The sequence below is a fragment of the Herbaspirillum sp. FG34 genome (assembly GCF_057809315.1).
Map to the genome: position 1 here is coordinate 57,672 of NZ_JBMDJS010000013.1, position 56,497 is coordinate 114,168.

Genomic DNA, 56,497 nt, shown 5'->3' on the forward strand with positions numbered 1-56,497 from the left:
TTGCCGATGGCCTTGTTCGGGTTCAGACCCTTGGGGCAGACATCGACGCAGTTCATGATGGAACGGCAACGGAACAGGCGATACGGGTCTTCCAGGTTGTCCAGGCGCGCGCCGGTAGCTTCGTCGCGGCTGTCGGCGATGAAGCGGTAGGCTTGCAGCAGGCCAGCGGGGCCTACGAACTTGTCCGGGTTCCACCAGAACGACGGGCAGGAGGTCGAGCAGCAGGCGCACAGGATGCACTCGTAGACGCCGTCGAGTTCTTCACGCTGTTCCGGCGACTGCAGACGTTCCTTCTCGGGCGGAATGCTGTCGTTGATCAGGTAGGGCTTGATCGAATCGTACTGCTTGAAGAAGTTCGTCATATCGACGATCAGGTCGCGGATCACCGGCAGGCCAGGCAGCGGCTTCAGAACGATGGGCTCAGTCAGTTCGTTCAGGTTGGTGATGCAGGCCAGGCCGTTCTTGCCGTTGATGTTCATGGCATCGGAACCGCACACGCCTTCACGGCAGGAGCGGCGCAGCGCCAGCGAATCGTCGACGTCGGACTTGATGCGTTGCAGGGCGTCCAGCAGCATCTTGTCGGTGGGCTTCAGTTCCACCGTCAGGTCTTGCATGTACGGCTTGTCGTCCTTGTCCGGATCGTAACGATAGATCTTGAATTTCAGGGTGCGAGTCATGTTGCGACCTCTTAGAAAGTACGTGCTTTAGGTTTGAAAGTCTCGACGGTCAGCGGCTGCATGTTGACCGGCTTGTAGTCGAGACGATTCCCCTCGGAGAACCACAGCGTGTGCTTGAGCCAGTTCACGTCGTCGCGCTGCTCGTAATCGCTGTGCGCGTGGGCGCCGCGCGATTCCTTGCGAGCCGCTGCCGAGGTGATGGTGGCCTTGGCCGTTTCGATCAGGTTGTCCAGTTCCAGCGCTTCCACGCGGGCGGTGTTGAAGACCTTGGACTTGTCCTTGAAGGAGACGTGCTTGCGGCGCTCGTCCAGCTCCATGATCTTGGTATAGCCTTCCTGCAGCAGGGCGTCGGTACGGAACACGCCGCAGTACTTCTGCATGGTGGCACGGATATCGTTGGCCACGTCCTGCACACGTTCGGAACCGGTGCTGCTTTCCAGGTGCGCAATACGTTCCAGCGAGCGGTCCAGGGCGCCGGCCGGGATCGGCTTGTGGCTCTGGTCCTGCAGGCGGCTGCCGACGATGTGATTGCCGGCTGCGCGGCCGAAGACCACCAGGTCCAGCAGCGAGTTGGTACCCAGGCGGTTGGCGCCGTGCACCGAGACGCAGGCGCATTCGCCGATGGCGTACATGCCCTGCACCACTTCCTTCATCGAACCACCCTTGGGTGCGACCACCTGGCCGTGGATGTTGGTGGGGATGCCACCCATCTGGTAGTGGATGGTCGGCACGACGGGGATCGGTTCCTTGGTCGCGTCGACGTTGGCGAACTTGTGGGCGATTTCCAGGATCGAGGGCAGGCGCTTCTTGATGGTGTCGGCACCGATGTGGCGCAGATCCAGCAGCACGTGATCCTTGTGGGGACCGACGCCGCGGCCTTCCTTGATTTCCTGGTCCATCGAACGCGAGACGAAGTCACGCGGGGCCAGGTCCTTCAGGGTCGGCGCATAGCGCTCCATGAAGCGTTCGCCGTTGCTGTTGATCAGGATGCCGCCTTCGCCGCGCACGCCTTCGGTAATCAGCACGCCCGCGCCGGCCACGCCGGTCGGGTGGAACTGCCAGAATTCCATGTCCTGCAGCGGCAGGCCGGCACGTGCGGCCATGCCCATGCCGTCGCCGGTGTTGATGAAGGCATTGGTCGATGCCGCCCAGATACGGCCTGCACCGCCGGTGGCGAACAGGGTGGTCTTGGCGTGCAGCATCATGATTTCGCCGGTTTCCATTTCCAGCGCCACCACGCCGAGGACATCGCCCTCTTCGTTGCGGATCACGTCCAGCGCCATCCACTCCACGAAGAAGTGGGTCTTGGCGCGCACGTTGCGCTGGTACAGGGTGTGCAGCAGAGCGTGACCGGTACGGTCAGCCGCAGCACAGGCGCGCTGCACCGGCTTTTCGCCCAGGTTGGCGGTGTGGCCGCCGAACGGACGCTGGTAGATGGTGCCATCCGGGTTGCGGTCGAAGGGCATGCCGAAGTGTTCCAGCTCGTAGACGGCCTTCGGTGCTTCGCGGCACATGAATTCGATGGCGTCCTGGTCGCCCAGATAGTCCGAACCCTTGACGGTGTCGAACATGTGCCAGTACCAGTTGTCTTCGGACATGTTGCCCAGCGAAGCGCCGATGCCGCCTTGGGCAGCCACGGTGTGCGAGCGGGTCGGGAAGACCTTGGACAGGACGGCGACGTTCAGGCCGGCTTCGGCCAGTTGCAGCGAGGCGCGCATGCCGGAGCCACCGGCGCCGACGATGACCGCGTCAAAGCGGCGGGTAGTGATGGCGGATTTGATTGCAGCCACGATTAGTTTCTCCACAGAATCTGCGCGGCGTAGCCAGCGCAACCGATCAGCCACACGATAGTGGCAACTTGCAGGACCAGGCGAACGCCAACGGGCTTGACGTAGTCCATGAGCGCGTCACGCACGCCGATCCAGGCGTGGAAGAACAGGGCCATGAACACGGCAAAGGTAGCTACCTTGAACCATTGATGCGAGAACAGCGCCGCCCAGCCTTCGTAGCTGAAGTTGGTCGCCGTGAAGAAGCACACCAGCAGGATGACGGTATAGACAGCCATCACGACGGCGGTGGCGCGTTGTGCCAGCCAGTCACGCAGGCCATAGTGGGCGCCGACGACCAGGCGCTTGGGTCCGATGTTGTTATCAGCCATTTTCAGAATGCTCCGAACAGTTTCAATGCGACCAGGACCATCAGCGTGATGCTGATCACCAGGACAGTTGCCGAGGACTTGCGTGCGCTGTCCTTGTCCAGACCGACGTGGTTGTCCATGATCAGGTGACGGATGCCGGCGCAGAAGTGGTGCAGGTAGGCCCAGGAAAGCGCCAGGATGACGAGCTTGACGAACCAGCCCGAAGTGAAGCCCTTGAGATAGGCAAAGGTACCTTCCGAGAGCAGGCTGCTGTCCAACAGGAACAGTATGAAGGGCAGCATCAGGAACAGGAACAGACCGCTGATGCGGTGCATGATCGAGACGATGGCAGCCAAAGGCATGCGATAGCCGGCAATTTGGGTTAGGTGTATGTTACGAAATTGCGGCCGTTGTGGTTTAGCGGCTTCAGACATACAAGGTTCTCCTCAGTTTAAAACAATCATGCAATTTTCGCCGATTTTCGAAATCACCATCAACTTTTATTGCGCTTCGCAGCATGCCGAAAAGGCTTGACACCGGTCCTTCTGCACTGGACAGGCGCGTTGCACCTGAGGCCGGAATGACCGACCCGGCTTTGCTCAGCTCAACTCGCTTTGGTAATGGTGATTCGTCGTCAGGTACAGTCCGCGCCGCATTTCCACCGGCTTGTCGCCATAGGTAAATGAAGCCCGCTCCACACTCAGCAACGGCGTTTGGGGCGCTACGCCCAGAAACTCTGCGGCATCCTGATCCGCCCCGACGGCACGGATGCGCTCTTCGGCACGGATCATGCGCGTACCGAACTCGGATTCAAACAGACCATACAGAGGCCCGCGATATTCCACCAGGCGCTCGGCCGTCAGCCCCTTGAAGATGGCGCCAGGCAGCCAGATGTCTTCGAGGATGATGGGAACGCCGTTGAAGGATTTTACCCGGCGAATGAAAATGACGGAGTCACCCGACTTCATGTCGAGCTGACGGGCCACTTCGGCCGAGGCGCGTACGCGCCTGACTTCGATGATCTTGTTGGCGGGACGCTGCGGCTCGTCGCTGTCGGCCATGAGCCTGAGGAAGCGGAACTGCGCCTGCGTCTCGTGATGGGTGGCCACGAAGGTCCCCTTGCCCTGGCGACGCACCACCAGGTTTTCGGCTGCCAGTTCGTCGATGGCCTTGCGCACCGTACCCTGACTGACCTTGAACCGGCTACCCAACTCCACCTCACTGGGGATCAGCTCGCCCGGCTTCCACTCGCCCGCTTCCAGGCGCTGCATGATGAGCGCCTTGATCTGCTGGTACAACGGACTGAAGGTGGGCGCCGGACTGGCAACACCCGCCCCCGCGGCTTGCGCGTCGACGTTGTTCGGATTGGGCAGGATCGAGCTCATAACCTCGAATTTCACCACAAAACTCCTTACGGCGTCCAGCAAAAACTAGGCAATAATATGTCTTATATAAGACATAAGATATTGATTGACAGCGGTCTTTCGCAAGCCTACACTCGCGAGCAACCTGAAGAGCCGCAAGGCAGGCAGGGAGCGATCTACCGGCCAGTAGACGATAACGAGAATCGCTCTCATCAAGACCTCTCCGATGCGACCATTTTCTGCAGGCAGAACACAAGTTTGACAGCTTTTTGATTTGTCGGCAGGACCCGGCCCGAAAGCACCTGACTCACTGCGTTTTCGACGGTATCATGGCGGCCTAACAAGAATTCGAGGAAAACCGCGCATTTTTCATGCGCACCCCTGAAGCAACCGCTACACGGCCCTGCCGCGCCACGCGCGACCTGACCGCAGCGGCCGCTTCGATGCAGTCTGAATGCTTTTTTTCATCACCTCTTTTGGAGATTCAACATGGCTAAAGCCCCCATGCGTGTTGCCGTCACCGGCGCCGCCGGTCAGATCGGTTACTCCCTGCTGTTCCGCATCGCCAATGGCGACCTGCTGGGCAAAGACCAGCCGGTCATCCTGCAACTGCTGGAAATCCCCGATGAGAAGGCACAGAAGGCCCTGAAGGGCGTCATCATGGAAATCGATGACTGCGCCTTCCCGCTGCTGGCTGGCGTGACCGCCCACAGCGATCCGATGACCGCCTTCAAGGATGCCGACATCGCCCTGCTGGTGGGTGCCCGTCCCCGTGGCCCCGGCATGGAGCGCAAGGACCTGCTGGAAGCCAACGCCCAGATCTTCACCGTGCAGGGCAAGGCACTGGACGCCGTCGCATCGCGCAACGTCAAGGTGCTGGTGGTCGGCAACCCGGCCAACACCAACGCCTACATCGCCATGAAGTCGGCCCCCAACCTGCCGGCCAAGAACTTCACCGCCATGCTGCGCCTGGACCACAACCGCGCCCTGTCGCAAGTGGCTGCCAAGATCGGCAAGCCGGTCTCGGCCATCGAAAAACTGTGCGTGTGGGGCAACCACTCGCCGACCATGTACGCCGACTACCGCTTCGCTACTGCTGATGGCGCATCGGTCAAGGACACCATCAACGACCAGGAATGGAACAAGAACGTGTTCCTGCCCACCGTCGGCAAGCGCGGCGCGGCCATCATCGAAGCCCGTGGCCTGTCCTCGGCCGCTTCGGCAGCCAACGCGGCCATCGACCACGTGCGTGACTGGGTACTGGGCACCAACGGCAAGTGGACCACCATGGGCATCCCCTCCGACGGTTCCTACGGCATCCCCGAAGGCACCATGTTCGGCTTCCCGGTGACCACCGAAAACGGTGAGTACAAGATCGTCCAGGGCCTGGAGATCGATGAGTTCTCGCAAGAGCGCATCAACATCACCCTGAAGGAACTGCTGGAAGAGCGCGAAGGCGTCAAGCATCTGGTCGGCTAATTGACCATGGCGCGGCCGCCCTTCGGGGCGCCGCGCCTGCCGTTTCGTCTCCGTGTCACATCGCCCGTTTCGATAACCTCTACCCTGCTTTCATTCGCAGCAATGCTTCCTTCCCAGGTCTTGTTCCCAGGTGCCCAGCAACCGGTTTCGCTTCCGGTGTGCGATCACTACGCCGGCTCCGAAAAGCTGATGCGCAAGTCGATGGCCCTGCAACAGGAGCTCGGCCCCTTGTTCGACATCACCTTCGACTGCGAAGACGGTGCTGCCGCCGGCAATGAAGCCGCGCACGCCGAACTGGTCGCCTCGCTCATCGCCAGCCCCGACAACGTCTACCGCCGCATCGGCGCGCGCTTGCACGACGTGGGGCATGCGCATTTCGAGCAGGACGTGGCCATCATCTGCGGCGCCGCTGCGCGCGAGCTGGCCTATGTGATGCTGCCCAAGCCCGAAGGCATCGATGACGTGCAGCGCGCCCTGGAGAGCATCAACCGCGTGGCCCGCTCGGCGGGTCGCCCGCAGTTGCCGGTGCAGGTATTGATCGAGACCCATGGTGCCCTGGCCGATGTCGCCAGGATCGCCGCCCTGCCCCAGGTGCAGTCACTGTCCTTCGGGGTGATGGATTTCGTCTCGGCCCATTACGGAGCCATTCCCGGCAGCGCCATGCGCTCGCCCGGACAGTTCGACCATCCGCTGGTGCGCCGCGCCAAGCTGGAAATCGCCGCCGCCTGTCATGCGCATGGCAAGGTGCCGTCGCACAACGTGAGCACCGACATCAAGAATCCCGCCGCCGTGGCCGACGATGCGCGTCGCGCGGCGCAGGAGTTTGGCTATACCCGGATGTGGAGCATCCATCCGGACCAGATCCGGCCCATCGTGCAGGCCATGTCCCCGACCAGCGAAGAGGCCGGGACGGCGGCACAGATCTTGCTCAAGGCGCAGGCGGTGCAGTGGGGCCCGATTCAGCATGAGGGCAACCTGCATGACCGCGCCAGTTATCGCTATTACTGGAGTATCCTGCAACGCGCGCACGCCACCGGCATCGCGCTGCCGCCGGAGACTGCCCCCTGGTTCGCCCGCGGCGACGCCCTCTCAACCACGCAGTAACATCGTTTCAACCGACGTCCATGAAAAAGCACCTGACTCTCCTCGCCCTGCTGGGCGCCCTGTTTGCCACCGCCGGCATCACTGCGGCACATGCCCAACCCGACACCAAGCCGGCGGCCAAGAAAAAGGTCGTCAAGAAGGCGCACACCAGCAAGGCGCACGGCAAGAAGGCCGCCGCTGCCGCTGCCCCGGCCGCCAAGATGCCGTTCTCTTCCGATGCCGAGGATGATGACAGCGAACCCGACCTGGGCGGTACCGTCTCGGCCGACTTCCAGTGCGAAATGGGTCAGAAGCTGACCATCTGGAAGAACGAAGCCGATGACAAGCACATCGCCATCCGCTGGAACAAGCGCATCCACCGCCTCACCCGCGTGGCCACCACCACCGGTGCCAACCGCTTCGAAAACCACAAGATGGGCCTGGTCTGGATCGGTATTCCGGCCAAGGGCCTGCTGCTGGATTCCAAGAAGGGCCAGCAGTTGGCCAACGAATGCAAGAACGCCGAGCAGATGAAGGCAGCCGCCGCAGCACCGGCCGCCCTCCTCGCCGCGGCACCCCACCAGAACTGAGCCGGCAGCCGCCGGCGCAGTGTTTCAAGCAACACAGAATCAGGCAGCACCCCGCAGTTCACCATTGCAGCGCAAACCGGATTCGACTAGCTAGCATCACTAAATTGCCAAATTAAGGAGAAGAGGCCATGTCTCGCAACACATTGAACACCCTGAAGGAATTCAAGATTTCCGGTTCCAAGAAGGGCAAGTTCTACTCCCTGCCCGCCCTGCAAAAGTCGCTGGGCGTGAATATCTCGCGCCTGCCGGTGTCGATCCGCATCGTGCTGGAATCGGTGCTGCGCAACTGCGATGGCCAGAAGGTCACCGAAGAACACGTCAAGCAACTGGCCAACTGGGGCGCCAAGGCTGCCCGCGTCGATGAGATCCCCTTCGTGGTGGCCCGCGTGGTGCTGCAGGACTTCACCGGCGTGCCGCTGCTGGCCGACCTGGCCGCCATGCGCAACGTCGCCAGCAAGCTGGGCAAGAACCCCAAGAACATCGAACCGCTGGTCCCCGTGGACCTGGTGGTGGACCACTCGGTGCAGATCGACCACTTCCGCGAGAAGAAGGCACTGGACCTGAACATGAAGCTGGAATTCTCGCGCAACAACGAGCGCTACCAGTTCATGAAGTGGGGCATGCAAGCCTTCGACACCTTCGGCGTGGTGCCTCCGGGCTTCGGCATCGTGCACCAGGTCAACCTGGAATACCTGGCACGCGGCGTGCACAACAAGACCGGCGTCTACTACCCTGACACCCTGGTCGGCACCGACTCCCACACCACCATGATCAACGGCATCGGCGTGGTCGGCTGGGGCGTGGGCGGCATCGAAGCTGAAGCCGGCATGCTGGGCCAGCCGGTCTACTTCCTGACCCCGGACGTGGTCGGCGTGAACCTGACCGGCGCCCTGCGCGAAGGCGTCACCGCCACCGACCTGGTGCTGACCATCACCGAACTGCTGCGCCAGACCAAGGTCGTGGGCAAGTTCGTCGAATTCTTCGGTGAAGGTACCGAATCGCTGTCGCTGACCGACCGCGCCACCATCGCCAACATGGCACCGGAATACGGCGCCACCATGGGCTTCTTCCCGGTCGACGACGCTACCATCGACTACTTCAAGGGCACCGGCCGCACCAAGGCTGAAATCGACGCCTTCGAAGCCTATTTCAAGGCACAAGGCCTGTACGGCGTGCCCAAGGCCGGCCAGATCGACTACACCCAGGAAGTCTCCCTGGACCTGGGCACCGTCGCGCCGTCGCTGGCGGGTCCGAAGCGTCCGCAAGACCGCATCGAGATCGGCAACGTCAAGTCCACCTTCTCGGACCTGTTCACCAAGCCGACCGCTGAGAACGGCTTCAACAAGAAGGCCGAAGACCTGACCGCGTCCTACAAGAACGCCGATGGCGTGGATGTGCACAACGGTGACGTGCTGATCGCCGCCATCACCTCCTGCACCAACACCTCCAACCCGAGCGTGCTGCTGGCCGCTGGCCTGCTGGCCAAGAAGGCCGTGGAAGCCGGCCTGAAGGTGGCCCCGCACATCAAGACCTCGCTGGCCCCTGGCTCGCGCGTGGTGACCAAGTACCTGGAAGCGGCAGGCCTCTTGCCGTACCTGGAAAAGCTGGGCTTTGGCGTGACCGCCTACGGTTGCACCACTTGCATCGGCAACGCCGGCGACCTGACCCCGGCCATGAACGAAGCCATCGTCAAGAACGACGTGGTGGCCGCCGCCGTGCTGTCGGGCAACCGCAACTTCGAAGCCCGTATCCACCCGAACATCCGCGCCAACTTCCTGGCCTCGCCTCCGCTGGTCGTGGCTTACGCCATCGCCGGCAATGTCACCCGTGACCTGATGACCGAACCGGTCGGCAAGGGCCGTGGCGGCAAGAACGTCTACCTGGGCGACATCTGGCCGACCTCGCAAGAGATCGAAAAGCTGCTGAAGTTCGCCATGAACGCCAAGACCTTCAAGGAAAACTACGCCGATGTGAAGGGCGCTCCCGGCAAGCTGTGGGAAGCCATCAAGGGCGTCGCCAAGGGCGAAGTCTACAACTGGCCGAGCTCGACCTACATCGCCGAGCCGCCGTTCTTCGAGAACTTCAGCGAAGAACCCAAGGCTGCCGCCACCGGCATCAGCGGCGCACGTGCCCTGGGTGTGTTCGGCGACTCGATCACCACCGACCACATCTCTCCGGCCGGTTCCATCAAGGAATCCAGCCCGGCCGGCAAGTGGCTGCAAGCCAATGGCGTGCTGAAGGCTGACTTCAACTCCTACGGCTCGCGCCGTGGCAACCACGAGATCATGATGCGCGGCACCTTCGCCAACGTGCGTATCAAGAACCTGATGATCCCGGCCAAGGAAGACGGCTCGCGCGTCGAAGGCGGCATCACCATTCACCAGCCCTCCGGTGAAGAAATGTCGATCTACGACGCCGCCATGAAGTACGTGGCCGAAGGCACCCCGACCATGGTCTTCGGTGGCGAAGAGTACGGTACCGGCTCCTCCCGTGACTGGGCTGCCAAGGGCACCCAGTTGCTGGGCGTGAAGGCCGTGATCGCACGTTCCTTCGAGCGTATCCACCGTTCCAACCTGGTGGGCATGGGCGTGCTGCCGCTGCAGTTCCTGGGCAACGACAGCGTGCAGTCGCTGGGCATCACCGGTGAAGAAAGCTTCGACCTGAAGGGCCTGGAAGGCGAGATCAAGCCGCAACAGGAAGCCACCCTGGTGATCCACCGCAAGAACGGCCAGACCCAGGAAGTCAAGCTGCTGCTGCGTATCGACACCCCGATCGAAGTGGACTACTACAAGCATGGCGGCATCCTGCCGTTCGTGCTGCGTCAGCTGCTGGCAGCCTAAGCAGCGCACGTCCTACCCTGCAGCAAGGAAAACGCCGGATTCGTCCGGCGTTTTTTATTGCCCCTTGGCGCTGCGCAAAGGCAGCGGCTGACAGGGCTGACAAATCAACTACAATAGGCGGTTTCGTTTCCACAGATACAGATAGCCTACATGCGTCGTCCCGCCAAACGTTCCTCCTCCAAGCTTTCTGCCGACAGCCAGCATCTGGTGACCTTTGCGCAGGCCATCGCGCAGGCCTCCAGCCGGCTCGAAGAGCGCGCCTGGCTCAATCCCCTGGACGCCCTGCTCAACAAGCTGCTGCGCACCGGCCACCAGGGCTTGATCGATGCGGCCCTGGATCACCTCTTCAAGGCCGACCTGGATGCCTACGACGTGCTGATCGAAGCCGTCGAGGCCGGCAGTGAATCCACCTCGCTGGAACACGACGGCCAGCAATACGACGTGCAGCTGCTGGTGCTGCCGGTACTGGCCTGGACCCGCTTTGCCATCGCCTCCGGCCCCATCGGCAGCGAGCTGCTGGCGGCCATCGGCGCCCACCTGCACGCCCATGTGCTGGCCAAGGATGCCCGTCTGGCGCTGGCGCCGACCCTGTTCTCCATCGAACAGCTGCCGCGCATGCACGCCGACGTCTTCGCCCTGACCCGCCAGATGGGCCAGACCGCCTTGAAGACCGGTCCGGTACAACTGCGCGGCGAACAGCCGCCCACCGCCGCCTTCCTGGCCGATACCCGCTATGTGATTGCGGCCGTGGTGGTGCCGGCCGGCGGCCCCCTGTTCCACTGGCAGGAAAGCGAACAACAGAGCCATTTCTCGGCCAGGAAGGCGGCAGCCTCCGAGGCCTGGACCCAGCAGGCCACACCGCTCTTCACGCGCCTGCTACCCGGCTGCAGCGTCGAACTGCTGCTGCCGCAAGCCTATTTCTTCGGCTGCCGCGAGGCCGACAAGCGCATCCGCCCGGCCTCCATCCGCGCCGCCGACTATTTCCTGACTCAGACCCTGGACATCTCCTCTGCCGAACTGCATGCCAGCATCGGTGGCTTCTCCGAGGACATCAATGGTCAGATCGATGAATACCGCATCGGCTTTTCCATCGGCGGCGATCCGACCGTAGTCTATGGGACCGTCTGGCCGCTGTATGAGCAGGAAAGCGGTGAAGAACTGCCCATGATCATCCCCGCCGGCGCCGGCCTGCTGGAGGGCATGCCCGCCAGTCCGCTGCAGCAGATCCTCACGGTGCTGCGCGAATGCGGCATCGTGCACATCAAGCATCATGCAGAACGCTTCACCATGGAGTTTTGCGACGACTGCGGCGCACCGCTCTTCCCTGATCGGGAAGGTGAACTGGTGCACGCGGAAATGCCGGAAGATACGCCTCCTCCGGTCGAGCACTTTCACTGAGAGATGAAGCAAAGTGCTGCTGCCGGGCAGCACGCGCGGCGCCGGACATCGCCGGCCTGCACAAAGCTTCACAGGCGCCGGACAGCGCCCATAAAAAAGGCATCCACCACAGGGCGGATGCCTTTTTCTCTTCTGTATCGGGCTATCGTGCCCGCTTTTCCTGCGCGACCGAATGACGACGGACGTCAGATCCGGCCTGCGTCTCCTCCGGATCCTCTGCGACCTGCCTGAGCAGCCTCAGTGACTCAGGCTGCCAGCTTTTCGATCAGACCCATCTCGGCGCTGGACATCAGCTTGTCGATGTCCACCAGGATCAGCATGCGCTGTTCCAGGGTACCCAGACCGATCAGGTAATCGGAATCGAAGGTGGTACCCATCTCCGGTGCCGGCTTGATCTGTTCCTGGGTCAGCGTGATGACGTCGGAGACGCTGTCGACCACCATGCCCACGACGCGACCGCCGATGTTCAAGATGATGACCACGGTGAACTGGTCATAAGTCGGCTCGCCCAGCTGGAACTTGATGCGCATGTCCACGATGGGCACGATGATGCCGCGCAGGTTCACGACGCCCTTGATGAAGTCGGGCGAATTGGCGATGCGGGTCACGGCTTCGTAGCCGCGGATTTCCTGAACCTTCAGAATATCGATGCCGTATTCTTCCTTGCCCAGGGTGAAGGCGAGAAACTCGTTTCCGTTGCTGTCGGTCTTGTCGCCGAAGCCGGAAAGATTCTTGGTTGCAGTGTCAGACATGTTGAGGCCCTTTAAATATCAGGAAAATACAGATTCGTCATTCAGTTGGCGGCTGGATCGCAGCAAGGCTGCCACATCGACAATCAGGGCGACGCCGCCGTCGCCCAGAATGGTAGCACCGGAAATGCCAGCAACTTTCCGATAGTTGGATTCCAGGTTCTTCACAACGATTTGCTGTTGTCCGATCAGGTCATCCACGAAAAGTGCCGCCTTTTTCCCATCTGACTCCAAAATGACCACCAATCCTTGCGAGGGATCGGTGAATGAAGGTTCGATGTTGAAAATCTGATACAGCGGGATCAGCGGCAGATATTCGCCACGTACACGCAGCACCTTGCCCTGACCGGAAATTTCCTTGATATCTTGCGGCAAAGGCTGCAAAGATTCAACCACATATCCTAGCGGCAATATGTAAACTTCTTCACCGATGCGAATCGACATCCCGTCCAGGATCGCCAGCGTCAGCGGCAGCGAGATTGAAATCGTGGTGCCGAAACCCTTGCTGGAGCGAATATCCACCGCGCCGCCCATGGCCAGGATGTTGCGTTTGACCACGTCCATGCCCACGCCGCGGCCGGACACGTCGGTGACCTGCTCGGCGGTGGAGAAGCCCGGTTCGAAGATCAGTTGCCACACTTCGGCGTCGGTCAGGCTGTCGGTCACCGGCATGCCCTGCTGCTTGGCCTTGGCCAGGATCTTGTCGCGGTTCAGGCCGCCACCGTCGTCGGTAACTTCAATGATGATGTTGCCGCCCTGGTGCTCGGCCGACAGGGACAGCACACCGGCCTCGCCCTTGCCGGCAGCGCGCCGGGCCTCGGGCTGTTCGATGCCGTGGTCGATGCTGTTACGTACCAGGTGGGTGAGCGGATCGACGATGCGCTCGATCAAGCCCTTGTCCAGCTCGGTGGCCGCGCCGTGGGTGACGAACTCGACCTGCTTGCCCAGCTTGTGCGCCAGGTCGCGCACCATGCGCGGGAAGCGCGAGAAGACGTAATCCATCGGCATCATGCGGATCGACATCACCGATTCCTGCAGATCCCGCGTATTGCGGCTCAACTGGCTCACGCTGTTGAGCAGGTGTTCATGGTGCATCGGGTCGAGCTTGCCCACGCGCTGCTCGATCATGGCCTGGGTAATCACCAGTTCGCCGACCAGGTTGATGAGCTGGTCGACCTTTTCGATGCTGACCCGGATGGAGGAGGACTCCTGGCCGGTGCCGCCCTTGGCCGCCCTCTTTTCGCCGCCATGGTCGCCCTGCAGATGACCATCGTCGTGATGGCCATTGCCGTTGCCATTACCGTTACCGGCACCACCCGCATGGGCCTCGCCATCGGCCTTCTTGGCGCTGATGTCCAGGGGCACGAAGGGCGCGAAGAAACCGTAGCCCTGCTCGCGCTCCTTGTCCTCGATGGCGGTGTGATTGTCGAAGAAACCGTAACCCTGGGTGCGTTCACGCTCTTCCTGGGTGACGAAATTGTCGAAGAAGCCATAGCCGCGCTCTTCGTCGCTGCTCTTGGCGGTTTCGACGGCCTGCGAAATCTTCAGGTCGGCGACATTGACGATGAAGGCACAGATGGCGACCACGTCATCGATCGGTTCAGCCGTATCCAGAATGAAGATCCACTTGCCCTCGGGCGATTTGGACTTCTCCAGCTTGCCCAGCATGGAGAGCTCGTCGGCCAGGGCTTCGGCATCCTTGTCGGCGATCTCGGGCATGTCCAGGCGGTAGCGGCGCACGCCGCCCGGACCGACCACGACCGCAGCGCCCGCCTCCGCCTTGGGAGCGGCGCTGGAACTCTTGCCCTGCGACAGGGCTTCGAGCAGCATGCGCACGTCGCCGACCGCATCCTGATCGACCTCGGCGCCGTGCTTGTGGCCGTCCAGCATGGACTTGAGCACGTCCTTGGCCGCCAGGAAGGCATCTACGTGCTCCGAGGTCAGCTTCATCTGGCCCTGGCGGATGCGGTCCAGCAGCGACTCCAGGACGTGCGTGACTTCGGCAATATCGGTCAGGCCGAAGGTGGACGAACCACCCTTGATCGAATGCGCGGCACGAAACACCGCATTGAGGTCTTCCGGATCGGGAGACGCCACATTGACGGCCAACAACAGCTTTTCCATTTCCGCGAGGCCTTCCTCGGCCTCGTCGAAAAAGACCTGGAAAAACTGGCTCATATCAATGCTCATGCCTGGGCTCCATGCTGGATGCTGTACGTATCTTCTTGTTATCCCGGCAAGATCAGCCGATCACCTTGCGCACCACCTCGGTCAGGCGCTGCGGATCGAAGGGCTTGACCAGCCAGCCATTGGCACCGGCGGCCTTGCCCTTGGCCTTCATCTCGTCGCTGAATTCGGTGGTCAGCATCAGGATGGGCACGCGCGCATAGCTGGTCAGCTCGCGCAGGGAGCGGATCAGGGTCAGGCCGTCCATGCGCGGCATGTTCTGGTCGGTCAGGACCAGGTCGAAGGTATGCGTCTTGGCCTTTTCCAGCGCGTCCACCCCGTCGACCGCCTCGGTCACGTTGTAACCCGCAGCTTTCAGACTGAATACCACCATCTGACGCAGTGACCCGGAATCATCTACTGCGAGAATCGTTTTGGACATCGTTACTCCCTGTTTCTTCAATAAGGCTCATGCGCGTATGTATTATGCCGCACCCTTGGCCACCCACCTATCGTCCCGCCAAGGCCGGAATGACCTAGTTCAATCTTGTACCACTCAGCCAGCCACCGCTCAGAACAGCTCGATATCGCCACTTTCCATGCGGGTCTGGCGCACCGCCTTCCACAGTCCGGTGTCGAGCACGTTCAAGCGCTCCTCCATGACCTGTACCGTGCTGGCCAGCAGTTCCTTGACCTCTTCATCGGTCTGGCCCTGCTCGGGCACGATCTCGAAACTGTTTGCACTGAGCACGCCCAGCGCTTCACGCAGGCCGATCACGCGGCGCACGATGCGCTCGAGCAGCTGGCTGGTCATGTCCTGGAACTGCAAGCCGGTCACCGCCGCGTTGACGTGATGGCTGACCTCTGCCTGGGTGGCCTTGAGCTGCTCGATGCTCTGGCCGTCGAAATGACCGGTGCCGTTCATCAGCCCTTCCAGGATGGTCTGCTGCAACTGTACCGAGCGATGCAGTTCCATGAAGCTGTTGCCCAGCTTGCCTATGGCTTCGCCCAGCAGAATGTTGGTCTGGACCAGGTCCGACTCCACTTCCGTCAGTTGGCGGCTGCCGCCGCTGGCAGTATCGAGCAACAAGCGCTTGAGCTCCTGCAGCATGGTCTTGGTCGGCATATCCGGCTCTCTTCCCCTGTTCAAATGGAACACTTCTGCTTCATTGGCAAACCCCGCGCACAACCGCGCAGGCCTGGCACCTGCGCTCAGTTCTTGGCCGGCGCACTGAGCCCCTGCTGCACGTCTTCGCCGCTGGCGTCGGTGGGCACGTTCAACGAGCCACTGTCCTTTTCCACCAGTTCCTCTGCCTTCTTGTTCATGACGATGATGCTGATGCGACGATTGATCGGGTTGAAGGGATCTTCCTTGTCCAGCAGCACCGCCGAGGACAGACCCACCACCCGCAGCACCTTCGATTCATCCATGCCGCCGATGATCAGTTCGCGTCGCGAGGCGTTGGCGCGGTCAGCCGACAGCTCCCAGTTGCTGTAGCCCTTCTCCCCCTGCGAATAGGGCGTGGCATCGGTGTGACCGGACAGGCTGATCTTGTTGGGCACATCGTTGAGCGTGCGACCGATCTCGTGCAGGATTTCCTTGGTATAGGGCTGCAACTGGGCACTGGCCAGGGCAAACATGGGACGGTTCTTCTCGTCGACGATCTGGATGCGCAAGCCTTCGGAGGTGATGTCGATCAACAGCTGATTCTTGAACTGCTTGAGGGTCGGATTGGAATCGATGGCCTTTTCGATCCGCGCTTTCAACTCTTCCAGGCGGCTACGCTCGGCGCGCTCCAGCTCCTGCTGCGCCTGCTTGAGGTTCTGCTTGCGCGAGACCACATCGTTTTCACCCTTGCGCAGCTGGCCGTCCTGGCGGGTCAGATCCTTGCCGCCCCCCGGCAACACGGTGTTGGCGTCACCGCTGCCGGAACCACCGGCCATGGCCACCTTCAGCGGGGTCTTGAAGTATTCGGCAATACCGTTCAGGTCCCCCTTGGCGGTCGACCCCAGCAGCCACATGAGCAGGAAGAAGGCCATCATCGCCGTCACGAAGTCGGCGTACGCAATCTTCCAGGCGCCACCGTGGTGACCCCCGCCGCCTTTCTTGATGCGTTTGACGATAATGGGACGTAGACCTTCGTCGGCCATGCCTGTGCTCCTGCTTCAATACTGATGTCTGTGTGAATCGCCCTGCAAGCTGATCTCCCCGGACCAGCCTGGCAGCCTTACTTGCCCTTGGCCTGCTTGACGTGCTCTTCCAGTTCGAGGAAGGTCGGACGCTCGGTCGAGAACAGGACCTTGCGGCCGAATTCGATCGACAGGGCCGGCGCATAGCCATTGAGGCTGGCCAGCAGGGTCACCTTCACGCACTGGTAGATCTTGGTCGATTCGTGCAGCTTCTGTTCCAGCAGGCTGGAGAGCGGGCCCACGAAACCGTAGGCCAGCAGAATACCGAGGAAGGTACCGACCAGCGCGTGCGCGATCAGCATGCCCAGCTCGGAGGGCGGGATACCCACCGATTCCATGGTGTGCACCACGCCCATGACCGCTGCCACGATACCGAAGGCCGGCATGCCGTCGCCCAGCTTGGCGATGCAGTGCACCGGAATTTCGCCCTCGTGGTGGTGGGTCTCGATTTCGTTGTCCATCAGGTTTTCGATCTGGAACGCATCCATGTTGCCCGAGACCATCAGACGCAGGTAATCGGTCATGAATTCGATCAGGTGATGGTCCGCCAGCACGCCCGGGTACTTGCTGAAGATGGGGCTGCTCTCGGGCTCTTCGATATCGCCTTCGATCGACATCAGACCTTCCTTGCGGGATTTGGTCAGGATTTCGAACAGCAGCGCCATCAGTTCCATGTACAGCGCCTTGGTATAGGCACTGCCCTTGAAGACGGTGGGCAAGGCCTTCAGGGTCGCCTTGATCGCCTTGCCGTTGTTACCGACCAGGAAAGCGCCCCCTGCAGCACCGCCGATCATGAGCAGCTCGATTGGCTGGAACAGTGCCCCCAGGTGGCCCCCTGCCATGGCAAAGCCGCCGAAGACGGACGCCATGACCACGATATATCCAATGATGACTAACAAGTGCCTACTCCCGTCCCTGTGGCGTTGAGTGTATTTTCACGTTCATCAGATTACAGGTATTCCAATCAAGCAAATGAGGGAATACATATCCGAAAAACGCCCTTCCTTTTTGATTTACGGCTGAATTGGCACAAACTTGATACGTCGCGTCTCGCAGCCGCTGCCAAGGGCCTGCGCGGCTCCCAGCCCTCACATGCGCCACCCGTGCAGCACCCTGCCGCCGTCCTCGGGGGCGACCACGACATCAGGTGTAGCACCGGGAATATGAAACTCATAGCTCAGAAGCAGCGTCCCCGGCCGCATCTCGGCGCGCGCCTTGTGCCACAGCGCCTCCATCGCCGCCGGTGACAGGTAGGCGAACACCACGTCGTAATCACCGAAATCGAGCCGCAGGTAGTCGCCGCGCACGAAACGGCAGCGATCACCTGCCAGCATCGCGCGCACCCGGCTGACCAGCCAAGGCAGGGGCGCGATCTCGATACCGGTGAATTCGCTCTCGGGGCGGCGGCGCGACAGATCCAGCACGGCGCCGCCCAGGCCGCTGCCGATATCCATGAAGCGGATCGGCTGCCCCTCCGGCAGCAGGCCGGCCACCGCATCCCAGGCGCGCTGCCCGGAAGGATAGAACGGCACCTGGCTGCGGAAGGTCGACCAGAACAACACCAGCATGAACAGGAATACCGCCAGGAATACCCACGGCGGCACGTGCAGCTGCGCCACACCCAATGCGGCCACCGGGAACACCAGCAGGATCAGCCACCACCATATGGCCATGCGGCACAGACGCGCCAGCAGCGCGGCCATCACGCCATGCAGCAGGGCAGTCTGGAGGGGGGAAAGAGGAGCAAGACCGGCGCGCTGAAAAAGCACATCCAGCACATTGGCGCCGACCAGGGCCAACGCCAACAGCAGCAGGGCCCGCAGCGCCGGCGCCTGCCACCAGGGCCTGCGACCGGCGGCGGGGTGATTCTCAGGTTCGGACATCGAGGCAATCGGCCTTATTCTTTTTTGGTTGAACACCCTGGCCCATTACCGCCTCGCTGCAGACCTGCAGCAAGGCATTGGTACATCCCTGCTCCGGCTCAGGCCACAGCGGCCAGGACCGACGTGGCGACCAGGGGCGCGGCAGCAGCCACCGGCAGGGCAGCCTCGGCCAGACCCATGGTGACGGCATCCTTGGCCTTCTTGGTCTTGCCGGCCCGCGACGGCATGTGGCACAGACCGCACAGGTAATCCTGGTGCAGGTCCAGACGATGCACGACGAAATGGCCATTGCACTTGCAGCAGGGCGTGGTCATGAGCATCTTGCTTTCGAAGAAGCGCACCAGCGTCCAGGCGCGGGTCAGCGAGAGCACGGGTTCGCCGGCATCGTTGTAGCCAACCTGCTCCAGGTAGAGCTTGTAGGCCTTCATGACGGCTTCGATGCCATTGATGCGGGCGTGCTCCACCAGATAGCGATGGATATTGATGAACAGCGACGAATGGATATTGGGCTGCCAGGTGATGAACCAGTCCGTGGAGAACGGCAGCATGCCCTTGGGCGGCGAGACGCCCTTCAATTCCTTGTACAGCTTCAGCAGACGCTCGCGCGAGAGTGAAGTTTCGGATTCCAGCAACTGGAGGCGCGCCCCCAGATTGATCAGTTCGATGGCCAGCTGAATTTCCTGCGCCTCTGTGACAACGCTCTTCTTAGCCATGGTGCTACCCCCCGGTGATTTCGTAATAAGTCTGCCTGACCCCGACTCGCGTGCCGCCGGCAAGCGAACTCTCAGGCATGAATGCAAGACACAAACTTGATAAAGCGTTGAACGTCTTCCCCTCCGGCGCGTTGACTTCCCCTGGACACGCCGGCCCTGCCTTGTCTTGTTGTTTTACGAAATTTGTTCGCTGGGCTGACAGGCCATCAGAATGGCCGCATGCGACTGCGCCAGGCTTTTGTCCTTGTTGTAGTTGGTCAGCATGCCGAGGATGGCACCATCGTCGAAACGGAAACGCGTCAACATCATGTTGGTCGCCGCCAGTTTCATGATCTGCACATTGGACAGACCTTCGATCAGATCGGCAATCTCGGCGCTGATGCCCAGACGGAAGATTGCGGTCGGCTTGTCCGAACGGATCATTTGCTGCGCCAGCATGAGATAGCTCAGGTTGGCATCGCGGATCTCCGCCATCATGTCGTTGGTATTCATTTGCACCCCACCTCGGTATGAGAACTTCCTACGGCTCGCGCTCAGGCTGCGTCGAGCTGCTTACAATCGCTTACATTTACTTGACTGCAAGCCAATTCTGAGGGGGGCAGGACAGGCGGGAAATTAGACTTGGTCGGTATTTTTAGACGGAGAACACCCGGTTCAACTTGTAGGAGTTCGTCTTACACGAGGGCGGGATATGCGTGAAGTTTTCTGCGTTGGATACGAGAGAGTCAGGATGCTTGCGACTTCCCGCTCCTATCAGGGATTTCCTGATCAAAAGGTTTCTTGCCTGAAATGACAACAGAAACTTGTCTTAAAAGAAACTAAATAAGTTGTAAATCTTCGAGGATTTCTCCCTGATTGTTGCTGGAGGGCGACTAGCTCATCCACATTTCTTCTCATATTGAGGGATTCAACTGTAGTTTGCTTCAGCTTCCCGACTAAGAAAACTTGCAGTTATTTACCTGCCTTGATGATTTTTGCGCAACATCTTCACAGGAAAAACCAACGTATCGAGAATGGCTACCATTCTATGACGGTGGGCCAGGCCTCAAAACGATAAACAGATGCGCCATTTACCTTTATTCAATTTCTGGCAGGCAAACTGAACCTTGGCGCAGGGGTGACCGGGCCGCTCGCCTGCGGCCGGTGCGGGGATGGCAGGCGAGCAGGCAGCTTACAACCGGGCCAGGGCCTGTCCGATATCGGCGATCAGGTCATCCGGTGCTTCCAGCCCGATGTTGAAGCGCACCAGCACGCCGTCGCGCTGCCACTGGTGGCGCATGCCGCGCATCCGGTACGGCACGCACAGGCTGTGGGCACCGCCCCAGCTGTAGCCGATCTTGAAGAGCTGCAGGCTGTCGACGAAGCGGTCGGTTTGCTCTTCGCTGTAACGGGGATCGAAGATCACCGAGAACAGCCCCCCTGCCCCGGTGAAATCGCGCTTCCAGTGGGCGTGTCCGGGGCAATCCTCGAAGGCGGGATGGAGTACGGCGACGATTTCCGGACGTTGCTTGAGCCAGGCCGCCACCTTGCGCGCAGCGGCATCGTGCGCCTCGAAGCGCAGGCGCATCGAGGACAGGCTGCGCAGCACCATATAGACATCGTCCATGCCCACGCCGAAGCCCAGGCGCATGTGGGCCAGTTCCAGTTTTTCGTTGAGGGCCTGGTCGCGCACGATGACCGCGCCCATCAGCACGTCCGAACCGCCGGACTGGTACTTGGTGACAGCCTGCATGACGATGTCCGCGCCATGCTCGAAGGCCTTGAAGGCGATGCCGGCCGACCAGGTATTGTCGATGGCCACCAGCACGCCCTTGTCATGGGCGGCACGGCACAGGGCCGGGATGTCGGGCACCTCCATGGAGACTGAACCGGGTGCCTCGGTCCACACCAGGCGCGTATTGGGCTGGATCAGCGCGGACAGGCCAGCGCCGATCATCGGGTCATAGAAGCGCGCCGTGATCTGGAAATCGCGTTCCAGCCACTGGCCCAGATCCTTGCTGGGTCCGTAGACGTTATCGGGCAGCAGCACGTCGTCGCCGCTCTTGAGAAAGGCGAAATTGACCATGGCGATGGCCGCCAGGCCGCTGGGGGTGACACGGCAATAAGTGCCGCCCTCGATCTCGGCCAGCCGGGCTTCGAGCACGAAGCTGGTCGGCGTGCCATGCAGGCCGTAGGTGTAGCCGAGCTTTTCACGCCAGTCGCGTGAACGCATGGCCGCCACGTTGGGGAACAGCACGGTGGAAGCGTGATGGATACCGACCGGGAAGGCCTCGAAACCGTCGGGAGCACGGTAGCGACTATGGACCAGTGCGGTCTGCGGATCGAGCGGAAGGGAGGATGCGGGGAACGTTGCGTTGGAATCGGACACGGATCTGCCTCAGGAAACGATGGCGCCCCGGGGGCGGGGCGCAAAAGTCTCACTATACGCGCAGCTTGTTCACATCGAAAGCAAGAGCATGGGCCGCAGGCCCGCTGGCGACGGCGATGCTTGCGCAAGAGGCTGAACCAAGCTTCATATCACCTTTTCAGCGCCCCTGTCCGGCGCTGTCCGTGGGCGGGGCAATCAGGGCAACTGCAGCGCAAAGGGCTTGTTGATGCTGCCATCGGCATTGGACCAGGTACCGGTGATGGACTGGCCCTGGCGGTGCCCTTCCCATTGGCCGGAGACGTCCTTGCCGTTGACGGATTCTTCCATCAGCAGATCGTCGCCGTCGACCTCACCGGCCACCAGAATCTCGGGCGAACCGCCGAAGAAGAAATAACGCCCTTCCAGGCCATCCTCGTTCTTCTTGGGTTGCAGCGAAAGCTGGATCTGGCGCCCGTCGATCTGGCCGCGCAGCACCACGGCGTGCGTCATCAGGGTCTGCCGCAGCGAGCCTTCCGAGGCATTGGCGACCGGCCCGGAGGAAGCCGCCAGAGCCGGCAGGAGCGCGCTGGCGCTGCACAGCACCAGTGCCGCCAGCAGGGGGCGGCGCATCGGCAGTACGTGCATCACTCGGCGGCACCCCAGAGGTCGTGGGCATCGGCGGCGGTGATGCGCACGTCGACGAACTGGCCGACTTCCAGCTTGCGGTGCGGTTCGAAGGGTGGTTTTACGTAGACCACGCCATCGATCTCGGGCGCATCCGAATAGGTGCGGCCGGTACCGCCGTTGCGGTCCACTTCATCGATAAGCACGCGCAGGGTCTTGCCGACCTTGGCTTGCAGACGCTTTTTGGAGATGTCTTCCTGCAGCTGCATGACGCGGCCACGGCGCTCTTCGCGCACTTCTTCGGGCACCGGATTGGCGATCTCGTTGGCGGTGGCGCCTTCCACCGGGGAATAGGCGAAGCAGCCCAGGCGGTCGATCTCGGCTTCCTTGAGGAAGTCCAGCAGGTACTCGAATTCAGCCTCGGTTTCGCCGGGGAAGCCGGCGATGAAGGTGGAGCGGATCGTAATATCCGGGCACAGCGCGCGCCAGGCCTGGATACGCTCGATGTTCTTCTCGCCATTGGCGGGACGCTTCATGCGCTTGAGCACGTCCGGGTGGGCGTGTTGCAGCGGCACGTCCAGGTAGGGCAGGATCTTGCCTTCGGCCATCAGCGGGATGATCTGGTCCACGTGCGGGTACGGGTAGACGTAGTGCAGACGCACCCAGGCGCCATATTGCTGTGCCAGCTCGCCGAGGGCACCGACCAGTTGGGTCATGTGGGTCTTGATGGGCTTGCCGTTCCAGAAACCGGTACGGAACTTCACATCCACGCCATAGGCGCTGGTGTCCTGCGAGATCACCAGCAATTCCTTCACGCCGGCCTTGAAGAGGTTCTCGGCTTCGAGCATGACATCGGCGATGGGGCGCGAGACCAGATCCCCGCGCATGGAGGGGATGATGCAGAAGCTGCAGCGATGGTTGCAGCCTTCCGAAATCTTCAGGTAGGCGAAATGCTTGGGGGTCAGCTTGACGCCCTGCGGCGGCACCAGGTCGATGAAGGGCGCATGCGGCTTGGGCAGGTGCTTGTGCACGGCCTGCATGACTTCGCCCACGGCGTGTGGGCCGGTCACTTCGAGGACCTTGGGGTGGATCTTCTGGATGATGTCGTCGCCGTCGGCATCCTTCTTGGCGCCGAGACAGCCGGTGACGATGACCTTGCCGTTTTCGTTCAGGGCTTCGCCGATGGCGTCCAGCGATTCCTGCACGGCAGCGTCGATGAAACCGCAGGTATTGACGATCACCAGATCGGCGCCGTCATAGGACTTGGCGGTATCGTAGCCTTCGGCGCGCAGCTGGGTCAGGATCTGTTCGGAATCGACCAGTGCCTTGGGGCAGCCGAGGGAGACGAAACCGACCTTGGGCAGGGCCGGAGTGGCGGGGGAAGACGGGTTGGACATGGCAGATGGCTCAGTGAGGCGGGCCGGAAACGGCCGACAATACGGGAAAAAGCAAAAAATGCTTTAAAAATCAGGGCGCTATTGTACAACGTCCACTGCCGGGCGCTTGCTTTTGACGGTTTCGGGTGTACTTCGGGTGGGATCGCAACCGTCTCGGTCGCCTGACTGGTACTTGGCGAGAATGTGAGCTAACAGCAATTCGACATGCCAATCAGAAGTTGGATGCAATCTCTACAGCCTGCTGCTCCGCACGCTGCCTGGTCTGCTCGAAGTCAGGATTGACCACGGTAGGCGCAAAGTGAATTTGCTGAATATCCTCCACGCCAACGAACTTCAGCCAGTCGGTCAGATAGGGCGTACTGAAATCGGATCCGAAGTTCACCGGAATACGATGGTGATAGACACCACTGGCATGTATGATGCAAGCCTTTTTATTCTTCAGAAGGCCGCTGTATCCCTTCTCAAGATCGAAGCCAAATGCCCAGCCCGGCTGGGTAACGACGTCAATGAACTGCTTGAGAATATAGGGCAGGCCGTTGTTCCAGAGGGGTACGTTGATCACGTAGGCATCGGCAGAAGCAAACCGCTCAAACACTTCCCTGATGCCGGCCCATGCGCGTTTTTGTTCGGTGGTCGCCTCTGCGCCGGTAAACAGGGCCATCTTCGCACTGACGGCTAGCTCCCCGAACTCCGGCAGTTTTCCGGAGAACAAATCGAAGCGATCAACTTCAATGGCCTTGCGCTTTTTCAGTTCGCACAGAAACACTTCCGCGAGCTGCAACGAACGGCTGTCTGTACTGCGAGACGACGAATTGATATGCAGAATCTTCATGCTGTAGGTCCTCCTTGAGTTAAGTTTTTTAACTCTAAAGCAAGGATTTCCCTGAAGGAATTCCCAAAAATCAGCCTTCCTCTGTGCATAAATACCCATATGAATAGCTTGCAATGGGACGATGTTCGATATTTCCTGACCTTAAGCCGCGAAGGTAGCCTGTCCGCCTCAGCCAGATTGCTCGAAGTCGAACACTCAACGGTAGCGCGCCGCGTAGGCAATCTTGAAAAGACGCTCAAGGTCAAATTGTTTGACCGCTTGGCACGTGGATGGGTATTGACCAGGGAAGGCGTGGAACTGTCCAGGCAGGCAGAGTCGCTGGAAATGGAAATGCTCTCGCTGTGGCGTACGGCGTTAGCTAACACCACGCTGTCAGGCACGGTGCGTCTGTCGGCGCCGCCGATCCTGATGAGCGACTTTCTGGTTCCCAGATTGTCGTCTTTTCAGGAGAAATACCGGGAGATCGAGCTGGAGCTGATCGGCGAGAGTCGCGGCGCCGACCTGAGTCGCCGAGAAGCGGATATCGCATTACGCATGAGCGAACCAAAGAGTCCGCAACTGGTGGCACGTCTGTTGTGCAATGTGAACTACAAGCTCTATGGGGTACCGGCATGGCTGGAGAGACCGGAATCCGAGCGTTCATTCATCGGGCTCGACCTGAGGAGCGGCTGCTGGCAAAAGATCTGGCTGGAAAAATATGTAAGCCCACGCAGTTACGCGCTAAGGACCAACGACATTCGCGCCATGTACCACGCCGCATTGTCCGGGATCGGCATGGCGCTCTTGCCGCGATTCATGGTGACAGAAGACAGTCGGCTTGTGTCCATACCGATGCCGAAGTCCCCGCCGCCCTGCCCCTTGTACCTCGTCATGCATTCCGACGTACGCAGAGCACCACGCATCCGCGCGACGGCTGACTTTCTGATCGACCTGGTGCAGTCGCACGCCCACAACTTCTGAGCGGTCCAGTCAGCCTGCGGGGAGGAGAAAGAACCGCTTATTTCTTCTGATCCGGCGGCGTACCCGGCGCACCAAAGGGGAAGGTACCAAACATGTTCTTGGTCTGACTCTGCATCTGCTCCTGCATCTGGATGAACAGGTTCTTGCTCTGTTCGATGTAGTTGCTCATCATGCCCTGCATCATCGGACCTTGTACGTTCATGAACTGCGTCCACATCTCGGGGCTGAAGGGCTTGCCTTCGTAGAAGCCCTTGGAGTTCTCGGCCAGCTTGTTCTGGATGTCGATGAAGGTCTGGATGTTCTTTTCCAGGTAGTTGCCCATCATGCCCTGCATGGCATGGCCGTAGTAACGGATGATCTGCGACAGCGCGCCGCTGGAGAACATCGGCACGCCATGCGACTCTTCTTCCAGGATGATCTGCAACAGAATGCTGCGGGTCAGGTCGTCGCCGCTCTTGGCGTCGACCACGGTGAATTCTTCATTGTCCAGCACCAGTTGCTTGACGTCGGTCAGCGTGATGTAGGAACTGGTCTGGGTATCGTACAGACGGCGGTTGGGATATTTCTTGATCAAGCGATCTGCCGAATTTTTTGCAGTAGTCATCTGAAGTCCAGTCTCTCTCTCATTGCAGCCGTCTTGCCGGCCTTGGTTTGCAGCGGTGCGGGTGGCTTCGATGCGGTCCTCACCCGCGGGCGTCCGGGACATTGTGCTGTCCTCTCCTTGCTTCTTCTCTCTTCTACTGTGTGCCACCTGCTTTTTGCAGGGCAGCAACGCAAGCCATTATAGGGGCGAAGAGCGGCAAAAGGGGAGCCCTGACGTGCCAGACTGACAAAATCCCAGCCCGTGACACACGTAAAAACGGCCACGCATGCGGCACTGCCGCGCACGTGGCCGTCGAAGACGGCATCAGCCCATGTACAGGCCGCCGTTGAGCGAGAAGTCCGAACCGGTGGCGTACCCGCCCTCAGACGAGGCGATCCAGGCGACGATGGAGGCGATTTCCTCCGGCTCACCCAGGCGCTTGACGGGAATACCGGAGACGATCTTCTCCAGCACTTCCGGACGGATGGCGCGCACCATGTCGGTCCCGATATAGCCCGGCGAGACGGTGTTGACCGTCACGCCCTTGGTCGCCACTTCCTGCGCCAGCGCCATGGTGAAGCCGTGGATGCCGGCCTTGGCGGTGGAGTAGTTGGTCTGGCCGAACTGGCCCTTCTGGCCATTGACCGAGGAGATATTGATGATGCGACCAAAACCGCGCTCGCACATGCCCTCGATGACCTGCTTGGTAACGTTGAAGAGCGAATTCAGGTTGGTGTCGATGACCGCATCCCAGTCGCCCTTGCTCATCTTGCGGAACTGGCCGTCGCGGGTGATGCCGGCGTTGTTGACCAGCACGTCCACTTCGCCGATCTCGGCGCGCACTTTCTCGAAGGCGGCCTTGGTCGATTCCCAGTCCGAGACGTTGCCTTCGGATGCGTGGATGTCATAGCCCTGGCCGCGCATGGTCGCCAGCCAGGAATCCTTGCGGGTGGAATTGGGACCGCAGCCGGCCACCACGGTGTAGCCGTCCTTGCACAGACGGGTGCAGATGGCGGTTCCGATGCCGCCCATGCCGCCGGTCACATATGCGATACGCTTGCTCATTATGCTGCCTCCTATAGGGATGGTGATTTATTGGGGTAAGCCCTGCTCCCCTCTTTCGCGTCTGCTTTGCGCCGCATTGGTGGAGGCCCTTCGCGCGAAGGGCGCTCCTTTGTCTTGTCAGGCCGGGCTGCGCCGCGGATGCGCTGTCGGCCGTCTCTCTCTGTCGGCGGGCCGGTACCGGTCACCGCCCTCTTCTTTATCCATGCCGCCGGCTTCTGTGGCCCTTCCTGGCCGGCTGGCAGATTCGCATCAACCAGCCGCCTGGTCGGCCTTGACCTTGACGTAGCGTCCCGGTGCCGGTTCGATGGGCTTGTAGCGCGTCGAACCCGCAGCCTTGGGGGCAGCCACCTTGCGCCCGCCATGCTTGGCCAGGAAGGCGGCCCACTCGCCCCACCAGCTGCCCGGATGCTCGGTCGCACCCGCCATCCAGGTATCAGCATCGCTGCCGGCACGGGCCTTGTCGTTGATCCAGTAGTTGCGCTTGTTCCTGGAGGCCGGATTGATCACGCCCGCAATGTGACCCGAGGCGCCCAGCACGAAGCGGTTGTTGCTGCGCTTGCCGGCATTGATCAGCTCCAGCGACGCATAGGCCGATTTCCACGGCACGATGTGGTCATCGCGCGAGGCATAGATGAAAGCCGGCGCGCTGATCTTGCGCAGGTCGATCTTCTCGCCGCCCACGGTGAGGCGCCCGGGTTCCTTGAGCGCATTCTCCAGATACATGTGCCGCAGGTAGTAGCAGAACATCGGCCCCGGCAGGTTGGTGCTGTCGGCATTCCAGTACAGCAGGTCGAAGGCGCTGGGCTTCTCGCCCTTCAGGTAATTCGATTCGACGTAGTTCCACAGCAGGTCGTTGGGACGCAGGCTGGAGAAGGCACTGGCAAAGTCGCGTCCGGCCATCAGGCCGCGCTGGCCGATCATCTGCTCGCGCAGGGCCAGCTGCATTTCGTCGATGTAGACATCGATGGCGCCGGTGTCGGAGAAATCGAGGAAGGTCGTCAGGAGTGTCAGGCTGGACACCGGATCTTCGCCGCGCGCGGCCAGCAGCGCCAGCGCACAGGACAGGATGGTGCCCCCCACGCAGAAACCGAGCGCATTGATCTGCGGCTGCTTGCTGATTTCCTGGACCAGATGGATGGAGCGCACCACGGCATCATCCACGTAGTTTTCCCAGGTGGCGGTCTCGACCGTGGCATCAGCATTGCGCCAGGAAATCAGGAACACGGTATGCCCCTGCTCCACCGCATAACGCACCAGCGAATTCTGCGGTTGCAGGTCGAGAATGTAGAACTTGTTGATGCAGGGCGGCACGATCAACAACGGCACCGCATGCACGGTCTTGGTCAGCGGTGCGTACTGGATGAGCTGGAACAGTGCGTTCTCGAAGATCACCGAACCGGCACTGGCGCCGACGTCACGGCCCACTTCGAAAGCGGTCTCGTCCGTCTGGGAGATGTGGCCCTTCTGCAGGTCGGCCAGCAATTGCGCGATGCCTTGCGTGAGACTCTCGCCGCGTGTCTCCAGGATCTTCTGCTGCGCCACCGGATTGGTGGCCAGGAAGTTGGCCGGTGACATCGCATCAATCATCTGCTGCACCGCAAAACGCAGTTTGTGGCGCACCTTCTCGGTGCCCTTGACCGCATCGGCCAGGGCCAGCAGGAAGCGGGAATTCAACTGGTAGGCGGCCGCCTGGAACGCGAAGTAAGGGTGTTCCTGCCAGGCCGGTGCCGACAGGCGGCGGTCGGTGATGGCCGGCGTCTTCGCCGCCAGCATCGACTGCCACAGCTCGCCGAATTCGCGGGTGTAGTCCTGCTGCAGGCGGACCAGATCGGCGGGATCGAGGGTGGCACCCAGGTCGCCGAGTTGCTTGAGCAGGACCGTGGGATCGATCTGCCCGGCACCGGGCGGCATCGCACCACCGGGGAAACCCTGAAAGCCCGGTATCTGCGGCATGCCCGGCATCGCGGGCACGGGCGGCAAATGCGACTTGAACTGCTCGAACTGGGATTGGAATTGGGACTGCAACGAGGTCCAGAACTTCGGATCGGACATCTGTGCCAGCCACGCGGATACATCGGGAGAGGGTTGCTGCGGATTCTGCTTGTTCATGCTCGGATCTGCAATTTTCGCGTATCGTTACGGTTTGTCTCGAAGCGTCACTTCACCATGGTCATCGTCGCTATCGCATGGCTCTACGTCGTCTTCATGATGTCGATCACCGAACAGTCGGCGATTGCTGGCGTCGCCACTTTCCTGCTGTACGGGATAATTCCCCTGACCATCGTTTTATACCTGATGGGTACGCCGCAACGCAAGCGGAATCGTCAAAAGATGAAGAAATTGACAGCTGAGCGCAAGGAAGAAATCAGCGATGAGCCGCCCGTCAAACGCGAGTCCGTCAACCCGGATGGGGCACCGCGCGATCCCGCTGGGTGAGTCCTCCCCCTTCCGATGCTCGTGCGGAAAACTTAGAAAACGACATCAACCGCCAAGCTGTGCGCGCCTCCACAACGCCCGCAGCATGCCGGTTTGCGCACTGCATCATGCAGTGATGCCGGGCGGCAAAACTCAGCAAAACGACCAAGATCACGTCAGCCTCGCGCCACCCGTCGCAAGGTGATCCGGCGATAGCAGGGTTTCAGTACGGCAAGCATGTCGCGCAGCACCGCCGATCCACGCCAGGGTGGCGAAACATAGGCCATCCGTAACTTCAGGCCATCGCGGTCACGTAACTCACAATCAAGCATGGCGATCATGCTGCCATCGAGCCAGGCATAGACATGCACTTCATTGGCCTGGCGCTGCCGGGGGCCTTCGATCTGCCAGCCGCGGGACTGCTGGATGGCGTGACTCATCGTGTCGCCTCCAGCAGATCGAGCAGGTGCCAGGCCAGATGCAGACCCAGCAGCAGCAAACCGATGAAGAAGCAGCGACGGAAGGCGGCGGCGCGCACCCGCGCCCGCACCCGGCTGCCGATGGCCATACCCAGCAAGGCGGGCAACAGCACCATCAACGACGCCCAGCCTACGCCTGCGCTGAAGGCTCCCGCTTGCCCCAGGTTGACGGCCAGGGCCAGCGTGGAGACGGTAAAGGACAAACCCAACGCCTGGATCAGCTGGTCGCGCGGCAAGCCCAGCGCTTGCAGATACGGCACCACCGGAATCACGAATACGCCGGTGGCCGCCGTCACCAGCCCTGTCAGCAAACCGATGAGCGGCGACCACCAGCGCTCATGACGGGGCGGTACCGTCGGTGTCCAGGCTGCCAGTCCGGCCAGCGCATACAGCATCAGCGCCACACCCAACACCACGATGGCATGACGGCCACCATCGGCGCGCATGAATCCGGCACCGGCCAACGTGCCGATGACCACGCCTGCGAGCAGCGTCCACAGGCGTTTTGCCAGCATCAGCAAGGCGCCACCCGTGGCCAGCTGCCAGCCATTGGTGACCATCGAGGGCAGGATCAGCAAAGCCGCTGCCTGCACCGGTGACATCACCAGACTGAGCAATCCGATGGCCACCGTCGGCAGACCCAGGCCGATCACGCCCTTGACGAAGCCGGCCAGCAGGAACACGGCCAGGCTCACGGCCAGCGTCGCGGCGTTCATCTCGACAAGGGAAAGCAGGCTGGGCATGGCGGGAAAAGGAGTGTGAAGAGAGGATGGCGAAGAATCGATGCTTGCCAGTCTGCCAGTCCTCGCCCGCCCTGAAAATGTGGAATACACTTAGCCAGCCTTCGGCCTGGCCGAAGGCTCAACGCGACTCCCCCACCTTCCAGGCACACCGATGAGCCATCGTTTCGAACTGTCCGACCTGCGTCTTTTCCTGCACATTGTGGAAAGCGGCAGCATCACGGCCGGCGCCGAACGCGCCCACATGGCGCTGGCCTCGGCCAGTGCACGCATTCGCAACATGGAGGATGCACTGGGCACCGCCCTGCTGGAACGCGGCCGGCGCGGTGTGCAGACCACCGATGCAGGGCGCGCCCTGGCCCATCACGCACGCATGATGGCGCAACAGATGCAGCAGCTGCGCGATGAACTGGGCCAGTATGCGCAGGGCCTGAAGGGCCATATCCGGCTGCTGTGCAATACCTCGGCCATGACCGAATTCCTGCCGGAAGTGCTGGCCCGGTTCCTGGCCCGGCATCCGCACACCGATATCGAACTGGAAGAGAAACTGAGCTATGAAGTGGTGCAGGCCGTGGTCGATGGCGTGGCCGATGTCGGCATCATCGCCGACTCCGCCGACAGCGGCCCGCTGCAGACCTTTCCGTTCCGCCAGGATCATCTGGTGGCGGTGCTGGCCAGGAAACATCCGCTGGCGCGCCGCAAGTCATTGGCCTTCAGTGAATTGCTGGGCGAGGATTTCATCGGACTGTCCGGTGACAGCGCCCTGCAACAGCACCTCTCCAGCCATGCCGCCCGTGCCGGACGGCGTCTGCAATACCGGGTGCGGCTGCGCAGCTTCGACGGCATCTGCCGCATGGTGGAGCATCAGGTGGGCGTGGCGGTGATTCCGGCCACGGCGGCCCTGGACTGCGCGGCGCACAGGGATATCCGCACCATCCCGCTCACCGATGGCTGGAGCCGGCGCCAGCTGCTCATCTGCGTGCGCGGGCTGGAAGGCTTGCCCGGCCCTACGCGCGAACTGATCCTGGCCCTGCAAGGCCACGCGTGAGGCAGCAGGAAAAATGGCGGCGCCGCAGAGCCGCCATCGATCAGGCAAAGAAGGATTCGCCCCCGCTCGCAGTCTTGCTCACTTGAGCCAGATCAGCGAGCCCATGCGTCCGGTAGTCTTGTCGCGCCGGTAGGAATAGAAACGGGAATCGGCCACGGTACAAAGGCCGCCTCCGCTGATCTCCTGCACATCCACGCGGGCCAGGCGCTGGCGGGCCAGTTGGTAGATGTCAGCCAGGTATTTTCCGGGGCGTCCCGGATACCCACGGAAGGCCATGTGCGCCGCGGGCAGTTCCGCCATGAAGGCCTCGCGCACCTCGGCGCCGACCTCGAAATGCTCCGGCCCGATGGCCGGCCCCAGCCAGGCCAGGATGTCCTGCGCGCCACGTGTGCGCATGGCCGCCACGGTCTGTTCCAGCACGCCGGCAGCCAGCCCGCGCCAGCCGGCGTGGGCGGCACCGACGACGCTGCCGGCGCGGTCACAGAACAGCACCGGCAGGCAGTCGGCCGTCATCATCACGCACACCGCGCCGGGCGTACTGCTGATGCAGGCGTCAGCCGTGGGCTGGTCGGGCAGCGCGGCGGCATCGAGCACCGTCACGCCATGCACCTGCGTCAGCCAGGCCGGTTCGGCGGGCAGCAGGCGGCGCAGCAGCGCGCGGTTGCGTGCCACCCGCTGTGCATCGTCCTCGACGTGGGTGCCCAGATTCAGGCCGTAGCCGCCCTGCCCGTCCCCGTAGGGCGCCGGGCTGAAACCGCCGGCGCGCAGGGTGGTCAGGGCACCGATGTTATCGGGCGCGGCCCAGTCGGGGATCAGCAGTTCCATGGGCGGGCTCGCTCAATAGTCGTCATCGTCTTCGTCATAGTCGCCCAGGACCGGGTCGGCCTCCTCGCTCATCTCCGGGATGACCGCCAGGGCCGGGTCGATGTGGGCGCTCTTGAGCAGGGCTTCGATATCCGCCGGCAAAGGTGCCGCCCACTGCCGGAACTTGCCCGAAGTCGGATGCACCAGGCCCAGGCGCCCGGCCAACAGTGCCTGACGCGGGAAGATGGGCGCCAGATGCTGCTTGCCATAGAGCGTATCGCCCACCAGCGCGAAGCCCAGCGATTGCAGGTGCACGCGGATCTGATGGGTACGACCGGTTTCCAGGCGGCAATGCACCAGACTGACCGGCTTGCGGTCGATCTCGCCGGTGGCCAGGCGACGGTAATGGGTCACCGCCGGCTTGGCGCGCATGCTCTGCGACACGGCCATCTTGATGCGGTCGCGCGGATGGCGCGCCATCGGTGCATTGATGGTACCGGAGAGCTGCGGCAGGCCCCACACCAGCGCCAGGTACTGACGCTTCATGCTGCGGGCCTGCAACTGACGCACCAGGTCGGTCTGGGCGGCCAGGGTCTTGGCCACCACCATCAGGCCGCTGGTTTCCTTGTCCAGACGGTGCACGATGCCGGCGCGCGGCACGTTGGCCAGGGCCGGGCAATGATGCAGCAGGCCGTTCAACAGCGTGCCGCTCCAGTTGCCGGCGGCCGGATGCACCACCAGGCCGGCCGGCTTGTTCAAGATGATGATGGACTTGTCCTCATGCAGGATGTCCAGATCCATGGCTTCGGGGGCATAAGGCTGGTCGGCCGGCACCGATTGCGGCGCCACCTCCACCAGCTCGTCGCCCAGCATGGTCATCTTGCCCTTGGCGGGCGCGCCGTCAACGGTCACGTGGCCGTCTTCGATCCATTGCTGGATGCGGCTGCGCGAGAATTCGGGCATCAGGCCGGACAGGACCTTGTCCAGCCGCTGGCCGATGACCTCGTCATCCAGGCGAAAACTCAGGGGCTCCAGGCTGGAGACGCTTTCCTCACCGGCTTGCTCGCCGTCATCGAAATCGTCCTCCAGCGGGAGGTCGGTCTTTACAGGCTCATCGCCATTTGTAATCGGAAGGGGTTTCTTACGTGACATCAGCTATAATCGCCGGATCGGGTTGATTGTATTTCGGGTATCGATGCAGCCGGCTCGGGTAGGCGCACAGCGCCATGCACAACTGATAGTCCCAGACAAGCACACAAGAGTCATGCACAAAATCTTATTGAAGTTTTTCATCATCGGTTTTGCCCTCTCGCTCACCGCCTGCGGCCTCTTGCCGGAACAAAAGGACGAGACGGTCGGCTGGTCTGCCCCGAAATTATACTCGGAAGCCAAGGATGAACTGAATGCCGGCGGCTACGACAAGGCGATCAAGTATTTCGAGAAGCTGGAATCGCGCTACCCCTTCGGTACCTACGCCCAGCAGGCACAGATGGACATCGCCTACGCCTACTATCGCCAGAACGAGCAGGCGCAGGGTCTGGCCGCGGTGGACCGCTTCATCAAGCTGCACCCGAACCACCCCAATGTGGACTACATGTACTACCTGCGGGGCCTGATCAACTTCAATGATCGCACCAGCATCTTCGACACCTTCACCGATCAGGACAACACCGAGCGCGATCCCAAGGCCATGCGTGACGCCTTCGACTCGTTCAAGCTGCTGGCCGAACGTTTCCCCGACAGCAAGTACACCCCGGACGCCATTGCCCGCATGAAATACCTGGTCAATGCCATGTCGCAATACGACGTCCACGTGGCCAACTACTACTTCCGCCGTGGCGCCTATGTGTCGGCCGCCAACCGCGCCCAGGCTGCCATCAAGCAGTATCCGGATTCCCCGGCCAACGAAGAGGCGCTGTTCATCCTGATGCGCTCCTATGAGGCTCTGGGCCAGACCAAGCTGAAGGAAGATACCGAACGCATCATCCAGGCCACCTATCCCAACAGCCCCTGGTACCACGGCGGCCCCAAGCCCAAGTCCAAGCCCTGGTGGAAGGTCTGGTAAGCCCGACCCGGCAACGACAAGCAAAAAAAAACCTCGCCATGCGCATGGCGAGGTTTTTTTTCGCGCTGCCGGTGGGCCTGTCGGCCCGGGCTCAGCCCTCCAGCTTGCGGCGGAACACCCAGCTGCTCTCGGTCGAGACTTCGGGTGCAAAGGCATAGCCCTCGACATCGAAGCCCTTGAGCTTTTCCGGCTGGCTGATGTTCTTCTGGGCCGCATAGCGCGCCATCAGGCCGCGCGCCCGCTTGGCATAGAAGGAAATGATCTTGTACTTGCCGCCCTTCCAGTCCTCGAACACCGGGCAGACCACCTGCGCCTTGAGCAGCTTGGGCTTGACCACCTTGAAGTATTCCTCCGAAGCCAGGTTCACCAGCACCGGCGTCTTCTGCGCCGCCAGTTCGCCATTGAGCGCCTCGGTGATCTCGCTGCCCCAGAAGGCATAGAGATCCTTGCCGCCCGGATTGGCCAGCTTGGTGCCCATCTCCAGGCGGTACGGCTGCATCAGGTCCAGCGGGCGCAGCATGCCATACAGGCCCGAGAGGATGCGCACGTGCTGCTGCAGGTAATCCAGCTGCCTGGCATTGAGCGAGCCGGCATCCAGCCCTTCGTAGACGTCGCCGTTGAAAGCCAGCACGGCCTGCTTGGCATTTCTGGTGGTGAACTTGCGCGACCAGCTGGCATAGCGGTTCACGTTCAGCACCGACAACTGGTCGGAAATGCCCATGAGACTGCCGATCTCGGCCGGCGACTTGGTCTTGAGGACCTCGATGAGTTCGGCCGAACGCGACACGAAGGCGGGCGTGGTGTGGAGCTCGGTGTTGGCAGGCGTGTCATAGTCCAGCGACTTGGCGGGAGACAAAACAATCAGCATGAGGCGTTCATCCAATGATCAGGTTGGGACAGAGTGGCCGTCATGATACCCAAAGCGCGGCGCTTGCGTGCGGAGGGGGGCGGCTGGAAGCCGATATGAAAGTCTGGACAACAAAATGCCGGTTGTTGCGCCTTTGAAGCGTGCACCGCGGCTCCTACACTGAAGCATTGGACATGATGGCGAACCCTGGCGCCAGGACGCTCAAGCGCCCGTCCGTCGACGGCGGCACGGGGGAGCAGCGTGGCCGCACGGAGAGCGGGATCGGTTCCGATTCAAGTTCGGCAGCAGACTTGCCGTTAATCAACAAGGCAGCAAGCAGGTGATTTGGCAAGGAAGCAAGGAAGCACGGCAGCAGCAGCTCAGTCTTCCAGGGCCGACATCGTCTCGGCACTTTGCCGGCATTTTGCTGTCCATGGGAGACAAGGGCAGCCCTGCCCGCCTGACCCCGCCGGCCACCGGCAAGGAGGACATCATGAAACGAGACAAAGCCCTCATGGGCGAAATCCTGAAACAGCTGGCAGCCTTCGGCACTCTCTACGGCGACGTCGAGAAGATCCAGAGCACCCTGCCCGGACAGGTGGCGCCGGAGGTGATCCTGCATCATCTGCGCCTGCTCTATGACCGGGGGCTGGTGGCGGTGGACATGCACAATTTCTGGCGCGTCACCGATCAGGGGTATGATGCGCTCGAAGCCGGCGGCGATCTCTTTGCCAAGCAGGAAGCGCCGCCTCCCGGCCATCGCGGCATCGACAACTAGTTTTCACTCAATGAGCATCCAGGTAACACCTTCCCTCAGCGCTGTGCTTCCCCAGTCTTCCGGCCCTGCTGCTGACGCCCCCGCCGGGCGCCAGCGCGTGGTGCTGGACACCAACGTTTGTCTGGACCTGTTCGTCTTCCGCGACCCGCGCTGGGCCGCCTTGCAGGCAGCTCTGGAGCAAGCAACGGTAGAGGCCTACACCCGCGAGGATTGCCGCAACGAGTGGCTGGCCGTGCTGGACTATCCGCATCTGCCGGTCACGCCCGAGACCAAGCCGGCCATCTGCGCCGAATTCGACCGCCTGCTGCGCTGCCTGCCGCTGGCGCAGGTCAATACCTTCGGCCTGCCCCTTTGCACCGATGGCGATGATCAGAAATTCCTCGAACTGGCCCTGCAATGCCAGGCCCACGTGCTGGTCAGCAAGGACAAGGCCGTTCTCAAACTCGGCAAACGCACCCTCAAGCGCGGCCTCTTTGCCATCGTGCCGCCCCAGCTCTGGCGGGCCGATGCCTTCCTCGATCCGGCGACCTGAAGCGCCGCGAGAATCCGGCTAGAATAGCGGGCTTGCGATCATCACAAGAACGAGCCCGCTGCAATGAGCACCCCCAACATCGTCACCAAGCTGCCCAAGGTCGGCACCACCATCTTCACCGTCATGTCTGCCCTGGCCAGCGAAAAAGGCGCGGTCAACCTGGGGCAAGGCTTCCCTGATTTCCATTGCGATCCGGCGCTGGTCGATGCCGTCACCCGCGCCATGCAGGAGGGTCTGAACCAGTACCCGCCCATGGCCGGTGTGCTGCCGCTGCGCGAAGCCATCGCCGACAAGGTCGAGCGCCTCTACGGCCATCGCTATGACCCGGTCTCCGAGATCACCGTCACCGCCGGCGCCACCCAGGGCATCCTGACCTCGGTGCTGTGCGCCGTGCATCCGGGCGATGAAGTCATCGTGATCGAACCGGTTTATGACTGCTACGTCCCCGCCATCGAGCTGGCCGGTGGCGTACCGGTGTTCGTGCAGATGGAAGTGGGCGCGGCGGGTTACAGCATCCCCTGGGACAAGGTCAAGGCAGCCGTCACGCCCAAGACCCGCATGATCATGGTCAACACCCCGCACAACCCGACCGGCAGCGTCATGCGCGCCGCCGACGTGGCCGCGCTGGCCGACATCGTACGCGGCACCGATATCCTGATCCTCTCCGACGAGGTCTACGAGCACATGGTCTTCGATGGCCAGCCGCATGAATCGCTGGCACGCCATCCGGATCTGGCCGAGCGCAGCTTCATCAATTCCAGCTTCGGCAAGACCTATCACGTCACCGGCTGGAAAATTGGCTATGTGGCGGCACCGGCTGCGCTCACCGCAGAATTCCGCAAGGTCCACCAGTTCAACGTCTTTACCGTCAACACCCCGGTGCAGTATGGTCTGGCCGAGTATATGAAGAACCCGGCACCGTACCTGGACTTGCCGGCGTTTTACCAGAACAAGCGTGACCTTTTCCGCGCAGGACTGGCCAACACCCGTTTCGAGCTGCTGCCCTCGCAGGGCACCTATTTCCAGTGCGTGAAGTACGACGCCATCTCGGACCAGTCCGAAGCCGACTTCTGCAAATGGCTCACCAGTGAAATCGGCGTGGCGGCCATCCCGGTCTCGGCCTTCTACAACACGCCCAAGGAATCGGGCATCGTGCGCTTCTGCTTCGCCAAGAAGGATGAAACGCTGCAACTGGCGCTGGACCGGCTGGCGAAGCTGTAATAAGACGGTCGGTGCGCAAATCGTTTAGATGTTTTCGATAACGTGACTTCCCCCTCAACACGACACGCAGAAAAGGAACGCCATGATTGACGTCTACAGCTGGGCTACCCCCAATGGCCACAAGGTCCACATCATGCTGGAAGAATGCGGCCTGCCCTACACCGCGCATGCCATCGATATCGGTGCCGGTGACCAGTTCACGCCCGAATTCCTGAAGATCTCGCCCAACAACAAGATTCCCGCCATCGTCGACCCCGATGGTCCGGACGGCGCACCGATCTCGCTATTCGAATCCGGCGCCATTCTGATCTACCTGGCCGGCAAGACGGGGCGCTTCCTGGGCGAGACCGTGCGCGAGAAGTATGAAGTGCTGCAATGGGTGATGTTCCAGATGGGCGGCCTGGGGCCGATGCTGGGCCAGGCGCATCACTTCCGCCTGTACGCGCCGGAGCAGATCGAATACGCCGTCAACCGCTACAGCAACGAAGCGCGCCGCCTGTATCAGGTCATGGACAAGCAACTGGGCCAGCATGCTTACCTGGCCGGAGACAACTACACCATCGCCGACATCGCCTGCTTCCCCTGGACCCGTTCGCACAAGAACCAGGGTATCGATCTGGCGGATTTCCCCAACGTCAAGCGCTGGTTCGATGCCATCAACGCGCGTGCCGCCGTACAGCGTGGCGTGACCGTGCTGGCCGACCAGCGCAAGCCGCTGCAGGACGACAAGGCCCGCGAACTGCTGTTCGGCAAGAGCCAGTACCAGAAACGCTGATCAGCACGAGGGACGGGAACTGGCGGGGAGCACGGCTGCACGCCAGCCGCACCCGACTCAGGGACAGGCAAAGGGCGCAAACTCGAAACGGTTGCGCCCTTTTTCCTTGGCGCGGTAGAGGGCATCGTCGCTGGCGCGCAGGACCTGCTCCTGACCGATGCAGTCGCTCTGCATCAGGGCGATGCCGATCGACAACGTCACCTCCACCTCCTTGCCCTCGTGCAGCATGGGATGACTGGCAAAGCTGGCCTGCAGCCGCATGGCGAACTCGGCGGCGGCCTGCAGATTGGCGCCGGTCAGGATCACCGCGAATTCCTCGCCGCCCAGTCGGCCCGCGGTATCGGTCCTGCGCAACTGGCTCTTGAGCACTTGCGCAAAATGTGTGAGGACCCGGTCGCCCACGGCGTGACCGAGGCTGTCGTTGATGCGCTTGAAATGATCGAGGTCGCACATCAGCACCGCCGCCGTATCGAGCATGCCGCGCTGGATGCGGTTGTACTCTTCCTGCAGGCGCTGCATGAAGAAACGACGGTTGGGCAGCTGGGTGAGGAAATCGGTGAGCGCGAATTCCTGCAGCTCCAGTTCGAAGGTCTTGCTCTGGCTGATGTCACTGATGAAGCCATGCCACAGCGTGGTGCCGTCTTCCAGGCGGCGCGGACGCGCCTGGCCGCGCAGCCAGCGCACGCCATGGTCGGCCGTGATGACGCGGAACTCCAGCATCCAGTGCGCAGCGCCGGCCAGAACCGCCTGGCGCGCCGCCTCGTATAGGGGCAGGTCTTCGGGATGGATGACGGTATCGATGATGGCGGGTGTCTCCAGCAACTGCTGAGGCGTCAGGCCATAGGTCTCGCGCGCCCCTTCACTGACGTAGGTGAAGTAACCGCGCTCGCCGGGCGGAACGCGAAACTGAAACACCATGCCGGGAATCTCGCTGGTCAGGTAATCGAGCATGCGGCTGCTCTTGGCCAGTTTTTCCGTAAGCCGCTTGATCTCGGTGATGTCGGTGGTGGTACCGATCATGCGCAGCGCATTGCCCTGGGCATCGCGCGCCACCACCTTGCCACGGCTGCTGATCCACTTGTAGCTGCCGTCGCGGCAGCGGATGCGGTGCTCCACCTGGTAAGTGTCCGAGCGCGAAGCAAAATGCTGGCGGATGCTCTCCTGCACCTCGGGCAGGTCGTCCGGATGGATGCGCTGGTAGGCATCTTCCAGATGGCTGGACAGCTCCCAGTCCTCGTAACCGAGGATGGCCTTCCAGCCGCGCGAATAATACATCTCGCCGGTCACGGCATTGCGGTCCCAGATGCCGGTGCCACTGCCCTCGATGGCCAGCGCCATGCGCTCGTCGGCTTCGCCCGGCGGCTCGCTCTTGACGCGCGCATGGACCGGTACCAGCGCCCGCTCGATGGCCAGCATGGCCATCGATACCGCTGCGCCGACGGTATCGCGATAGGCCTGATCGGAATGAGAGGCGTGGCCAAGTGCCTCGGTGGCGGCGCAAATGGTCAGGATGCCCGCGACTTCACCTGCGAAGGAGCGCAGCGGCAGCATTTCCAGCAGGCAGCGTTCATGGCGCGCCGCCAGTGCGGTCAGGCCATGCCAGAACTGCGGCGTATCGGGATCGTCCACCTCCAGCGCGGTCAGCTCGGCCAGGAAGGCCGGCGCCACGCGCGGGGCCGCGCCCACGCGCATGCGGCGAGCCTGCGGATCGAACAGGAAGATGGCCAGGGCGCGTTGCGGATAGCTGCCCGAGAAACCGCTGGCGATCCGGTCCAGCAATTGCTCCAGCGGCGCACCGCGCGCAATGTAGGACAGCGTCACGTTGTTGAAGGCGAGCGCCTTCCGGTAGAACTCGGGATCGGCGTCGATCTGGCAGGGCGGGCGTTCTGGCATCATGAGCAACAGGATCGGCAAGGACGCGGCGGTGGCAGGCACGCCACCGTACGTAAAGACATTAGCACCTTATGACAACTTTTGTCAGCTTCGCACCCTGGCCCGCATGAAAAACCATGCCGATCGGCAAGGACGATGCCATCAGGCCACACAATGTATGAGCTTCTGCGAGGAAGCGTGCAGGTGTTGCGCGCCTAGTACCGGCGTACGAGGAATTCGGCCACGCATACCGGCTTGTCCGAACCTTCACATTCCACGGTAATGAGCCAGGTCAGTTGCACGCCCCCGGGGATGTCCTCGGTGGACTCCAGCCGGATGATGCCGCGCACTTTCCGCCCCACCGGCAGGGGCGCCGGGAAGCGTACGCGATTCAAGCCATAGTTGAGCAGCATGCGCACATCCGGCCCCAGGCTGATGGACTCCGAGAGCAGGCGCGGCAACAGCGCCAGCGTCAGGAAACCATGGGCCACGGTGCCACCGTAGGGCAGCTCGCGGGCGGCGCGTTCGGGGTCGACGTGAATCCATTGGTGGTCGCCGGTGGCGTCGGCGAAACGGTCCACCTGCTCTTGCGACACGCTGATCCAGTCACTGCTGGCCACTTCCTGGCCCGCCAGCGATTTCAGTTCTTCCAGGCTGGCAATGGTACGCATGCTGGCTTCCTTCCCTTGTCGTTATCGTATGTATGGGCCACGGGCGCACGGTGCGCGGCCTTCCTTGTCGTCCTGTGTTCAGCCGTCCTGCCAGACCACCCGGTTGCGGCCCTGCTGCTTGGCCAGGTAGAGACGACGGTCAGCCATCTCGATCAGTTCGCGGATGTCCTGCTCGGGGCTCGGTACCATGGTGGCAGCACCAATGCTCACGGTGAGCCAGGCACCGACCTTGGAGCGCTCATGCGGGACCTGGTTCGCCTCGATCAGCTGGCACAGCTTCTGGCCCAATGCCTGCGCCCCCTCCAGCGGGGTGCGCGGCAGGATCATGGCAAATTCCTCGCCGCCGAAGCGCGCCGACAGGTCGGCCGGGCGCTGGATGCTCTCGTCCAGCGTCTGCGCCACTTGGCGCAGCACCGCATCGCCTGCGACGTGACCATAGTTGTCGTTGTAGAGCTTGAAGAAATCCACATCGATGAGCAACAGCGACAGGTGCAGCCCGTCCCGCCGTGCGCGGCGCCATTCGGCGCCCAGGTAGTCATCGAAATATCGACGGTTGGCGATGCCGGTCAGGCCATCGGTATTGGTCAGGCGCTGCAGCTCGAAATTGGTCTTCTGCAGCTGTTGCTGGCTCTCGCGCAGGGCACGGTACGCCGCGTCCCGCTGCAGCAGGTTGATGTAGGAGCGCGAGTGATAACGCAGCCGCGCCACCAGTTCGATCACATCCGGCAATTTGACCATGTAATCGTTTGCCCCGCCGCCAAAGGCGTCGCGCTTGATCACGGCATCATCCCGCGAAGACAGCACGATGATGGGCACATTGGCCAGCACCGGGCTGGCGCGGTACTGTCGCACCAAAGTCATGCCATCTACGCCCGGCATCACCAGGTCCTGCAGGATGACCGTGGGTCGCGTCTTTTCGGCCACGGCCAGCGCCTCATCGGCACGGGTGCAGAAGTGGAAGTCGATGTTCTCTTCGCTGGCCAGGGCGCGACGGATGGCCTCCCCGACCATGGCCTGGTCATCCACCAGCAAGACCATGATCCTGTACTCCTCGGCGGGCAAGACGGGGCCGCCGCCCGGGGTGTCGGTTGCTTGCACCGAGCTCATCATGCTTTCCTTCATTTCAATTCAATGGCCTCACGCTGCGGCCAGCAGTGTCTGCAGTCGCGCCGCCATGGCACTGACCGGCAAGACATCGACGGCGGCGTTGAGCGCTACGGCAGCCTTGGGCATGCCGTAGACGGCGCAGCTTTTCTGGTCCTGCGCCAGGGTGTGGCAGCCATTGTCGCGCAGGGCCTTGAGGCCGGCAGCGCCATCACGGCCCATGCCGGTCAGCAGTACGCCGGTGGCCCGGCCTTCCCAGTGGCGCAGGATACTATGGAAGAAGGCATCCACCGAGGGCCGGTAGACATCGCCTGGCGCGCCGTCGATGTAGCCGAGACGGTTGCCTTCCTTGAAGACGAGATGGTGGTTGCTCCCTGCCAGCAGGACCTCGCCCCGGCGTGGCAGGTCGCCTTCGACGGCCAGGCGCACGCGCAGCACCGACTGCTGCTGCAGCCATTGCGCCATGCCGGGGGCGAAGGCGGCATCGATATGCTGCACGATCACGATACTGCCGGGAAACTCGCGCGGTACCAGCTTGAGCAGGGTCGACAGCGCCGCCGGTCCGCCGGCGGAGGCGCCGATGGCCACCAGCGGCGCCAGGTCCCCGTGGGCGGCCGGCAGTGGCGCGCGCACCGGTCGTCGCACGGGTGCGGCCATATCGTCCGGGCTCAGGCGTCCGAGATTGTCGATCTTCTCGATCAGGGCCGCCGCATCGCGCTTGCCGGCCGCACCGATGAGCGCCGGCGTCTGGGTGGCGTCGAGTGCGCCATATCCCATGGCTTCGTAGATCTTGGCGGCGCTGGTATCCATGTCGGAGGTCACCACCAGGATCGGGCACGGGGTGTCCTGCATGATGCGGCGGGTGGCTTCCACACCATCCATCTTGGGCATGAGCAGGTCCATCAGCACCACATCGGGCAACTGCCAGGCACACATCTGCACGGCCTGTTCGCCATCGCGGGCGATCCAGATCAATTCGTGGCGGCCACTCTCGGCAATCACCCGGCGCAGCACTTCCACCATCATGGGGGTGTCGTTGACGATGCCGATCTTCACGTTGTCGCCTCTCCAATCAAGTCTACGACGGCCTGCAACAGGCTTTCATCGTGGAAACTGCTCTTGGTGAAGTAATGATCGGCACCTGCGGCCAGGCCACGCTGCCGATCTTCTTCACGATCCTTGTAGGACACGATCATCACCGGCAGCGCCTGCAATTGCGGCGCACCGCGGATCAGTCCGACCAGCTCGATGCCATCCATGCGCGGCATGTCGATGTCGGTGATGACCAGGTCGAAGGGCTCGGCACGCACGGCGTTCCAGCCATCCATGCCATCCACGGCCACCGTGACCTGATACCCCCGGTTGCTCAGCAACTTGCGTTCCAGCTCACGCACGGTGAGCGAGTCATCCACCACCAGCACCTTCTTGCGCACGACCACGGCGGCCTCGCCGGCACCATCCTGGTCGACCGTCTGCAGGCGTCCGGAAGCGGTCAGCTTTTGCACCGTGCGCAGCAGGTCGGCCACGTCCAGGATCAGCAAGGGTGCGCCATCTTCCATCAGGGCACCGGCCAGGATGTCGGCAATCTTGCCCAGGCGTGGATCCAGCGGTTGCACCACCAGCATGCGCTCGCCCAGGAAAGCATCGACCGCCACCCCGTAGCTGTGTTCTCCCTCGCCGATGACCACGACGCACACGCTGCCATCACGGGCGCGCCACTGGCCGCGCTGCAGCACCTGGTGCGCACTGACCAGGCCGACCTGGCGGCCCTCATGGCTGAAGTGCTGGTAGCCTTCCAGGGTCTGCAGGGCCTCGGCCGGCAAACGCAAGGTCCGATTGACGTAGGCCAGCGGAAACGCATAAGGTTCACCGGCAATGTCCACCAGCAGGCTGCGGATCACCGACAGCGTCAGCGGCAGCTGCAACAGGAAGCGGCTGCCCTGCCCGCTGCGCGTGGTGATACGGATCGTGCCACGCACCTGCTTGAGCATGTCGGCCACCACGTCCAGACCGACGCCGCGACCGGAAATCTCGGTGACCGTCTCGCGCAGGCTGAAGCTGGGCAACAGCAGGAAATCCAGCAATTCCGCCTCGGACAGGCGCGCGGCAATCTCCGGGGTCGACAGTCCTCGTGCTACCACGGTGCGGCGCAGTTCCTCCAGGTCGATGCCGGCACCATCATCGGCCACCTCGATCAAGAGCATGCCGGCACTGTGACGTGCCTCCAGCCGCACCACCCCCTGTTCCGGTTTGCCGGCCGCACCGCGCGTGAGGGGATCCTCGATGCCATGGTCGACCGCGTTACGCAGCAGGTGCCCCAAGGGCGCCTCCAGTTTTTCGAGGATGTCGCGGTCGATCTGGGTGGCATTGCCGTGGATGTCCAGTCTCACCGACTTGCCCAGTGCATGACCGACATCGCGCACCATGCGCGCAAAGCCGGCGGTCCCGTCCGCAAAGGGCCGCATGCGGCAGGCCAGCGCCTCATCATAGAGCTGTTGCGAGAGATTGACCGAGCGCCGGTCAAAGGCATCCAGCGCAATCAATTGTTCCCCCAGCAGTTGCTGGTTGGTCTGCATCAACGCACGCAGTTCGCTCAGGGTGGCCTGGGCGAATTCATCGAGCTGGCTGGTCGACAGTTTCTGTTGCAACAGGTCCAGCGCCTGCACGGCTTCACGCTGTACGCGCTTCATGCGCAGCATGCTGGCCGAAAACGGCTTGAGGCGACGCGACTCCACCAGCGATTCGCCGGTCAGGCTCAACAGCCGGTCCAGGCTGTCCGCACTGACCCGCACGGCACGCGCAGCCGGTAGCGACGAGGCAGTCTGCGCGAGCGGGGAAACGGCAGCGGCTTGCGCCGTCGGCAGCGAGGAGGGAGAGCCAGCTGGCTGCGTGGCCGCCTCGGCAGCCTGGGCCTCCTGCATCGCCGCCGAAGGCACCGGCCAGGGATCGGCCTGGCCGCCGCTCATCACGGCCGGCAAGGCTTGCAGGAAAGCCTGTACTTCAGCGTGGCCGGCAGAATCGGCCCAGGACTCGTCGCCGTCAGGCGGCGAGGCGATACGCCCCAGCAGATCGGCGCCGCGCAGCAGGACGTCGATGTGCTTCTTCTCCAGCAGCAGCTTGCCCTGCTGCGCCAGCACGAAACAGTCCTCCAGCACATGGGCCACCTTGACTGCCGTTTCCAGTCCGACGATGCGGGCCGCACCCTTGAGCGAATGGCCGGCACGCATGCAGGCCTCCAGGTGTTCGGCGGCCGTCGGTTGCTGCTCCAGCGCCAGCAGGCTGGTGTTGAGCTGGGCGATCTGGCTTTCCGCCTCGAAGCGGAACAGGTCCAGCATGGACATCTGGCTGAGATCGGGCGTACTCATGTCATGCTCCGGTTGAGTACGTAGAACAGCAATTCGTGGTCCAGCAGGCCGATGGGGCGACCGCGCCATTCCAGCATGCCACGTGTGTACTGGATCGCCGCCTGGGCCAGTGTGGTAGGCACCGGTGCCAGGCTCTGCGGGGCGTAGCGATGGACGCCGGCCACTTCCTCCACCGGAAACACCAGCACCTGCCCTTCATGGGCGGCCACCAGCAGATGCGGCGCCGGGGTCTGGTCCGGCAGCTGGAACAGCCGGGCGAGCCAGACGCAGATGCGCAGGCTGCCGCGAATGTTGAGTACTCCGGCAATGGCGGCATTGCGCTGATGCGGCAGGCTGTGCAGCGGGCGCGTCGCGGTCACTTCCTGGACCACGGAGGTGGCGATGGCCAGCCACTCGCCGGCCACGCGTACCACCAGGGCCGAGGCCATTACGCCGCGCTCCTGTCCGCTCTCCGCCTGCGCCTGGGTTTCGCCCGCGTGCAGCCATTGCTGTGCCACCTCGGCCGAGGCCTCGACGCGATCGAGCTGCTGCAGGGCAGCGCGGGCAAAGGTCGGACAGTTCAGGCAGCGGATGTGCTGCGCCAGTTCGGCACAACTGCCGTCGCCCTTGGTACCGATGCGATTCCAGCAGGCATCCGGCGTCGTGGGCGCGGGGGGCATCGTCGGCTCAGCCATGATGCGGCTCCTCGCTCGCCGTCACGCGATCGGCGCGCTGCCGCAGACGTTCTGCCCCGGCCGGATCGCCCTGGGCCTGCAACAAGGCCGCCAGCTGCAGCAAGGCGGCCTGGTGCCGGGGCGCCAGATAGAGCACCTTGCGATAGCAGTGCCGGGCCTGCTCGGTCTGCCCCCCAGCATCGTGGATCAGGCCCAGCAGGTAGAAGGCGTCGGCACTGGGCCCCTGCTCGCCGATGGCCTGCTCGCACAATGCGGCGGCCTGGGCCAGTTGCCCCTGATCGGCCAGAGAGCGGGCACGCTGCAGCACCGTGCGGGCAGGGTTCGACGGGGCGGGCTCAGCGGGGAGCGCAGGCGCGGCGGCACCAACCGCCCTTGAAGTCGGGGGCACGACCGGCCGCCGTCGACCACCGAGGTCGGAGGGTGCCAAGAGCGGCAGCGGCATGACCAGCGGCGCTTCGCGCGTGGCCGAGCGCGGCACCGCCACGCGCTTGCGAAAACCAAAGGCCAGTGCAATGCCGGCCGACTCCAGGCGCGGACTGAGCAGGATGCCGCCTTCGGCGGGACCGACGAAGATCAGTCCGTCGGGTTTCATGAGACTTTCCAGCAATGTCACGACCTGGCGCTGCACCTCGCGCTCGAAGTAGATCAGCACATTGCGACAGAAGATGACATCGTAAGGAGCGGCCTGGCGCAGAAAGTCCGGTGCCAGCAGATTGCCGGGCGCAAAGCGGACCAGCTGGCGTATCGCTTCATGCAGTTGCCAGCCCTGCTCCGCAGGCGTGAAATGGCGGTCCCGGAAACCCAGTTCCTGGCCCCGGAAGGAATTGCGGCCATAAAGACCGGCGGCAGCAATTTCCAGCGAGCGTGTCCGGATATCGTAGGCGTCGATGACGAACTGCGATGGCATCACCCCCGCCTCCAGCAACGCCATGGCCAGGGAATACGGTTCCTCGCCAGTGGAACAAGGCAGGCTGAGAATGCGCACCGGTACGGTCGGCTGCGCCGCCAGACGTTCGCGCGCCAGGCGCGCCACGGCCAGGATGGCTTCACGATCGCGAAAGAACCAGGTCTCCGGCACCACGGCCAGTTCGATCAGTGCCTGCAACTCGACCGCCGAACTTTGCAGCCGCGCCAGATAGCGGCCATCGTCATCGATTTCCAGCGCCGCCATGCGTTCGCGCACCACGCGCTCGATGAGGCTGCTGCCCACGGTGGCCATGTCCAGCCCCATGGCGGATTTGAGCCTGTCGGCGATCAGCGGCAGACTCTTCATGCCGGCACCTCGGGATAGAGCAAGGCGCGCGTGGCCGGATCGAGCAGGTCGCCCACCTCCACCCGTTGCAGCAATCCGCCCTGATGGGGCATGACCGGCCCCAGATAGGGCGCGCCCTCATTGCGCACGGCAGCGGGCACGAAATCATCAGGATCGATGCGCAAGGTCTGCGTGGCCTGTTCCAGGATCAGCCCGAGCAACACCGCCACCGCCTGGCTGTGGTGGTAGTGCACCAGCACCAGGCGCGTGCTCACGCGGGCCGGGGCGGGCCGCCCCAGCACCAGCATGGACAGGTCGATCACCGGCACATGGCCGAGGCCATGCGGCAGCAGTCCGGCCACCCAGGCCGGCGCGCCGGGCAAGGACTTGCAGGGCGACAGCGGCAGCACCATCGCCACCTCGGCAGTGGGCAAGGCGTAGCGCTCTTGTCCAAGGGAAAACAACAAGTGCAGGCACTGGCTCATGGGGACGCTGGGGCAGAGCGACGCGGCGCTCAGTCCGTTACCTTGAAGCGCGAGACGCCATTGCGCAGTTCATTGGAGACCACGTTCAACTCGTCGATGGCCTGACTCGATTGTTGCAGCGATTCCACGGTCTGCTGGGCCGCTTCGGAGAGCTGCACCAGAGCCTGGTTGATCTGCTCGGCGCTGCTGGCCTGGGCCTGCATGCCTTCGTTGACGATCTGAAAGCGCGGCGACAGCGCCTGCACCTGGGCGATGATCTGCGAGAGCTGGCTGCCGGCGGTCTGTACGTCCTGCATGCCGCGTCGTACCTGGTCGGAGAACTTGTCCATGCCCATCACACCGGCGGCCACGGCCGACTGGATTTCCTTGACCATCACCTCGATGTCATAGGTCGCCACCGCAGTCTGGTCAGCCAGACGACGGATCTCCGTGGCCACCACCGAGAAACCGCGACCATGTTCGCCGGCCTTCTCGGCCTCGATGGCGGCATTGAGCGAGAGCAGATTGGTCTGGTCGGCCACCTTGGTGATGGTAGTGACGACCTGGTTGATGTTGCCCGCCTTCTCGTTGAGGATGGCCAGCTTGGCGCTGACCGAACCGGCGGCGTCCATGACGTTCTGCATGGTGTCGCCCATGCGGGTAAGACCCGCCTGCCCGCTGCCGGCCAGGGCAGACGTCTGTTCGGAAACGACCGACACTTCATTCATGGTCCGCACCAGGTCACGCGAGGTGGCATGAATCTCGCGGGAGGTGGCGCCGATCTCGGTGGTGGTGGCGGCGGTTTCGGCGGCGGTGGCCTGCTGCTGGCGCGCCGTAGCAGCGATCTCGGTCACCGAGGTGGCCACCCGAGCAGAGGACTTCTGCGCCTGCGACACCAGCGCGGTCAACTCATCGGTCATGCGGTCGAAGCCAGTGCCGAGCACGCCGAACTCATCATTGCGCTGCAGCGACACGCGACGCGAAAAATCGCCCGAGCGCATGATATCGAGCAAACCCATGAGTCTCTGCAACGGCTCGTTGATCGCCCGCATCAGGAAGAAACCGCACACCAGCGCCACCAGCAAGGCGGCCATGAGCGAAGTCATCATCGCGAACTGGGCGGCGTTGACCGCATCGGTGATGCGGCTGGCAGCAAGGTCGGCAATGCCCTTGTTGGTATCGACCATGCGCTGCGTCAACTGGTAACCGGCGCGCCATTGCGGACGGAGTTGCTCGTTGACGATCTTGTCGATGGGCGCGCGCTGGCCGAAGTCCATCTTCAGCAACTCGCCCACAATGGCACGGTACTTCTGGCGCGTCTCCTTGAATTGCTCGAAGAGCTTGCGGTCGTTATCGCTGAAGACGGACTTGCCGTAGTCTTCCTGCAGCCGGTCCAGGCGTTCACCGTTGCGGCGCAGCAGGGCCAGGTCGGCCTGGCGCTCCGCGTCACTGTTGTCGACCTGAATGATCTGCTGGGTCATGAGCAGGTTTTCATACCAGGCGGCATTGATCTGACTGCTGTAGTAAAGGCCGGGCGTGGAATCCTCGCGCAGCGCCGTGGCGCTTTTCTCGATACGACCGAGATTGACCGCCGAGATGCCCGCCATGAGCGCCATGAGCAGCAGGATGAGCGCGAAGCTCCCGAGGATGCGTTGCTTGATCGTCCAGTTCTTCATGCGCAGTGTTCCCCCTTGGAGTGAGCGGCCCCGCCCTGGCACCCCGAGCGGGAGGCGCATGAACGAAAGTTCGCCTGATGCTAGCCTGATGCTAGCCTGATGCTAGCCTGATGCACTCTGGTGCATAGTGCAATTTAGTAATAATTCGAGATTATCATTGAAATCTTTCAATATCACCATTATCCCTTGTGCAAAGCCTCTTTGCTTTCCGGCAATGCGAAACGGCACCCTGAGGTGCCGTTTCGGTCGTACAGCCAGCGCTGGGGTCACACCGGCATGGGCTTGTTGTCCTGCAGGTCGAGGAAGCCCTTGATGAGGCGGTAGGCTTTCCAGATCCAGGCCAGCGAGAACACCAGGATGGCCAGCGGAATGCCGATCACGGTGGCCCACAAGACACCGCCGGCGAACAGCCAGAACAGGTACCACCAGAAGGACCGAATCTGCCAGCGATGGTGGGTGTAGAGGAAGGTATCGCGCACCTCGCCGCGCTTGAGATAGTTGACGATCAGCGGCAGCCACGACAGCATGCCCAGGGAAAACACCAGGCAGGCGGCATGCGCCAGATAGAGCCACCAGACCAGGTCACGGCCGGTCTGGGTCTGCGGGTCCAATACCAGTTCCTGGTTCATCGCATCTCCTGAAGTGAGGGGAAACCGGCCACGGAATCAGGCCAGCAGATTCAAGATGCCGTCCAGCCCCACGAAATTCAAGCCCACGTTGGCCTGGGCGCGCACCACCGGCTTGGCACGGAAGGCCACCGACAGGCCCGAGATGCCCATCATGCGCAAGTCGTTGGCACCATCACCCATGACGATGGCCTGGGATGGCTCGGCGCCGATTTCGCGGCAGACACGCTCCACCGTCGCACGCTTCTCGTCGGCATTGACGATGCCGCCCACCACCTTGCCGGTGAGCTTGCCATCGACCACTTCCAGGGTGTTGGCATGGGTGTAGTCCAGCGTCAGACGCGCCTTCATGCGGTCGGTGAAGAAGGTAAAACCGCCCGAGACCAGCAGCGTCTTCAGGCCCGCAGCCTGCACGGCCTTGAGCATGTTCTCTGCGCCCGGGGACAATTGCAGGCGCTCATCGTAGACACGCTGCAAGGCGCCCGCATCGAGCCCCTTGAGCAAGGCCACCCGGCGCGTCAGGCTTTCGTTGAACTCGATCTCGCCGCGCATGGCTGCCTCGGTAATCTCAGCCACCTGCGGCTTCAAGCCCTGCATGTCGGCGATCTCGTCAATGCACTCGATGGTGATGAGCGTCGAATCCATGTCCATGGCCACCAGGCGAAAATCAGTCAGCTTGCGGCCTTCCTCGATGAAGGCATAGTCCAGCCGTGCCTGCAGGCAGGCAGCGTCGATGCTGGCCTTGAGCGCATCGCTCGGGCTCACCCCGGCCACGCGCCAGGCATCGGCGTCCGGCACGCGGCTATCACCGAGGCGTTCGGCGCGGCCACCGGCCAACTGCGCAATGGTCTCGATGGCCGAAGAAGAAACAGCGTGGTGCTTGGGGGCTTGCAGGATCAGGTTCATGTTGTTCTGTTGATTCGTTGATGCGGTTGGAGTCGGTAATACGCGGCCGGGAAGCGGTTCAGCCGGTGAGTGCCTTCATGGTCGCCTTGACCTGCTGCACACGGGCATTGAGATCCGGCATGCTGGCCGTGATGCGCAGCTTGTCCGGACCATTGAGCTTGACCTGGCGGTTCTTCTGTACCAGCTCGATGATGCGCATGGCGTCGATCGGCGGATTGGGAACGAACTGCAGCAGCGCCGCCTCCGAATGCGCATCGATCTTGATGATGCCCAGCGGCTTGGCGGCAATGCGCAGGCGGTGCGTTTCGATGAGCGCCTTGGCGGCATCCGGCAGCTTGCCGAAGCGGTCGATCAGTTCTTCCTGCAAGGCGTCGATGGCATCGGCTTTCTCGCAGTTGGCCAGGCGCTTGTAGAGCGACAAGCGCTCATGCACGTCGCCGCAGAAGTCATTGGGCAGCAGTGCAGGCGCATGCAGGTTGATTTCGGTAGTGGTCGACAAGGGCGCGGCGAGATCCGGTTCGCGGCCATCCTTCAAGGCGCGCACGGCTTCGTTCAACATGTCCGAATACATCTGGAAACCGATCTCGTGGATCTCGCCCGACTGATGATCGCCCAGCACTTCGCCGGCGCCACGGATTTCCAGGTCGTGCATGGCGAGATAGAAACCGCTGCCCAGTTCCTCCATCTGCTGGATCGCTTCCAGCCGGCGCTGGGCCTGCTTGGACAGGCCCTGCACATCCTGCACCAGCAGATAGGCATAGGCCTGGTGATGCGAACGACCGACCCGGCCACGCAACTGGTGCAGCTGGGCCAGACCGAACTTGTCGGCACGGTGCATGATGATGGTGTTGGCGGTGGGCACGTCGATGCCGGTCTCGATGATGGTGGTGCACAACAGGATGTTGAAGCGCTGCGCCACGAAGTCGCGCATCACCTTTTCCAGGTCGCGCTCGTGCATCTGGCCGTGGGCCACGCCGATGCGCGCTTCAGGTAGCAGCTGTTCGAGCGCGGCCTTGCGGTTGGCGATGGTTTCCACTTCATTGTGCAGGAAGTAAACCTGGCCGCCACGCTTCAACTCGCGCAGGCAGGCTTCGCGGATGGTCGATTCCTGCTCGGCGCGCACGAAGGTCTTGATGGCCAGACGCTTTTGCGGGGCGGTGGCGATCACCGAGAAATCGCGCAATCCTTCCAGCGCCATGCCCAGCGTGCGCGGAATCGGGGTGGCCGTCAGCGTCAAGACATCGACCTCGGCGCGCAAGGACTTCAGGGCTTCCTTCTGGCGCACGCCGAAACGGTGTTCCTCGTCGATGATGACCAGCCCCAGGCGCGAGAACTTCACTTCGTCCGACAGCAGCTTGTGCGTGCCGATGACGATATCGATGGTGCCATCAGCCAGGCCCTTGATGGCTTGCGTGACTTCCTTGCCGGTACGGAAGCGCGAGAGCTCGGCGATCTTGACCGGCCAGTTGGCGAAACGATCGGCAAAGGTGGCGGCGTGCTGTTCGGCCAAGAGCGTGGTCGGGGCCAGAATGGCGACCTGCTTGCCGCCCATCACGGCCACGAAGGCGGCGCGCAAGGCGACCTCGGTCTTGCCGAAGCCGACGTCGCCGCAGATGAGGCGGTCCATGGGCTTGCCCCCGGTCATGTCCTTGATGACGGCTTGGATGGCGGCGGCCTGGTCGGCAGTCTCTTCGAAACCGAAGCTGTCGGCGAAGGCTTCATAGTCATGTGCCGAATACTGGAAGGCATGGCCCTGCCTCAATGCGCGGCGGGCGTACAGGTTCAGCAGTTCGGCGGCGGTATCGCGCACCTGCTGGGCCGCCTTGCGCTTGGCTTTTTCCCACTGGCCCGAACCCAGCGCATGCAGCGGTGCATCTTCGGGCGAGGCGCCCGAATAACGTGAAATCACGTGCAGTTGCGAGACCGGGACATAGAGCTTGGTTTCCTTGGCATATTCCAGATGGAGGAATTCGGTCTCGCCCTCCCCCAGGTCCATGCTGACCAGGCCCATGTAGCGACCGATACCGTGGCTGCTGTGCACCACCGGGTCGCCGATCTTCAGTTCCGACAGATCGCGCACCATGTATTCCACATCGGTGGCGGCCTGCTGCTTGCGGCTGCCGACGCGGCGGCCACTGCCGGCGTACAGCTCGGTCTCGGTGACCAGCGCCAGGCCGCCCGCAGTGACGAAGCCCGTGTGCAAGGGGGCCACGCCCAGCATCAGCGGTTCATCACTGGAGAGGAAGCTGTTCCAGTCCTCGCACAGGACCGGATGCACATCGTATTCGGCAAAGTACTGCTGCAAAGTCTCGCGTCGGCCATTGCTCTCGGCACAGATCAGCACCCGCTCGGCCCCCTTCAGGAGGAAGCTGCGCAGGTTGACCAGCGGATCATCCGCACGACGGTTCACGGCGATATTGGGCAAGGGCGAGGAGATGGCCGAGGGCGCATCATCGCTCTTGAGCACCCAGCGGGCGTGGGGTTTCAGCAGGGTGAAGAAATCTTCATCGTCCAGGTAGATGGCGCGCGGCTCCAGCACCGGGCGCTCGCGGTCGGCGTGAAGGAAATTCCAACGCGAGCGGGTATCGCTCCAGAAGCGCTTGATGGCCTGCTCGATGTCACCCACGGTGGCGAACATGGCATTGGCCGGCAGGTACTGGAACAGCGTGGCCGTCTCTTCGAAGAACAGCGGCAGGTAGTATTCGATACCTGCTGCGGCGATGCCGTTGCCGATGTCCTTGTAGATGGCCGAGCGTGATGGATCACCCTCGAACACTTCGCGCCAACGGTTGCGGAAGGCCAGGCGCGAGGCTTCATCCATCGGGAATTCACGGCCCGGCAGCAGCCGCACTTCCGGCACCGGATAGAGCGAACGCTGGGTATCGGCATCGAAGGTGCGGATGGTCTCGATGGTGTCGCCGAACAGGTCCAGGCGATACGGCAACACCGAACCCATCGGGAAGATGTCGATCAGGCCGCCACGCACCGAATATTCACCCGGCGACATCACCTGGCCCACATGGGTGTAGCCGGCCAGGGTGAGCTGGGACTTGAGCTTGCCTTCGTCGAGCTTTTCGCCCTGCTTGAAGAAGAAGGTATAGGCCGCCAGGAACTGCGGCGGGGCCATGCGCAGCAAGGCGGTGGTAGCCGGTACGATCAGCAGGTCGCACTGGCCGGACTGCACTTCATAGAGCGTGGCCAGGCGTTCGGAGACCAGGTCCTGGTGCGGCGAGAAGGCGTCATAAGGCAGGGTTTCCCAATCCGGCAGCAGGTGGCAGCGCAGGCGCTCGCCATCCTTGGGCTGGAACCAGGGGATTTCAGCCAGCAGGCGCTGGGCATCGGTGGCCCCGGCCACCACCACGGCCAGCATGCGGCCTTCGGCCTTCAGGGCCAGCGCGGCCTGGGCCAGCAGATACGCATCGGCGGAACCGTGCACGGCGGGAGGCTGGAAACGCACACCTGCCTTGGGCAGGCTTTTTTTCGGATCAAAAGACATCAGGATCGGGAGGATCGGCTTGGTTTGGACTTGTTTCGCGTACGGCAACTGACGAGGCCCGGCGGCGGCGACCAGGCTGGCAGCGCCGCAAAATGCCGGTCGCTTGCAAGGGATTGGCATTAGAATTCAGCATCTCATTATAAACGAAGGCCCCATCGCAGGCCGCCGCCAGGCGGGTGCCGGGGCCAGGTGCATGGCATGAACCCTTCGCAGTCCGCTTCTTCCCCGCCCCGCCACTTTGCGCTCATTCCCGCCGCAGGCGTGGGCGCGCGCATGGGCGGCCAGATTCCCAAGCAATACCTGCCGCTGGCAGGCCTCCCCATGCTGCTGCATGCGCTGCAAACCTTCGCGGCGCATGCCCGCATCGCCCACACCTTCATCGTGGTCAGTGCCGAGGATGGCTGGATCGACTCCCTCATGACGCCCGCCCTGCTGCAACGCGCAAGCGTCCTGCGGGTGGGCGGACCGACGCGGCAGGACAGCGTCTTCAACGGGCTCAACGCCATCCGTGATCAGGTGGCCGATACCGACCGCGTGCTGGTGCACGACGCCGCCCGCCCCGGCCTGGATGTGCCGCTGCTGGACCGTCTGCTCGATGCCCTGGCTGACGATGAAGTCGGTGGCCTGCTGGCCCTGCCAGTGGTCGATACCCTCAAGCGCAGCGATGGCGCCGGATCGTCCCGCTCGCAGGAGACCGTGCCGCGTGCCGGCCTGTGGGCGGCGCAGACACCGCAGATGTTTCCCTATGCCCTGCTGCGGCGCGCCTTGCAGCAGGCGCAAGCGCAAGGCCGCCTGGGCGAGATCACCGACGACGCCAGCGCCATCGAAATGCTGGGCTTGCGTCCGCGCCTGGTCGAGGGCAGCCCCCGCAATCTCAAGGTCACACTGGCGCAGGACGCCGCCCTGGCTGAATTCTTCCTGAAAGGTCCGCACGCATGAACGCTTCTTCCCCCTTCCCTTTCCGTATCGGCCAGGGCTATGACTGCCACGCCCTGGTGGAAGGCCGCCCGCTGATCCTGGGTGGTGTCACCATCCCGCACAAGAAGGGCCTGCTCGGCCACTCGGACGCCGATGCCCTGCTGCATGCCATCACCGATGCGCTCTTCGGCGCTGCCGCGCTGGGCGACATCGGCCGCCACTTCCCCGATACCGATGCGCAGTTCAAGGGCGCCGACTCGCGCGTGCTGCTGCGCGAGGCGGCCAAGCGCCTGGCTGCTGCCGGCTATACCGTGGGCAACGTAGATGCCACCATCATCGCCCAGGCGCCCAAGATGGCCCCGCATATTCCCATCATGGTGGCCAACGTGGCGGCGGACCTGGGGATTTCTGAAGGGCAAGTCAATATCAAGGCAAAAACCAATGAAAAAATGGGTTTTTTGGGACGTGAAGAAGGGATTGCCACCGAAGCCGTTGTGCTGGTCCACCGTCAAAACGGTTGAAAAACGCTGTCAGAAAGTTCCCGACAAGCCGGCGTAGGACATCCACCGACACGCCAAAAGCCGCACCAGACAAGGGATTGAAGCCGGTTTGGCGCACCATTTCCCGGCATGGAAAGAAATCTAAGGCACCAGAATCAGCCATTAAAACTTTTAATGGAAGATTCGTACCGA

General features: G+C 62.5%; 53 protein-coding genes (1 of these 53 running past the window's edge). 15 read left to right on the forward strand and 38 right to left on the reverse strand.

Annotated features, from left to right (window positions below):
- The 5 genes from ACODSZ_RS16520 to ACODSZ_RS16540 form a co-directional block, all read right to left on the reverse strand.
- Positions 1-677 carry the 5' portion of a succinate dehydrogenase iron-sulfur subunit gene (locus ACODSZ_RS16520; RefSeq protein WP_006463281.1) on the reverse strand. 34 nt of this gene lie to the left of the window's left edge, so 677 of the gene's 711 nt are visible here — the first part of the coding sequence; its start codon is at positions 675-677; its stop codon lies beyond the left edge, outside the window.
- Between the two features lie 11 nt (positions 678-688).
- Positions 689-2,467 carry a succinate dehydrogenase flavoprotein subunit gene (gene sdhA, locus ACODSZ_RS16525; protein ID WP_286866073.1) on the reverse strand — a complete coding sequence of 593 codons (1,779 nt, stop codon included), beginning with the start codon at positions 2,465-2,467 and terminating at the stop codon, positions 689-691.
- Between the two features lie 2 nt (positions 2,468-2,469).
- Positions 2,470-2,835, reverse strand: a complete 366-nt coding sequence (gene sdhD, locus ACODSZ_RS16530; protein WP_008329931.1) for a succinate dehydrogenase, hydrophobic membrane anchor protein — start codon at positions 2,833-2,835, stop codon at positions 2,470-2,472.
- Between the two features lie 2 nt (positions 2,836-2,837).
- Entirely contained in the window at positions 2,838-3,248 is a 411-nt protein-coding gene (gene sdhC / locus ACODSZ_RS16535; protein ID WP_175344326.1) for a succinate dehydrogenase, cytochrome b556 subunit, read from the reverse strand.
- Between the two features lie 165 nt (positions 3,249-3,413).
- The gene (locus tag ACODSZ_RS16540; protein ID WP_034350451.1) at positions 3,414-4,199 is read right to left on the reverse strand and encodes a GntR family transcriptional regulator; all 786 of its coding nucleotides are present in this window, start codon (positions 4,197-4,199) and stop codon (positions 3,414-3,416) included.
- A 468-nt stretch (positions 4,200-4,667) separates the two neighbouring features.
- Here ACODSZ_RS16540 and ACODSZ_RS16545 point away from each other — a divergent pair, with 468 nt between their 5' ends.
- From ACODSZ_RS16545 to ACODSZ_RS16565, 5 genes are all read left to right on the forward strand, one after another.
- A complete protein-coding gene (locus tag ACODSZ_RS16545; RefSeq protein WP_034350453.1) occupies positions 4,668-5,657 on the forward strand; it encodes a malate dehydrogenase in 990 nt (329 codons plus the stop codon).
- Between the two features lie 102 nt (positions 5,658-5,759).
- On the forward strand, positions 5,760-6,761 hold the full coding sequence (locus ACODSZ_RS16550; RefSeq protein WP_488928069.1) for an HpcH/HpaI aldolase/citrate lyase family protein: 1,002 nt from the start codon (positions 5,760-5,762) through the stop codon (positions 6,759-6,761).
- Positions 6,762-6,781: 20 nt separating this feature from the next.
- On the forward strand, positions 6,782-7,330 hold the full coding sequence (locus tag ACODSZ_RS16555; RefSeq protein WP_008329961.1) for a hypothetical protein: 549 nt from the start codon (positions 6,782-6,784) through the stop codon (positions 7,328-7,330).
- Between the two features lie 128 nt (positions 7,331-7,458).
- Positions 7,459-10,170, forward strand: coding sequence for an aconitate hydratase AcnA (gene acnA, locus ACODSZ_RS16560; RefSeq protein ID WP_488928070.1), 2,712 nt, complete (start codon positions 7,459-7,461; stop codon positions 10,168-10,170).
- Positions 10,171-10,320: 150 nt separating this feature from the next.
- The gene (locus ACODSZ_RS16565) at positions 10,321-11,568 is read left to right on the forward strand and encodes a DUF2863 family protein (protein WP_175344329.1); all 1,248 of its coding nucleotides are present in this window, start codon (positions 10,321-10,323) and stop codon (positions 11,566-11,568) included.
- A gap of 245 nt (positions 11,569-11,813) precedes the next feature.
- Here ACODSZ_RS16565 and ACODSZ_RS16570 read toward each other — a convergent pair whose 3' ends face one another.
- The 13 genes from ACODSZ_RS16570 to ACODSZ_RS16630 all read right to left on the reverse strand — a co-directional run bounded on the left by ACODSZ_RS16570 (position 11,814) and on the right by ACODSZ_RS16630 (position 24,469).
- On the reverse strand, positions 11,814-12,320 hold the full coding sequence (locus tag ACODSZ_RS16570; protein ID WP_008329969.1) for a chemotaxis protein CheW: 507 nt from the start codon (positions 12,318-12,320) through the stop codon (positions 11,814-11,816).
- 18 nt (positions 12,321-12,338) lie between these two features.
- Positions 12,339-14,507 carry a chemotaxis protein CheA gene (gene cheA, locus ACODSZ_RS16575; RefSeq protein ID WP_175344330.1) on the reverse strand — a complete coding sequence of 723 codons (2,169 nt, stop codon included), beginning with the start codon at positions 14,505-14,507 and terminating at the stop codon, positions 12,339-12,341.
- Between the two features lie 52 nt (positions 14,508-14,559).
- Positions 14,560-14,925, reverse strand: a complete 366-nt coding sequence (locus ACODSZ_RS16580; RefSeq protein WP_006463269.1) for a response regulator — start codon at positions 14,923-14,925, stop codon at positions 14,560-14,562.
- Between the two features lie 129 nt (positions 14,926-15,054).
- Positions 15,055-15,609: a hypothetical protein gene (locus tag ACODSZ_RS16585; protein ID WP_008329972.1), complete on the reverse strand. Its 555-nt coding sequence runs from the start codon at positions 15,607-15,609 to the stop codon at positions 15,055-15,057.
- Positions 15,610-15,695: 86 nt separating this feature from the next.
- A complete protein-coding gene (gene motB, locus ACODSZ_RS16590) occupies positions 15,696-16,634 on the reverse strand; it encodes a flagellar motor protein MotB (RefSeq protein ID WP_008329973.1) in 939 nt (312 codons plus the stop codon).
- Between the two features lie 77 nt (positions 16,635-16,711).
- Positions 16,712-17,572 (reverse strand): flagellar motor stator protein MotA, encoded by an 861-nt coding sequence (motA, locus tag ACODSZ_RS16595; protein ID WP_008329974.1) that lies wholly within the window; start codon positions 17,570-17,572, stop codon positions 16,712-16,714.
- Between the two features lie 189 nt (positions 17,573-17,761).
- On the reverse strand, positions 17,762-18,556 hold the full coding sequence (locus ACODSZ_RS16600) for a class I SAM-dependent methyltransferase (RefSeq protein ID WP_241821968.1): 795 nt from the start codon (positions 18,554-18,556) through the stop codon (positions 17,762-17,764).
- 98 nt (positions 18,557-18,654) lie between these two features.
- A complete protein-coding gene (gene flhC / locus ACODSZ_RS16605; protein ID WP_008329989.1) occupies positions 18,655-19,269 on the reverse strand; it encodes a flagellar transcriptional regulator FlhC in 615 nt (204 codons plus the stop codon).
- Between the two features lie 174 nt (positions 19,270-19,443).
- On the reverse strand, positions 19,444-19,761 hold the full coding sequence (gene flhD / locus ACODSZ_RS16610; protein ID WP_008329990.1) for a flagellar transcriptional regulator FlhD: 318 nt from the start codon (positions 19,759-19,761) through the stop codon (positions 19,444-19,446).
- Positions 19,762-20,440: 679 nt separating this feature from the next.
- The gene (locus ACODSZ_RS16615) at positions 20,441-21,637 is read right to left on the reverse strand and encodes a cystathionine beta-lyase (RefSeq protein ID WP_488928071.1); all 1,197 of its coding nucleotides are present in this window, start codon (positions 21,635-21,637) and stop codon (positions 20,441-20,443) included.
- 195 nt (positions 21,638-21,832) lie between these two features.
- Positions 21,833-22,246, reverse strand: coding sequence for a hypothetical protein (locus tag ACODSZ_RS16620; RefSeq protein WP_488928072.1), 414 nt, complete (start codon positions 22,244-22,246; stop codon positions 21,833-21,835).
- 14 nt (positions 22,247-22,260) lie between these two features.
- Complete coding sequence (rimO, locus tag ACODSZ_RS16625; RefSeq protein WP_008329993.1) at positions 22,261-23,637, reverse strand: 30S ribosomal protein S12 methylthiotransferase RimO; 1,377 nt, start codon at positions 23,635-23,637, stop codon at positions 22,261-22,263.
- Positions 23,638-23,848: 211 nt separating this feature from the next.
- Positions 23,849-24,469, reverse strand: a complete 621-nt coding sequence (locus ACODSZ_RS16630; RefSeq protein WP_488928073.1) for an FMN-dependent NADH-azoreductase — start codon at positions 24,467-24,469, stop codon at positions 23,849-23,851.
- Between the two features lie 99 nt (positions 24,470-24,568).
- Here ACODSZ_RS16630 and ACODSZ_RS16635 point away from each other — a divergent pair, with 99 nt between their 5' ends.
- The gene (locus ACODSZ_RS16635) at positions 24,569-25,429 is read left to right on the forward strand and encodes a LysR family transcriptional regulator (protein ID WP_488928074.1); all 861 of its coding nucleotides are present in this window, start codon (positions 24,569-24,571) and stop codon (positions 25,427-25,429) included.
- 37 nt (positions 25,430-25,466) lie between these two features.
- Here ACODSZ_RS16635 and phaR read toward each other — a convergent pair whose 3' ends face one another.
- From phaR to phaC, 3 genes are all read right to left on the reverse strand, one after another.
- Positions 25,467-26,033 (reverse strand): polyhydroxyalkanoate synthesis repressor PhaR, encoded by a 567-nt coding sequence (phaR, locus tag ACODSZ_RS16640; RefSeq protein ID WP_008329998.1) that lies wholly within the window; start codon positions 26,031-26,033, stop codon positions 25,467-25,469.
- Between the two features lie 303 nt (positions 26,034-26,336).
- Positions 26,337-27,077 (reverse strand): 3-ketoacyl-ACP reductase, encoded by a 741-nt coding sequence (locus ACODSZ_RS16645; protein WP_008330001.1) that lies wholly within the window; start codon positions 27,075-27,077, stop codon positions 26,337-26,339.
- 249 nt (positions 27,078-27,326) lie between these two features.
- Positions 27,327-29,186 carry a class I poly(R)-hydroxyalkanoic acid synthase gene (phaC, locus tag ACODSZ_RS16650; RefSeq protein WP_488928075.1) on the reverse strand — a complete coding sequence of 620 codons (1,860 nt, stop codon included), beginning with the start codon at positions 29,184-29,186 and terminating at the stop codon, positions 27,327-27,329.
- Between the two features lie 57 nt (positions 29,187-29,243).
- Between phaC and ACODSZ_RS16655 the strand changes: the two genes are divergently transcribed.
- Positions 29,244-29,513: a hypothetical protein gene (locus tag ACODSZ_RS16655; protein ID WP_175344336.1), complete on the forward strand. Its 270-nt coding sequence runs from the start codon at positions 29,244-29,246 to the stop codon at positions 29,511-29,513.
- Between the two features lie 155 nt (positions 29,514-29,668).
- Here ACODSZ_RS16655 and ACODSZ_RS16660 read toward each other — a convergent pair whose 3' ends face one another.
- Positions 29,669-29,932, reverse strand: a complete 264-nt coding sequence (locus ACODSZ_RS16660) for a hypothetical protein (protein WP_008330006.1) — start codon at positions 29,930-29,932, stop codon at positions 29,669-29,671.
- Positions 29,929-30,714 (reverse strand): sulfite exporter TauE/SafE family protein, encoded by a 786-nt coding sequence (locus tag ACODSZ_RS16665; protein ID WP_488928076.1) that lies wholly within the window; start codon positions 30,712-30,714, stop codon positions 29,929-29,931. Before ACODSZ_RS16665 ends, ACODSZ_RS16660 begins: the two co-directional genes overlap by 4 nt.
- 151 nt (positions 30,715-30,865) lie before the next feature.
- Between ACODSZ_RS16665 and ACODSZ_RS16670 the strand changes: the two genes are divergently transcribed.
- A complete protein-coding gene (locus ACODSZ_RS16670) occupies positions 30,866-31,759 on the forward strand; it encodes a LysR substrate-binding domain-containing protein (protein ID WP_488928077.1) in 894 nt (297 codons plus the stop codon).
- 78 nt (positions 31,760-31,837) lie between these two features.
- On the opposite strand, the gene pgeF is transcribed toward ACODSZ_RS16670, so the two are convergent.
- Positions 31,838-32,584, reverse strand: coding sequence for a peptidoglycan editing factor PgeF (pgeF, locus tag ACODSZ_RS16675; RefSeq protein ID WP_488928078.1), 747 nt, complete (start codon positions 32,582-32,584; stop codon positions 31,838-31,840).
- Between the two features lie 12 nt (positions 32,585-32,596).
- Complete coding sequence (locus tag ACODSZ_RS16680; protein ID WP_175344339.1) at positions 32,597-33,715, reverse strand: RluA family pseudouridine synthase; 1,119 nt, start codon at positions 33,713-33,715, stop codon at positions 32,597-32,599.
- A gap of 112 nt (positions 33,716-33,827) precedes the next feature.
- Between ACODSZ_RS16680 and ACODSZ_RS16685 the strand changes: the two genes are divergently transcribed.
- Positions 33,828-34,628: an outer membrane protein assembly factor BamD gene (locus ACODSZ_RS16685; protein ID WP_175344340.1), complete on the forward strand. Its 801-nt coding sequence runs from the start codon at positions 33,828-33,830 to the stop codon at positions 34,626-34,628.
- Between the two features lie 91 nt (positions 34,629-34,719).
- On the opposite strand, the gene yaaA is transcribed toward ACODSZ_RS16685, so the two are convergent.
- On the reverse strand, positions 34,720-35,496 hold the full coding sequence (gene yaaA / locus ACODSZ_RS16690) for a peroxide stress protein YaaA (protein WP_175344341.1): 777 nt from the start codon (positions 35,494-35,496) through the stop codon (positions 34,720-34,722).
- Between the two features lie 472 nt (positions 35,497-35,968).
- Here yaaA and ACODSZ_RS16695 point away from each other — a divergent pair, with 472 nt between their 5' ends.
- From ACODSZ_RS16695 to ACODSZ_RS16710, 4 genes are all read left to right on the forward strand, one after another.
- Positions 35,969-36,253: a hypothetical protein gene (locus ACODSZ_RS16695; protein WP_034350685.1), complete on the forward strand. Its 285-nt coding sequence runs from the start codon at positions 35,969-35,971 to the stop codon at positions 36,251-36,253.
- 10 nt (positions 36,254-36,263) lie between these two features.
- Entirely contained in the window at positions 36,264-36,785 is a 522-nt protein-coding gene (locus tag ACODSZ_RS16700) for a PIN domain-containing protein (RefSeq protein WP_488928079.1), read from the forward strand.
- Between the two features lie 63 nt (positions 36,786-36,848).
- Positions 36,849-38,006 (forward strand): pyridoxal phosphate-dependent aminotransferase, encoded by a 1,158-nt coding sequence (locus ACODSZ_RS16705; RefSeq protein ID WP_488928080.1) that lies wholly within the window; start codon positions 36,849-36,851, stop codon positions 38,004-38,006.
- 82 nt (positions 38,007-38,088) lie between these two features.
- Positions 38,089-38,781, forward strand: a complete 693-nt coding sequence (locus ACODSZ_RS16710; protein ID WP_008330052.1) for a glutathione binding-like protein — start codon at positions 38,089-38,091, stop codon at positions 38,779-38,781.
- Between the two features lie 57 nt (positions 38,782-38,838).
- On the opposite strand, the gene ACODSZ_RS16715 is transcribed toward ACODSZ_RS16710, so the two are convergent.
- The 12 genes from ACODSZ_RS16715 to mfd all read right to left on the reverse strand — a co-directional run bounded on the left by ACODSZ_RS16715 (position 38,839) and on the right by mfd (position 54,887).
- Positions 38,839-40,677: a sensor domain-containing diguanylate cyclase gene (locus ACODSZ_RS16715; protein ID WP_488928081.1), complete on the reverse strand. Its 1,839-nt coding sequence runs from the start codon at positions 40,675-40,677 to the stop codon at positions 38,839-38,841.
- 191 nt (positions 40,678-40,868) lie between these two features.
- The gene (locus ACODSZ_RS16720; RefSeq protein WP_175344345.1) at positions 40,869-41,324 is read right to left on the reverse strand and encodes a MaoC family dehydratase; all 456 of its coding nucleotides are present in this window, start codon (positions 41,322-41,324) and stop codon (positions 40,869-40,871) included.
- 78 nt (positions 41,325-41,402) lie between these two features.
- Positions 41,403-42,431, reverse strand: coding sequence for a GGDEF domain-containing response regulator (locus ACODSZ_RS16725; protein WP_175344346.1), 1,029 nt, complete (start codon positions 42,429-42,431; stop codon positions 41,403-41,405).
- A gap of 30 nt (positions 42,432-42,461) precedes the next feature.
- Entirely contained in the window at positions 42,462-43,484 is a 1,023-nt protein-coding gene (locus tag ACODSZ_RS16730) for a chemotaxis response regulator protein-glutamate methylesterase (protein ID WP_488928082.1), read from the reverse strand.
- Complete coding sequence (locus tag ACODSZ_RS16735) at positions 43,481-45,793, reverse strand: hybrid sensor histidine kinase/response regulator (RefSeq protein ID WP_175344348.1); 2,313 nt, start codon at positions 45,791-45,793, stop codon at positions 43,481-43,483. The genes ACODSZ_RS16730 and ACODSZ_RS16735 overlap by 4 nt, the downstream gene beginning before the upstream one ends.
- On the reverse strand, positions 45,790-46,467 hold the full coding sequence (locus ACODSZ_RS16740; protein ID WP_488928083.1) for a chemotaxis protein CheW: 678 nt from the start codon (positions 46,465-46,467) through the stop codon (positions 45,790-45,792). The genes ACODSZ_RS16735 and ACODSZ_RS16740 overlap by 4 nt, the downstream gene beginning before the upstream one ends.
- Positions 46,460-47,740 carry a CheR family methyltransferase gene (locus ACODSZ_RS16745; RefSeq protein ID WP_175344349.1) on the reverse strand — a complete coding sequence of 427 codons (1,281 nt, stop codon included), beginning with the start codon at positions 47,738-47,740 and terminating at the stop codon, positions 46,460-46,462. The genes ACODSZ_RS16740 and ACODSZ_RS16745 overlap by 8 nt, the downstream gene beginning before the upstream one ends.
- Complete coding sequence (locus tag ACODSZ_RS16750; protein WP_008330075.1) at positions 47,737-48,204, reverse strand: chemotaxis protein CheW; 468 nt, start codon at positions 48,202-48,204, stop codon at positions 47,737-47,739. Before ACODSZ_RS16750 ends, ACODSZ_RS16745 begins: the two co-directional genes overlap by 4 nt.
- Before the next feature lie 29 nt (positions 48,205-48,233).
- Positions 48,234-49,859, reverse strand: a complete 1,626-nt coding sequence (locus ACODSZ_RS16755; protein ID WP_175344350.1) for a methyl-accepting chemotaxis protein — start codon at positions 49,857-49,859, stop codon at positions 48,234-48,236.
- A gap of 266 nt (positions 49,860-50,125) precedes the next feature.
- Entirely contained in the window at positions 50,126-50,488 is a 363-nt protein-coding gene (locus ACODSZ_RS16760; protein WP_008330079.1) for a DUF4870 family protein, read from the reverse strand.
- Between the two features lie 36 nt (positions 50,489-50,524).
- Positions 50,525-51,391 carry a phosphoserine phosphatase SerB gene (serB, locus tag ACODSZ_RS16765; protein ID WP_488928084.1) on the reverse strand — a complete coding sequence of 289 codons (867 nt, stop codon included), beginning with the start codon at positions 51,389-51,391 and terminating at the stop codon, positions 50,525-50,527.
- Positions 51,392-51,449: 58 nt separating this feature from the next.
- Positions 51,450-54,887, reverse strand: a complete 3,438-nt coding sequence (mfd, locus tag ACODSZ_RS16770; protein ID WP_299533627.1) for a transcription-repair coupling factor — start codon at positions 54,885-54,887, stop codon at positions 51,450-51,452.
- 198 nt (positions 54,888-55,085) lie between these two features.
- On the opposite strand from mfd, the gene ispD reads away from it, so the two are divergent.
- The gene (ispD, locus tag ACODSZ_RS16775; RefSeq protein WP_488928085.1) at positions 55,086-55,826 is read left to right on the forward strand and encodes a 2-C-methyl-D-erythritol 4-phosphate cytidylyltransferase; all 741 of its coding nucleotides are present in this window, start codon (positions 55,086-55,088) and stop codon (positions 55,824-55,826) included.
- Positions 55,823-56,326, forward strand: a complete 504-nt coding sequence (gene ispF / locus ACODSZ_RS16780) for a 2-C-methyl-D-erythritol 2,4-cyclodiphosphate synthase (protein WP_488928086.1) — start codon at positions 55,823-55,825, stop codon at positions 56,324-56,326. Before ispD ends, ispF begins: the two co-directional genes overlap by 4 nt.
- Positions 56,327-56,497: the final 171 nt, after the last annotated feature.

Coding starts and splice junctions, on each gene's coding strand:
- ACODSZ_RS16760 (WP_008330079.1), bottom strand. CDS start 50,488: ATGAACCAGGAACTGGTATTGGACCCGCAGACCCAGACCGGCCGTGAC.
- ispD (WP_488928085.1), top strand. CDS start 55,086: ATGAACCCTTCGCAGTCCGCTTCTTCCCCGCCCCGCCACTTTGCGCTC.
- ACODSZ_RS16540 (WP_034350451.1), bottom strand. CDS start 4,199: ATGAGCTCGATCCTGCCCAATCCGAACAACGTCGACGCGCAAGCCGCG.
- rimO (WP_008329993.1), bottom strand. CDS start 23,637: ATGTCCAACCCGTCTTCCCCCGCCACTCCGGCCCTGCCCAAGGTCGGT.
- ACODSZ_RS16750 (WP_008330075.1), bottom strand. CDS start 48,204: ATGAGCCAGTGCCTGCACTTGTTGTTTTCCCTTGGACAAGAGCGCTAC.
- ACODSZ_RS16735 (WP_175344348.1), bottom strand. CDS start 45,793: ATGAGTACGCCCGATCTCAGCCAGATGTCCATGCTGGACCTGTTCCGC.
- ACODSZ_RS16715 (WP_488928081.1), bottom strand. CDS start 40,677: ATGATGCCAGAACGCCCGCCCTGCCAGATCGACGCCGATCCCGAGTTC.
- ACODSZ_RS16685 (WP_175344340.1), top strand. CDS start 33,828: ATGCACAAAATCTTATTGAAGTTTTTCATCATCGGTTTTGCCCTCTCG.
- ACODSZ_RS16670 (WP_488928077.1), top strand. CDS start 30,866: ATGAGCCATCGTTTCGAACTGTCCGACCTGCGTCTTTTCCTGCACATT.
- ACODSZ_RS16655 (WP_175344336.1), top strand. CDS start 29,244: ATGGTCATCGTCGCTATCGCATGGCTCTACGTCGTCTTCATGATGTCG.
- ACODSZ_RS16680 (WP_175344339.1), bottom strand. CDS start 33,715: ATGTCACGTAAGAAACCCCTTCCGATTACAAATGGCGATGAGCCTGTA.
- mfd (WP_299533627.1), bottom strand. CDS start 54,887: ATGTCTTTTGATCCGAAAAAAAGCCTGCCCAAGGCAGGTGTGCGTTTC.
- cheA (WP_175344330.1), bottom strand. CDS start 14,507: ATGAGCATTGATATGAGCCAGTTTTTCCAGGTCTTTTTCGACGAGGCC.
- pgeF (WP_488928078.1), bottom strand. CDS start 32,584: ATGGAACTGCTGATCCCCGACTGGGCCGCGCCCGATAACATCGGTGCC.
- ACODSZ_RS16600 (WP_241821968.1), bottom strand. CDS start 18,556: ATGTCCGAACCTGAGAATCACCCCGCCGCCGGTCGCAGGCCCTGGTGG.
- ACODSZ_RS16580 (WP_006463269.1), bottom strand. CDS start 14,925: ATGTCCAAAACGATTCTCGCAGTAGATGATTCCGGGTCACTGCGTCAG.
- ACODSZ_RS16700 (WP_488928079.1), top strand. CDS start 36,264: ATGAGCATCCAGGTAACACCTTCCCTCAGCGCTGTGCTTCCCCAGTCT.
- ACODSZ_RS16740 (WP_488928083.1), bottom strand. CDS start 46,467: ATGGCTGAGCCGACGATGCCCCCCGCGCCCACGACGCCGGATGCCTGC.
- ACODSZ_RS16555 (WP_008329961.1), top strand. CDS start 6,782: ATGAAAAAGCACCTGACTCTCCTCGCCCTGCTGGGCGCCCTGTTTGCC.
- ACODSZ_RS16570 (WP_008329969.1), bottom strand. CDS start 12,320: ATGTCTGACACTGCAACCAAGAATCTTTCCGGCTTCGGCGACAAGACC.
- ACODSZ_RS16645 (WP_008330001.1), bottom strand. CDS start 27,077: ATGAGCAAGCGTATCGCATATGTGACCGGCGGCATGGGCGGCATCGGA.
- ACODSZ_RS16630 (WP_488928073.1), bottom strand. CDS start 24,469: ATGAAGATTCTGCATATCAATTCGTCGTCTCGCAGTACAGACAGCCGT.
- ACODSZ_RS16565 (WP_175344329.1), top strand. CDS start 10,321: ATGCGTCGTCCCGCCAAACGTTCCTCCTCCAAGCTTTCTGCCGACAGC.
- ACODSZ_RS16710 (WP_008330052.1), top strand. CDS start 38,089: ATGATTGACGTCTACAGCTGGGCTACCCCCAATGGCCACAAGGTCCAC.
- yaaA (WP_175344341.1), bottom strand. CDS start 35,496: ATGCTGATTGTTTTGTCTCCCGCCAAGTCGCTGGACTATGACACGCCT.
- ACODSZ_RS16725 (WP_175344346.1), bottom strand. CDS start 42,431: ATGAGCTCGGTGCAAGCAACCGACACCCCGGGCGGCGGCCCCGTCTTG.
- ACODSZ_RS16745 (WP_175344349.1), bottom strand. CDS start 47,740: ATGAAGAGTCTGCCGCTGATCGCCGACAGGCTCAAATCCGCCATGGGG.
- sdhD (WP_008329931.1), bottom strand. CDS start 2,835: ATGGCTGATAACAACATCGGACCCAAGCGCCTGGTCGTCGGCGCCCAC.
- ACODSZ_RS16550 (WP_488928069.1), top strand. CDS start 5,760: ATGCTTCCTTCCCAGGTCTTGTTCCCAGGTGCCCAGCAACCGGTTTCG.
- phaC (WP_488928075.1), bottom strand. CDS start 29,186: ATGAACAAGCAGAATCCGCAGCAACCCTCTCCCGATGTATCCGCGTGG.
- ispF (WP_488928086.1), top strand. CDS start 55,823: ATGAACGCTTCTTCCCCCTTCCCTTTCCGTATCGGCCAGGGCTATGAC.
- ACODSZ_RS16705 (WP_488928080.1), top strand. CDS start 36,849: ATGAGCACCCCCAACATCGTCACCAAGCTGCCCAAGGTCGGCACCACC.
- serB (WP_488928084.1), bottom strand. CDS start 51,391: ATGAACCTGATCCTGCAAGCCCCCAAGCACCACGCTGTTTCTTCTTCG.
- ACODSZ_RS16720 (WP_175344345.1), bottom strand. CDS start 41,324: ATGCGTACCATTGCCAGCCTGGAAGAACTGAAATCGCTGGCGGGCCAG.
- sdhC (WP_175344326.1), bottom strand. CDS start 3,248: ATGTCTGAAGCCGCTAAACCACAACGGCCGCAATTTCGTAACATACAC.
- phaR (WP_008329998.1), bottom strand. CDS start 26,033: ATGACTACTGCAAAAAATTCGGCAGATCGCTTGATCAAGAAATATCCC.
- ACODSZ_RS16755 (WP_175344350.1), bottom strand. CDS start 49,859: ATGAAGAACTGGACGATCAAGCAACGCATCCTCGGGAGCTTCGCGCTC.
- ACODSZ_RS16635 (WP_488928074.1), top strand. CDS start 24,569: ATGAATAGCTTGCAATGGGACGATGTTCGATATTTCCTGACCTTAAGC.
- acnA (WP_488928070.1), top strand. CDS start 7,459: ATGTCTCGCAACACATTGAACACCCTGAAGGAATTCAAGATTTCCGGT.
- ACODSZ_RS16545 (WP_034350453.1), top strand. CDS start 4,668: ATGGCTAAAGCCCCCATGCGTGTTGCCGTCACCGGCGCCGCCGGTCAG.
- ACODSZ_RS16695 (WP_034350685.1), top strand. CDS start 35,969: ATGAAACGAGACAAAGCCCTCATGGGCGAAATCCTGAAACAGCTGGCA.
- ACODSZ_RS16660 (WP_008330006.1), bottom strand. CDS start 29,932: ATGAGTCACGCCATCCAGCAGTCCCGCGGCTGGCAGATCGAAGGCCCC.
- flhC (WP_008329989.1), bottom strand. CDS start 19,269: ATGGCTAAGAAGAGCGTTGTCACAGAGGCGCAGGAAATTCAGCTGGCC.
- ACODSZ_RS16665 (WP_488928076.1), bottom strand. CDS start 30,714: ATGCCCAGCCTGCTTTCCCTTGTCGAGATGAACGCCGCGACGCTGGCC.
- flhD (WP_008329990.1), bottom strand. CDS start 19,761: ATGAATACCAACGACATGATGGCGGAGATCCGCGATGCCAACCTGAGC.
- ACODSZ_RS16620 (WP_488928072.1), bottom strand. CDS start 22,246: ATGCGCCGCCCCCTGCTGGCGGCACTGGTGCTGTGCAGCGCCAGCGCG.
- ACODSZ_RS16585 (WP_008329972.1), bottom strand. CDS start 15,609: ATGCCGACCAAGACCATGCTGCAGGAGCTCAAGCGCTTGTTGCTCGAT.
- motB (WP_008329973.1), bottom strand. CDS start 16,634: ATGGCCGACGAAGGTCTACGTCCCATTATCGTCAAACGCATCAAGAAA.